Genomic DNA, 57671 nt, shown 5'->3' on the forward strand with positions numbered 1-57671 from the left:
TCTTACTGTTTTTGGGTGTCTTAAAGGTCTTCTCTCGAAGCTTTAAAACTTGTTCTCTGAATTTTCTTTTTTAGAATTTTCAGGGTTGCATTACTGTTTATTTGTCAAGGTTCTGTGTGCTGCTTTCTCAGCCGCAACAGTTGATATCTTATCACATGTTGTTCTGTCAGTCAAGCACTTTTTTTAACTTTTTTTATTTCTTTCAAGCTGTTGTTTCACCGTTGTTCGCGGTGAGTCTTATTTTAGCATTATGTATCGTTAGATGTCAACATTTTTTTTGAATTTTTTAACAACTTTTTGGAATATTTTATTAACCCCAATATCTTGTGTTTTTCAGTACAAGATATTGTGTTAACAGAGGCTTTTTATCGGGGCTCCGCTCTCTTTTTTCCTCCAGGAGGGAGAAGGCCGGATTGAGGTGTAAAATAAAAAAGGGCCGGATATCTATAGAAAAGGAGATATCCAGCCTGAAATATAATTGGAGTTATACAAACGGAGCAGCCATTCATTTTCATTGGTCCACTTCATAATCTGTTCACCGAAGGAGCCTGTCGGGAAGTTTTGTATAATAATGTAGAGAATCCAAAAAGCGACCGCCACCTCCAAAACTCCTGCTGCGATTCCTAAAATGCTGTTGAAGAAACTGATGATGGGAAGCTTGGCCACCGTTTTCAGGGAGTTGAGCACAATACTCAGGAGATGGAAAACGATCCCTGTTATTATAATAAGGATAACAGCCACTATCCCGTTCTTAGTATTATGATCCATAAAGCTGGAAATGGCCATAATGGAAAGCGCCAGTACGAAGAGGGCGACCACCAGGGAAATAAGCCGGTATATTTCTTCTGCCATCCCTACGCGGAATCCTCTGTAGGCTCTCCACAGACACAGGGCCAGAGCAATGATCAGCAGAATATTAATATTCATTTGCATATGCATACTCCTATTTCATTTCTATGATATCAATACTGTCTTTGGAAACGGTCAGGTATTTTTTCGTGCTGATGGGTGAAAATAAAAGAACAGGCTTTTCAAATTCACCGCGGAACCGTTCCAGACCTTTCATATTAAATATCGTACATTGAGTTTCATTATATATAATGACTATGTCCTTGTACAGGATGATATCCTTATAATCCATATCAAAGTACAGGGAGGTGACTACGGTTCCGGAGGTATTATAGATATCCAGGCGATATTTTCCTGCACCGGTTGTGTCGAGGAATACCAGACCGATGTAATTTTCATTGTAAAAAATACTCTGTATTTCTTCTTCCAGCGAAACGTCCGCCGTGCTTTTCGGTCTCTGGTCTCCGCTGTAAATGACAAGGCGGTTATCCGCTACGGCAAAAGCTGTATCGCCGTTTATGAATGTGAGATAGGGAATGACAGCATCCACGTAGTCTGCTCCGCTGGCAAAATTATCTACAAAGTTCTGGCCGACCGAGCTGAAATTATAAAACGCAACACTGCTTTTGGCAGCACCGCTTTCCACTGTAATATAGGATACCGCCATCAGCTTTCCGTCCGGGGAAAGGGCAACCGCTGCCGGATAGCCGCTTTTCTGCATGGTGGTCTTTATATATGCCACTTTTTCACCTGCGGAATTATAGAGATAAATCCAGGTGATATTAGTATCTTCCAATATGGCCGCCACCATACCATTTTCGGCCAATGCAAATTGGCGGATTGGCAGATTGGTATCTATCTCCACAGCATCCCCTGATAATGCTATGTTATGTATGATGTGTCCGTTATAATCTGCCACGGCAACTCTGGTCCTGGCTATGCGTACCATAGGATCCTGCATTTCAAAGGTCTGGTTCCAAATAGCATTGCCTTTGTTATCCGTATAGCTGATACCATCCTTACTGTAGGTCAGGAAACCCTTTTCATAGTTTAAGCATACCGCATTATCATACTGCTGCTTATCAACGGAAGAAAGGGTAACATAACTCGTAAAAACCTGATTTTTAAGCTGTACGTAGATCGTGGCGCCCAGGGCGGCACAAAGAAGGATTACCAGAATCGTTCTGGAAATAATGGCCATCCTGTGTTTAATTATCAGGTTTCCCACATTTTTTGCAGTTTGTTTATTTTCTTTACGCTCTGCTCTTTTACGCAGATAGTCACGCACATTTGACATAAAAATCCTCAAATCATGATTGTTCTTTCGCTTCGCTGTATAAAAAAAGCCCCGTTGATGCAAAATCACGCGGCTTTTTTTCACCTGGCTCTGCCCTATTGGGATTATACCATAAATTTTCAGTTAGGAAGTAAAATTTTTTGTCCCGGGGTCAGACGATTGGGGTTGGAAATAGAATTCAATTCGCAGATTTCATCCATTTTATCCAGATTACCGTAAAAACGGCGGCATATCAGGGCAAGGCTGTCTCCGGACTGTACGATATAGCTGGAAGGGATCTGTGCGGAAGCCGCTACCGCATCGGATGTAATATCAGAAGCCGGCTGGACCTCAGCGTCTGATTCCGCCGGAGTATTCTGACCTTCCGCTGCTGCGGTATCCTGATCGGCTGCTGCCTGGCCGGAGTTTTGTGAGTCCTCCGGGGACTGTCCTGCTGGTGCCTGTGTTTCCGGCACTGAGTTCTGTACCTGCTGTTCACCGGCATTTGCCGCATCAGGAAGAGACTGCTGTTCTTCCGGAGCTGTTCCATTCACCGATGAAGATAGCACCGGCAGTGAAATGCTCTCTCCGGCCGTACCGTTATCCGTATCAGGCAGGGCTGCCTGTTTTTCTTCTATCTGGAAACCGGTTTTTTCCCCACTGCCTGCCGCCGCTTTTTCTTCCCCGTTATTATCAAGCTGGCCTGCCGCGCCGGCAAACATATTTCCCGCTTCTTTCATATCATTATAGCGGTTAATGGAAGTCACTCCGATTACGCAGAGTACAAGAAGGATTGCAAGTCCTGCTGCCCTGCTGAAAAATGAGCTGTGGGATACCGCTGACCGCCTGCTGTTCGTCTGTTGGCTGTCAGGCCTTTTCCGGCTATAGGTTTCAGCCGCCTGCATAACCTTTTCCTGGCCGCTTTCCTTCTCAATCTCCGGTTCCATATTATAATTATGCGGAAAACGTCTGATTCTCCGGGGTTCTGCGCTGGCCGTTTCTTTTTCTTCCGGAGGCTCCGCCGTACTTTCATATACCCTTCTGCTCTTTTCAGGGCTTCTCACCGCCCTGGGCCTGACCTCCTGCACGGTTTCCCCGGGCTGGTTCTGGTGTACCGCTATAAGATAGGACTGCATATCCTCATTTTGCTCATAAAAAATAAAATAGCCTTCCAGAGGGGTGGCATAGCCGTCTTCAAAAAAAAGCCAGGCTTCCTGTTCATCCACAGAAGCCTCCCCGATTCTGATCTGTCTGGAAAAATATCTTCTTGCCGTCATTTCCCATCCGGGTCCTTCTTTTGCCGCACCATAAATAAAATAGTACCGGACTTCTCCTTCTGTCTCCGTTTTTCCATACAGGCAGAAATCCGCGGACTTGTCCCCACTCCGGTTTTGGGAAAGATATGTATATACGTAGTCTTCTATGTATATTTTGTGACAGGGGTCCACGTCGCCTGCCTGTACCACATTTTTAGGAATCTGCATACTGCCACCGCCTTTTTTTCTTTCAATATAGCAAAGAAAGGACGCACATTTTGGCGGAATGCGCGGCAATGGTTATATTCTTTTCGACAAAAAACGGTATATAAAAAGCCAGAACCGCATAGAATGCAAATTCTGGCTTTCAGGCTTATCTTCTTTTATTCAAAACGGAAAATGGTTACGCTGTGGTAATCCTTATCCGGGCCGAAAACTGCGGAAGGGAAATCCGGTTCATTGGCCGTATCGGGATAGAACTGTGTCTCCAGGCAGTAAGCGGTGCGGCTTCCATAGTTTGCCCCGCCTTTTCCGGTCTGCTCGGCCATACCGTTGCTGGTATAGAACTGTACGCCGGGAAGGTCGGTAAATACCTTCATGGTTCTGCTTCCGGAAGGATTGGTTACTGAGGAGACAAGTCTCACCTTGCCGTCATAGTTATCCAGACACCAGTTATGATCATAGCCTCCAACCTTTTCCAGCTGATCCCATTCCTTATCAATTTCTTCCCCTATTTTTTTAGGAGTATTGAAGTCCATGGGCGTTCCTTCCACAGGAACCAGCTTTCCGGTAGGAATAGCGCCGGGAAGAATCTCCGTAAAATATTTGGCATGGATAGTAACCTGATGCTCGGATATATCTCCGGCATCATGGCCGTCCAGGTTAAAATAGGAATGGTTGGTCATATTAATAATTGTGTTTTTGTCGCTGATTCCGCTGTATTCCAGCTTAAGTTCATTTTCTTCATTAACTGAATATGTAACCTTAAGTGTTTTATTTCCGGGAAATCCTAAATCTGCATCAGGCATATCAACGGAAAATACAACGCCGTTTTCAATCTCCTGTGCTTCCCATATTCTCTTATGAACGCCCAGATCCTTATGGCTGTGGAGATTATTCATACCGTCATTTGGATCCAGATGGTATTCCACCCCGTCAAGTATGAATCTGGCATTGGCTATACGGTTGGCATTGGGTCCGATAACCGCTCCGAAGAAGCAGCCATTTACAAAATATTCGGACAGCTTATCATAGCCAAGAACCACATCAGCTGTTTTGCCTTCTTTGTCAGGCACGATCAAATCCACAAGGATGGCTCCGTAGTTCATCACCTTCGCCTTCATACCCCTGCTGTTGGAAAGGGTATAAAGGTATACCTCTTTTCCCTCCTTGTCAGTACCAAAAAGTTCCTTCTGTACTCCCATTTTACGCTCCCTTCTGCGTGCCCGGGCACACATTTACGCATACTGTTTCCGTTACATTTCCACTCTGCCTTCCAGCGCGCGCAGCAGAGTGACTTCATCTATATATTCAAGGTCTCCGCCTACCGGGACACCGCTGGCAATTCTTGTCACCTTAATTCCTGTCGGCTTTATGAGCTTCCCGATATACATAGCTGTTGTTTCCCCTTCAAGGCTGGAGTTGGTGGCAATGATCACTTCCTTAACCTCTCCGGTAAGGCGGTGCATCAGTTCCTTCAGTTTGATATCATTGGGCCCAATTCCCAGCATGGGGGAAATGGCTCCGTGAAGGACATGATATACCCCTTCATATTTGCCGGTTTTTTCATAAGCTGCCAGATCCCTGGTATTTTCCACCACCATGATAACGGAGTGGTCTCTGCGTTCATTCGCACAGATCGGACATTTTTCGGAATCCGTAAGGGTATAGCATTCTTCACAATACCTCACGTGCTCCTTGGCATCCGTCATGGTTCTGGCAAGCCTCTCTACTTTGGCCGCCGGCATATTGATGATATGAAAGGCCAGCCGCTGGGCGGATTTGCTTCCGATTCCCGGCAGGCCTGACAGCTCATCGATTAACTTATTAATATATCCGCTGTAAAGATCCATCAGAAGGGAAAGCCTCCGCCAAGACCGCCGGTCATTTTGCCCATCATTTCCGTATTGGCTTCTTCCGCCATTCGCAGGGCTTCATTGGCCGCCGCCACCACAAGATCCTCAAGCATTTCGATATCATCAGGATCCACTACCTCTTCAGACAGCTTTACCTTTGTAATTTCCTTCTTGCCAGTAACAGTGACTTCCACCGCACCGCCTCCTGCCTTTGCCGTAAATTCCTTGGTTTCCAGCTCTTTCTGGCTTTCTTCCATCTGACGCTGCATCCTCTGTGCCTGCTTCATCAGGTTATTCATATTTCCGGGCATACCGCCGCCCGGGAATCCGCCTCTTTTTGCCATAATCTGTTATGACCTCCTTATTTCTTGCTTTTGTTGTTATTCTTCTTCTATTTCCATGTGGATGATTTGGGTTAAATCCACGTAGGAATCTTCAAAATCCCTGTCGGAACGGGAAACCGTCATATTTACCTCGACCTTTTTCTGAGCGAATTCGGAAAGCAGCTTCTCCAGCTCTTCCTTATTGCCTTCCTGCTTCAGGAAATAATCGGAAGCAAGGCCATCCTCCAGAACTATCATCAGACGGTTATCACCGCCCAGGCTGAGTTTCGCCTTTTTCAGGTACAGCTTCATGGGCATAGCCGTCTGTCCCACAAGGGTCGGCCAATTGGCAACGATATTGGATACATCTTCCGGTATGGCCTTGGGAAGCTCCGCCATGGAGATACCGGGACGGGCCGTTTTCTGTTCCGGGGCGCTGCCCTGAGCTGCCGTCTGAGCAGGCTGCTGCACGACTACTCCTTTTTCCAGCTGCTGTTCCACGGCCCGGAGCCTGTCAAGCAGGGAATCCTGGCTGATTTCCATCTGAGGACGGCACAGCTTAATCAGCGCCATTTCTATTAAAATCCGCTTCTGGCCGGCATAGCGTATTCTTCCGGAAAGCTCGGAAAGCTCCCGGATATAGCGCATGATGGCATCCGTTTCGGCCATCCCCGCTTCTTCTTTCAGCCTGACAAGATTATCACTGGAAACATCGACCACATCTTCTATAGCGTTGTCTTCCGAGGTCTTTATGAGCAGAAGGTTGCGCAGATACCAGGTAAAATCCGATACAAACTGGGACAGTTCCCTGCCCTGCATGACGATTTCTTCCAGAATGCCGATGCAGTCCGTCACGCTGCGTTCCAGCACGGCGCGAAGAAGCCGGCTGAAAACCTCCGTATCCACGGCTCCCAGCACATCCAGAACCATATCGTAGGTAAGTTCTTTTCCATAATGAAAGGCAATGCACTGATCCAGGAGGCTCAGGGCGTCACGCATGGAGCCGTCCGCTGCCTTAGCCACATAACGAAGGGCTTTTTCCTGCACCTGCTGGTTTTCCTGAACCATCAGATCCCGAAGCCGGTCGGTGATTGTTTCTATGGAAATTCTCTTAAAGTCATATCTCTGGCACCTGGAAAGAATGGTCACAGGAATTTTATGCACCTCCGTGGTGGCAAGTATGAATATTACATAGGACGGCGGTTCCTCCAGGGTTTTTAAAAGGGCGTTAAAGGCTCCTATGGACAGCATATGCACTTCGTCTATAATATAAACCTTAAAACGGCCTTCGGCAGGAGAATAGGATACCTCATCCACAATTTCGCGGATGTTATCGACGCCGTTGTTGGAAGCGGCGTCGATTTCTATCACATTCATGCTGGCGCCTGCCGCGATGGAACGGCAGCTTCGGCATTCCCCGCAGGGAGAACCGTCCACCGGATTTTCGCAGTTGACCGCTTTTGCAAATATTTTGGCAATGGTCGTTTTGCCTGTCCCTCTTGTCCCGCAGAACAGATAGGCATGGCCGATTCGATCCGCCTCTATCTGATTTCTTAATGTAGTAACAATGTGGTCCTGGCCTTTCACATCTTCAAAACGTTCCGGCCGGAATTTACGGTAAAGAGCTGTGTAAGACATTTTTTACCTCTTCTTAATCGCCAAAGCTGATTCCCAGCATTTTGGCTTCTTTTACAATGGAAGAATTGGGATCTACCATTTTCAGTTTGCCCGCCACTTCCTCAAGGGGCACTTTTACGATTTCCCGGTTCTTATAACCTACCATAAAACCGTACTCACCCTTCAGGATCAGCTTGCCGGCTTCCGAGCCGAGGCGGCTTGCGAACACTCTGTCATAAGGGCAGGGAGTTCCGCCTCTCTGTGTATGTCCGGGCACGGTCACCCGTACTTCCATTCCGCTTTTCCTGGCGATCTGATCCGCCAGTTCATAGGACACGGACGGGAAGGTGTAATTCTCCAGTTTTTTCTTATATTCCTTCTTGCTGAGCTTGGCGTCTTCTTTGGAGATGGCGCCTTCCGCCACTGCAAGGATGGTAAAACGGCTTCCTCTGTCATGGCGTTCTTTAATGGCGGCGATAACCTTATCGATATCATAAGGGATTTCAGGTATCAGAATCAAATCGGCCCCGCCTGCCATTCCTGCATTCAAAGTGAGGAAACCAACCTTATGGCCCATAACCTCCACGATGAATACCCTTCCATGGGAAGCAGCCGTGGTATGGATATTGTCAATGGCTTCTGTTGCGATGTTTACCGCGCTCTGGAAGCCAAAGGTCATATCGGTTCCCCACAGATCATTATCAATGGTTTTAGGGAGCGTAATGACATTAAGTCCCTCCTCTTTCAGCAGGTTAGCCGTCTTATGGGTTCCGTTGCCCCCCAGGATAACCAGGCAGTCCAGCTGAAGCTTATGATAATTCTGCTTCATGGCCTCCACCTTGTTCAGGCCGTTTTCGTCCGGATCGCGCATGAGCTTAAAGGGCATCCGGCTGCTGCCTAAAATGGTGCCGCCTTTGGTAAGGATACCGGAAAAATCCGAGCTGGTCAACATACGGAATTTTCCATAGATCAGACCCTTGTAGCCATCCAGGAATCCATAGATTTCCACTTCCTCCTTAGCATTGAACAATGTTTTGGCAACACCTCTCATAGCCGCATTCAGAGCCTGGCAGTCCCCGCCGCTGGTTAACATTCCAATTCTTATCATGGACAGAACCCTCCTTTTATCTTTGTTTTCTGCAATCTATCCCATGCAGAGCCTTGCCCTGCAGGAAAATCACCCCCAAAAAACAATGCCGGAAATCCCCTGAAGAAAGCCTTCCGCAGATTTAGCCGGCGATTCTATTATGCAACATATTAACATAGATAAAATACACTGATTACCTAAAATTATACAATGTTTTGCCGGCTTGTACAATGTTTTTTTCGAATGCCGGTTTTCAATCAGGATATAAAAATACCGGCAGCTTAATAAAGTGCCGGTATTTTTTATCTTCATTAATGTATATGGCATAAAGGATTCCGGATGACGTCAGCCTTTTACAGCCCCGGCCATCATCCCTTTAACCAGCTTATCCTGGAAAGTAATGAATAATATAATCATCGGCAATACAGACAGTACCAGTACGGACAGTATGATCGGAATGTCCAGTGAATGTTCTCCTTTAAACTGTCCCAGGGCCAAGGGCAGGGTTTTGTTGGAAGCTGTCTGCAGGAGGGTATTGGCAAATGCAAATTCATTCCACATGGAAACACCATTATAAATAGCCAGTGTGGAAAGTCCTGATTTGGAAAGAGGAAGGATGATGGCGAAAAAATTCCTGAACTTGTTGCAGCCGTCAATTTCGGCGGATTCTTCAATTTCCTTCGGAATGGTTGTCATGAAGGCTGTGAGGATAAATACGGACATAGGAAGCGCAAAGGTAACATAGGGGCCTACCAGTGCCTGCAGGCTGTCGTACAATCCCATATTTGTGGTCATTTTAAAAATGGGGATCAGTGTCACATGCATGGGGATAGACATCATTGCCACGATTCCTGCATAGATAAAACCCCTCAGCTTGAATTTCATTCGGGAAAGAGGGTATGCGGCAAAGGCGGAAATCGCCAGCATCAAAATCAATGAAACGGCAACGACAAGCACACTTCGGAAGAAATAGCCGAAGAAGCCGTGGGTCATGACTTCCACATAATTGTTGAAATACCATGGATCGGGAAGATGGAACACTCCCTGGGCCAGCATATCAAACTGTTTGCGGAAAGAGTTCATGATCATAAAGAAGAACGGAACCAGCGTAACTACCAGCCAGGCACATGCAAAGAAAATGGCGATCGCCCATGCAATTCTGGATTTCAGCTTTTCCTTCCGGTAATCAACCTCTTTTTCTCCACTCATTTAATAGTCCTCCTTTACTACAAAAATCTTCTGGAACAGCAGCGCGATGGCAGTTATCAGAATGAACATACCTGCCGCGACACAGGAGCCATAGCCCATATTGAACTGCTGGAAGGACAGCTTATACATATAAGTAGCCATCAATTCCGTTCCCCCTGCAGGACCGCCGCCGGTCATATTCCAAATCATGTCAAAATATTTCAGGGAACCAATCAGGGACATAGTACATGCGGTCTTAAAAATCGGCCCCAGCAGAGGAATAGCAATCTGCCTCAGGTACTGGCCTCTTGTGGCTCCGTCAATAACGGCCGCTTCATAAATTGTGGTATCAATATTTCCGTAGCCGGCAATAAAATAAACCATATAGAAAGGGGTAAACTGCCATGCCATTACTCCGATTACCGAGAAAAGCGCATGAGGGTTTCTTCCCAGAAGATCCACGGTCACTTTGCTTCCCTTGATCAGAGTTCCCAGAGAGGAGAAGATACCTCCGTTCGTAGCCAGTGCATAGGTAAACAAAAAGGCAATGGCTACGGAGCTCATCAGATAAGGCAGAAACCATATGATCTTAAAGATATTGAATTTCTTGCCTCCTGCATCCAAAAAGGTAGCAAGCAGAAGGCCCAGGGGAATCTGAAGCAGGATGGAAAAAATCATGACTATCACATTATGGCCGAATGCAGACCAGAAGGAATGATCCGACAGCAGGGTTTTCCAGTTGCTGATTCCGATATAGATTTTGTTGGAGGAAATACCGTTCCAGCTGTAAGCGCTTGTCACAAAGGTATCGATGACAGGATAGATCATATACACCACAATTAAAATTAATGCGGGAAGGAGGAATACCGCAGCCGCTTTGGCGGTACTTTTTGCTCTCGCTCCGGCCAGACCGTTTGCTTTTTTTTCAGGACCCACATTATCTCCTTTCCGGTAAACTATTTTCCAAATAGTCTGCCTTTCAAATAATTCTGTAGTAAAATCCGCCCGCAGGAGAAATTTTCCTGCGGGCTTTTTGAACAACGGATGGCCCGCACTGCGTGACAAACGTTGTTTCCAATCATCTTATCGCCGGCCCGCCGAATTTTATTCGGCTATGGCCGCCTTCATAGCGGCATCCTGCTCCTGGCCTATCTGTTCAGGAGTTTTCTGCAGACCGAACAGTTCCGTCATACAATCCTTATGCACTTCTGTAACCGACGCAGGCAGGTACTGGTCATACCATAGCTGCACATTGGATGCGGTAAAGAATACATCCGCAACCACTTTCATGTTGGGATCATCAATGGTTTCTTCAAATCCTTTGATGGAAGGAATGGTTCCGCTGTCAAGCTGTCTCTGGTTATAGGCATCATCGTTATAATACTGTGTCGCAAGCACATAACAGGCATCCAGCTTTGTCTGATCCACGGAACCGTCAGCGTTCCAGCAGTTGAAGGAGAAGCCGTTACCGATCGCCGTTCCGATTTCAACATCCTGGGGAACCCCTTTTGCAGCTGCTTCCGAATCCTCAGGGAAACGGAATACGCCGATATTCTCATCGTACCATTCCTGATTATCCGCCCTGATACCGGATACCTGCCAGGAACCATGCAGCATCATCGCCGCCGTATTGTCATACAGCAGGGCCTTGTCCTGTCCGTCATCTGTGGAAAGTGAGTTTACACCATCGGGGAAATATCCTTTTTTTACCCAATCCTGGATCTTCTCTCCTGCCCAGATAAAAGCGTCGGAGGTAAAGGATCCTTCCTGGGTATAGGCAGCGTCAAACTCAGCATTTCCTGAATGACGCGCTACCAGGTACATATAATACATGGAACCGGTCCACTTGGATCCGTTTGCCAGTGCGAAGGGCACATAGCCTGCCGCCACCAGCTTATCACATGCCGCTTCCAGCTCATCGATCGTCTCAGGAACTTCAATTCCCACTTCCGCGAAAATAGTCTTGTTGTAGAAAATATCGCATCCGGACAATCCGCCGAAAGGTATGGAAAGAATTTTTCCGTCATAGGAAGCCTGCGCCACCGCCGCATCAATAAAGTCGGGATGGTCATAGGTATTAAACATATCCGTGATATCATTTACGAAACCGGATTTGTAGTATTCTGCCATAGGGCCGCCGCCCCAGTGGATATACATATCCGGCGCTTGCTTGGAGCTCATCGCCACCACCAGCTGCTGTTTGTAATTATCATTCTGCTGATGCACCAGATTAATGGTGATATTGGGGTAGTCATCCATAAATCTCTGTACTGCCCCTTCCATTGTGGTCTTGCCGGGATCTTCCGTTGAAATATCCCAAAGGGTAATTGTCAGAGGTTCTGTCGTCAGCTCCGGAAGGTTCTTGCCGTCTGTCTGCTTTCCGGAAGCGCCTGCCGAAGAGGAGTCCGCCGCTTCAGCCGTTGTTTCCGCCTTGCTTTCCGTTCCGGTTTCTTTTCCTGCCGCCGGAGCATTCTGGCTGCCGGAAGAACTCCCGGATCCGCATCCCGCGAGCATGGTTCCTGCTAAAGCAGCCGCAAGAACGATAGATAAAAGCTTTCTCTTCATACTGTTTGTTTCCTCCTTGGTTTCCGTAATAAATGATATTTCCTCAGCAGGATATACAGGTATTCAGGCGACTGATGGGCCCACTTTTCCCTCTCAGCAATTCGCACAAAGATATATCATTTATACAATTTTTATAGTGCAATTATACCCCCCCCCTATTTTTGCAAGCACTTTTTACTAGATTTTTAAGGTTTTGCAGCAAAAATATATTATATATGTAAAAACGATTATTATCTCTCCTTTTTCAGCTTGTTCACATTAAATATCAGTAACTCAAACTCCGCACATGCCCCTGTCCCCTCCGGCCTCTGTTTCCGGCGCTGTCAGCCGGTTTGGATTTCCATCCCCCTGCGCCGGCCGTGCAGGGTTTCCTGTAAGGGGCGTATAAACTCGCCGGTCCTTAGGCCGCGTATTTTGCGGCCTTAGTACCGCTGCGTGTTTATCCGAACGAGAGTGTCCCCTTTAAGGATTCCTGCACGGCCGGCGCAGGGGGATGGAAATCCAAACCGGCTGATAGCGCCGGAAACAGAGGCCGGAGGGGACAGGGGCATGTGCGGAGTTTGAGTCAGTAAAATGAAACAGACATAAAAATAGGCCCTTTCTCCCATCTGAGAGAAAGAGCCAAAAATAATTTGCCATATATTTTGTAATATCAGGCGTTCTGTTCCTTAAAGAGAACCACTCCTTTTGTCTGCAGAACGATTTCGTCTCCGGGACGGTATTCTTTTCCGGTGAGCAAATCGGTTCCCGGCTTTTCAGCGATAAGCACTGTTTCCTGCGGATTATGATTCAGGAAGAAGAGGAAATTGGTTTCTTCTTTCCGGCGGATGGTGATTTCCACTCCCTTACAGGGCTTGAAAACCGGCTCCACGCCCTGCTCTTCCAATACCTTGTTGAGGAAATCGGCATAGAAATCCTGTCCGGCGCGGGTTGCCACATAATAGGCATGGCCTTTGCCGAATTCATTTTTGGACAGTACAGGGGTTCCTTCATAGAAATCCTTATCATAGCAGGCAAGGGCCTGTGCGTTTTCCATATGCATGATATCGCAGATCAGGCCGCAGTCATAGTCCTTTCCGTTCCAGGAAAAACTGTTCTTCATATATGAGGGCAGCGCATCTGTTTCTTCCACCCAGATACCCAGGATATCGCGCAGCTTTCCGGGATATCCGCCTGTGATGACAAGATCGTGTTCATCCACAAGGCCGCTTAAGAAGGTGGTTACAAAGGTGCCTCCTTCGGATACGAACTTCCTGATTTTTTCATCCGCACCGGGCTTTGTCATATACATAACCGGGGCGATCACCACTTTGTAATCATCCAGCGGATCCTGTGCGGATATGATGTCCACGGAGATATTATTGTCGTAAAGAGCCGTATAATAGTTAGCGAGTTCGTCCATGTATTTCAGGTCACAGCTGGGGCCTGCGGAGTATTCCAGAGCCCACCAGTTATCCCAGTCCACGAGCATCGCCGCTTTGGAAGGCGTCCTGGAATCCAGGGTGGTGTCTCCCAGCTGCTTCAGTTCCTCTCCAAGCTGGCTTACTTCCCGGAATACCCGGGTATTTTCGGTGCCGACATGGTCAATGACCGCGCCGTGGAATTTTTCGCAGGCGCCGATGCTTCTGCGCATCTGGAAAAACATCACGGTATCCGCGCCGTGGGCCACCGCCTGATAGCTGATGAGCCGCATATCACCGGGGCGTTTCAGGAGATTATAGGACTGCCAGTTAGTCACGCTGGGGGTCTGCTCCATGAGCATGAAGGGGGCTCCCTGCTTCAGGCCGCGCATCAGGTCATGGCGCATGGCAACCAGCGCGGGGGGATCGGTGGGATCGGGATAATTGTCCCAGGACACCACATCCATGTATCCGGCCCATTTCTGGTAATCGAGGGCCTTATAGAAGCCCATCAGGTTGGTCGTCACCGGAATATGAGGGGTAACAGCCTTGACCGCTTCATACTCTCTCAGATAATTTTGGAGAATGGAATCGGAATTGAACCTGCGGTAATCCAGGGAAATCCCCTGAAATGTGGTGCGATCCTGGGCAAAATGCTCGCTCTGCAGGTTGGGAACGACGATTTCATCCCAATCATAGAAGGTATGTCCCCAGAAGCTGGTATTCCAGGCCTTGTTGAGAGCCTCGATACTTCCGTACTTTTCTTTCAGCCATACGCGGAACGCTTTTTCGCAGTTTTCGCAGTAGCATTCTCCGCCGTACTCATTGGAAATATGCCAGGTCACAATGTTGTCATACGTTCCGTAGCGTTCTGCCAGCTTACGGGCGAGGGCCACGGAATATTTTTGGTAGACGGGGCTATTGGGACAGGAATTGTGCCTGCTGCCGAATTTTCTTTTCATGCCGTTGAATTCCGTGCGCAGCACTTCGGGATATTTTTTTGCCATCCAGGCCGGATGGGCCGCCGTAGAGGTAGCCATTACCACCTTCAGGTTATTTTTACGAACCAGCTCCATAATCTTATCCAGCCGTTCGAAATGATAGGTTACCTCATCGGACTGAAGGGCCGCCCAGCTGAATACGTTCAATGTCACGCAGTCAATCCCTGCGAGACGGAACATGCGCATGTCCTCTTCCCAAACTGCTTCGTCCCACTGCTCCGGGTTATAATCGCCGCCATATAACATTTTTTTAACCATAATGCTCCTATCTGTCCGCAGAGGCGGACCTGCAATCTGTTATTTATACCTTCCAGTCAAAACGGGTGCACAGCCATTCGCAGCTCAATTCAAACCAATGCGCCACATGGGGATAGTCATCTCCCACCTCCTGGGTGCACATGGACAGGCCGTGATGCCCATGCTCGAAAAGGTGGCATTCTGCCGGGACTCCATGCTCATACAGGCTTTTCACAAAGCGCATGGTATTGGTGACGCACACGCAGTCGTCATCCATGGTATGCCAGCAGAAAGCGGGCACCGTATCTTCGTCCACCTGGTTTTCCAGTGAAAAATAGGCTTCTTCCTCCTCCGTGCGTTCCGGGCCCAGAAGAGCGCTGAAGCTGTCATGCCACTCCGGATGAACCTCCTTTTGAGCGGAAATGACAGGATAGGAAAGGATCATGGCATCCGGACGGTTCTGCCGTCCCTCCGCCGGACAGAGGGCACGGAGTTTTTCGCTGTTCCAGTGGACTCCCAGGCTGGCTGCCAGATGGCCTCCGGCAGAGAAGCCGCAGACCGCGATTTTGGCGGGATCCACTCCGTATTCTTCCGCGTGCTCCCTGATATGTACCACACTTGCGGAAAGCTCGCATAATGGCGTAAAACCGGTTGCCGGACGCTCCATTTCCTTTCCTGTGGTACTGTAATAGAGGACAAATACCTGGAAGCCTTTTGCAAAATAAGCTTCCGCTATGGGATCCGCTTCCCTGTCGGAGCAGTATTTATAAGCCCCGCCGGGACATATCACCACACAGGGACGCGTCTTCCTGTGGGGCATTTCTTCAAAATAAGGGTGCAGGTAACCGGTCAGAAGGGTTCCGGAATCCTGCAGAGGATAAATTGAAATTGTTTTCATGTCTGCCATCACTCCTGTTATACTTATTTATCCATAAAGAAATGGAACCCACGCCATGCGCGGGTCCATTTCCTTTATACAATATCCTGTGTATGCCGTCAATACCGGCGGAAGGAATATACTTTTTTCCCGTATATCAGCCCTTTACTCCGGCGAAGGCAACGCCTTCCACAATATATTTCTGTCCGATGCAGTATACGATGATGATGGGGATAACCGAACACACCGTGCCTGCCATAATAGCGCCGTAATCCGCCGAGAACTGCTGCTGGAAGGACGCAAGGCCCAGCTGGATGGTTTTCAGCCTGTCGCTGTCCAGGTAAATCATGGGGCCCATGTAGTCGTTCCATACACTGTTGAAGGTGAGGACGGTAAGGGTCGCCAGACCGTTCTGGGACAGGGGAAGGATAATCCTGCGGTAAATGCCGAAGGTGGAGCAGCCGTCAATCTTCGCCGCTTCATGAAGGCTGTTAGGTATGCTCAGCATGTTCTGGCGCAGAAGGAATACGCCGAAGGCGCTGAATGCCTGCAATACAATGAGGGAAAGGTGGGTATTGTACATGCCGAACGCCTTAACCACGATGAACTGGGGGATCATGATGGCATGCCAGGGAACCATCATGGTTGCCAGGTAAGCCACAAATATTTTATCTCTTCCCGGAAACTGCAGCTTGGTAAATGCAAAGGCCGCAAGGGAGCAGGTGAACAGCTGGAGCAGGGTGATGATAACCGCCAGCTTCAGGGTGTTCAGAAAATACTGCAGGAAGGGTATGCTCTGCCATACTTTTTCATAATTCAGTGTCCGGAACACTTCCGGAATCCACTTTACGGGATAGGAGAAAATCTCCGAATTCAGCTTAAAGGAAGCGCTGACCATCCACACAAAGGGGACTAACATCGTAAATGCCACGATACAGCAGAAAAGGAAAATCAGGACAGTACTGATTTTTAATTTCTTTTTGTTCTGTTGCTGTGCTTGTTTTGCCATTGCGGACCTCCTTTAATCTTCGTTTACCCAGTTTTTCTGACCCTTCCACTGAATCAGGGTGATGATCAGAATGATAACAAACAGGAAGTAAGCGATTGCGGATGCATATCCCATCTTCCATTCACCGAATGCTTCCTTGTAAATGCGGAATACAAGCACACTGGTGGAGCGTCCCGGCCCTCCCTGCGTGGTTACGTTGATGATATCGAATACCTGGAAGGATGCGATAAAGCACAGGATAGCAACCATGAAGGTTGTGGGGGAAAGCATCGGCCAGGTCACATGCCAGAAAAGTTTCCATGAATTGGCACCGTCAATCTTCGCTGCTTCATACAAATGATTGGGAATGCTTTTCAAGCCGCCCATAAACATAATCATATAATAACCGGCCTGTTTCCATACTACTACGATGATTACCGTAAGAAGGGCCGTTTTGGTGGACATAAACCATTTGGGCAGATGCTCCTGGGCGATGCCGATAGCACGCAGCGCCTGGTTGACAGGTCCGTCCACGGGCTGGAAGAGCAGCATGGCAATACATCCGATAGCTACCATGGAAGTCAGGTTGGGGAAAAAGAACACGGTTTTGAAAAATCCGCCGCCAAACAGCTTCCGATTGAGTGCCAGCGCGAGTATCAGTGAAAATGCTATGGTAAGAGGTACGCTGACTACAGAGTATACCAGGTTATTCACAAGGGCCGCCTTGAACTGAGAGTCCCCGAACATTTTTAAATAATTGCTAATCCCTACAAATTTCCATTTGAAACCGTTGTAATCGGTAAAGCTGATTAAAAGTCCCAAAATGATCGGAATAGCTGTGAATATGAAAAATCCGATGAAGTTGGGGAGCAAATACAGGTATCCTGTGATAGCTTCTTTTCTTGCCGCCCTGCTCATCCGTTTCTTAGGCTGTTTCTTCACGGAAGCTGCCATGCTACATCTCCTCCTTTTTCACATATGCCCATACCCGCAGGCCGGCATATCATAGCCGCTAAAATCCGGCGCCCCTGTCAAAGGCGCCGGATTCACGCGGTTTCCTCAAGTACAATTTCTGTACTTTTGCTGTCTTAGTTCAAAATCTCGTCACGTAACTCGGCGTAATTGCTGAAGGTATCATCCAGTGACTGTTCGTCCAGCAGGTAGAGCTGCAGTTCCTGATTGTATGCTTCAATCAGAGAAGCATAACCTTCCTCACCCTTCTGCTCATCCAAAATCTTTGCAGAGAAACGGTACTCTACACCCGGAACATTAACCTGAGTCTTATATACTTCCATAGCTTCATCTGTCGTATAAGAAGGAACATCACTGTTTTCAGCAATAATAGAGGTTCCTTCCGGAGAGGTACAATAGAACTCGATGAACTTATATGCTTCATCCGGATGCTTGGAGGTAGAAGAAATTACCAGATAAGAGCTCTGTCCAACGCTGGATCCTTCTTCTTCGCCTTCAAAAATCGGCAGCGGAGCTGCGCCCCATTCAAAATCAGCTTCCAGCAGTCTGAACATCCAGTCACCGTTGATCATGGTGTAAATATTGCCTGCCTGGAAATAAGCCGTGATGTCAAAGGTACCGGAGGTCATTTCTGCAATTCCGGGTGCGCTTGCATCATCTACATACATACGGTGCTGAATCTGTGCAAATTCTTTTGTTCTTGTCAGGTTCTCATCATCAAGGTATTCGCCGGTAGGAATGGCTCCCAGGTTAGGAGTCCAGATAGGCATAAGGCCGCCCCAGTATTTGGTACCGTCTTCTTCTCCGGTCAGTTCCTTAATCAGATCAAGGTATTCATTCCATGTGAGATTTTCGGGATAATCAATGCCTTTTGCATCGAATAATTCTTTGTTGTAAAACAGCATCCAGCAGGAGCCGCTTGTAGGATATCCGTAAAATGCACCGTTTGCATCGGTTACACCTGCAAGAGAGGAATCCTTAATAGGGCTTAAATCCACACCGGTGCTTTCCGCATAGGGAGCCAAATCTACAAATGCACCGTTTTCTGTATACTGTGCCATCTGGGCAGGGGTACGAACCCAATAGATATCAGCATCTGTGGATCCGCCGGCCGTCATAACCTTAACCTTATCATCATAGTCGCCTTCTGCCACACTGTGTCCAACGACTTCAATATCACTGTTAGCTGCATTGAATGCCGCTATTTCTTTGGATGCCGTTTTCTCAAGGTCTGTGGAATAATAGAAGTTAATAACTGTCTTGTCTCCGCTTGCAGCCGCTTCGTTTCCTGCCGCTTCGCTCTGTGCTGCGGTGTCTCCTGCTGCTGCGCCAGAGCCTGCAGCGTTATCGGAAGAGCTGCTGCCGCATCCTGCCAGCATGGTAACTGCCATTGCTGCAGTAAGAAGAATGCTTAATGCTTTCTTTTTCATAATTGCCTCCTTTGAACTAAAACATCTCGTTTCGTGTTTCCTGATGATTTTATTATAACTGCTGTATCGATTCTGAAAAGTCACAAAAAATCTACACCTTTTAAACAAAAAAATAATCTTTGTTTTGTCTATTTTTCCTTGAAACACAGCGTTTTATACTTCTTATTTGCTCTAATCAATCAAAATAGACAATAAAAAGAGGATGAGATTTTCTACACCCACCCTCTGAAAGAAGTTATCGGAAAAAAGTCAACCGTGCCTTTTTCCTGTATTTTATTTTTGAAGAGCATTCCTCGTCTGCATATAATCCTTCATTGCCTGATCCAGGGATTTTTCCCCTTTCAGATAAGAAGTCGCCTCCCTGTCAAAGATATCCCTCATATCCTGGTAAAGCACGTGCTTGCCTTCTTCATTCTGCAGAATGGCATCAAAGAAAAATCCGGTCTGTGCAAAATCTACATTCTGCATATAGTTTTCTCTGCCGCTCTCCGTGAAGTAGGAGGGGAAGCAGTAACGGGCCGCAAGAATGGAGGCGCCTTCCTCCCCGCAGCAGAATTCCAGGAATTCAAAAGCATTCTCCGGATAACGGCTTTGGGAATAAACCGCAAGATAGGAGTTGCTTCCTATGGAGGTTCCCGCCTCCGCTCCGTTGGTCAGCGGAAGGGGCGCCGCATCCCAGCGGCAGTTTTCCGTTCTGGACGCCTCCAGGTTCTGCAGGATCTGTATCGTCCAGTCCCCGTTTATCATCATTCCTATTTTCCCGTCCAGGAAGGTGTCATAGCCCGGCGCATAGATTTCCTCCATTTCTGTCGGGTTCGGATGGCTGTGATCCTTGTTATAGAGACGATCCATCAATGTCAGGAAATCCATGGTCGCAGGCAGTTCATCATCATACAGGTATTCTCCCAGCTCCAGGGCGCCCAGATTGGGAACCCAGATCGGAAGATAACCGCCCCATCTGACATCGTCCGGATCGGTACCGTTGATTTTTACCGCCAGCTGTGCGTATTCCTCCCAGGTCATCTGTCCCGGATACTCCAGCTGAAGCTCATCGAAAATATCCTTATTATAAAATAGAAGCCATATATTCTGGATAAAGGGCAGGGAATAAATCCGCTCATCCAGCTGGACAATATCAAGGGACTGTCCGTATTTGGAAATATCCAGACTGCTGCGGGTTACCATATCGGAGAGATCATAGAGTCCGCCGGCTTCCGCCATCCGGTTGGACTTGGAGGGCTGGCGCAGCCATAGGATGTCCGGCTTTTCACCGGATTCCAGTACCCGGGCTATTTCATCCTCATAGTCTGAATCCTCCAGATAACGCATTTCCACCTCAGTGGTGCTGCTCTGTGCGTTAAACACGCTCACTAGATCCTCCATATAAGGAGCGCTGACCGTCACATCATAGCATATGATTTTTTGTTTTCCCAAAGGCTGTATTTCACCCGGTTCGGTATCCTGCCTGTCTCCGTCTTTTCCGCAGGACGCAAGCAGAAGGGCCGCTGATATCCCAAGCGCCAGAAGGGCCGGGGCTTTCCTTTTTCTTTTCATCTCGTATCCTTCAAGTCCATATTTTTTACATTATGGAGATAATCATAAATTTTGAGGTCATTCACAAGCTTAACCACCTCAGCCATGGAATCCAGGTCGAATTTCTTAAGAATATTATGGATATGTCTCTTCAGGGTGGTCATCTCCACGCAGCGCATGGAACAGATTTCCGAGCGTTCATAGCCCTGACGAAGAAGATCCAGAATATCGATTTCGGTCTGTGTCAGCTGAGTGACCAGCATGAGATTATACAGGAAGCTGTCTTCACTCTGTTTGACACGCTGGAATTCCCGGCGGATTTTCTCCGCAATCACCGGCCGGATCGGGGAACGGCCCGCATAAGCATCCTTCACACAGGTAATCAGCTCTTCCTGTTTGGAATTTTTGAGAACATAATCGGAAACACCCAGCTTGAATGCCTGGAATACATTTTCATCATCCTCATAGGAAGTGAGGATGATGATTTTTACCTCAGGATATTGGGAAAGGATCTGGCTGGCGGCATCCAGCCCCGCGGTCCTTGTTTCCATCTCAATGTCCATCAGTATGACATCCGGCTGGCAGAGCACGGTCTTCATCACCGCCTCGTATCCATTCTGGACGGCGGCCACCACCTCCAGCTCACTGTCCTTTTCCAGCAGTCTCTGGTATTTTTTTAATAGAGCGGGCATGTCCTCCGCAATCAGTACTTTAATCATTTCTGGCTCCCATCTGTACATTCCAATCAGCGGCGTTAAATGCGGCTTACCGGAAGATAAACATGAAATACGGTTCCCTTGCCCACTTCGCTTTCCACATCTATTTTGCCCCCGGAATCCGTAATTATTTTATGGGTCAGTGATAATCCCATCCCCCAGCTTTTCGTCATGGGCTTTGACGTAAAAAACGGGGTGAATATATTCACCATATCCTCTTTGGCAATCCCGCAGCCATTATCCGTTATTTCTATGATTCCCCATCTGCTGTCCTCAAGAAGCATAACCTGGATTTTTTTATTTTTTTCCTCCGTCTGCTTCAGGGCATCACAGGCATTATTTAAAAGGTTGATCAGGGCCTGCCTGATAAATTCTTCATCCGCAAAGACACAGGGGTCTTCCCCTGGCACGCTCACGGTCCATTCGATATCCGTTTCAGGCCGCGAACCCTTCAGTTCCTCCACAGTCTCCCTCACCAGGCCGCCAAGCTGCAGCTGCCTGAAATTCATGGTATTATCCCTGATGTGTCGGTGTATATCGTCAAGCCGTTCATAAAGGGCTTCGCAGTGCTCCACAAGAAGCGACTTATCCTCCTCGCTTTCCTGCAGCACTTCCAGGCTCTCCACCTCCGCCTGCAGGTTCAGCAGCTCATTTTTCATAAAATGACAGAATACCCGAGTGGACATATTGACCGCATTGATGTTTTGGGATACCTCCAGACTGTAGTTTTCCATTTTATTCCGGATCACATTCAGACGGTAGCTCCATGCGATCATGAGCAGGATAAACAAAAGTATGATATAAGGAAGAGCGCGGTACAAGGGGATATAGCTGTTCATAAAAAGGATTTTATACGTAACCACATCCATGGCCTTGGAATACTTTATCATCTGCATGGGCAGGCGTCCCATGAACATAAGGTAACAGAGTATCAGCATAAAATAGGAAAACAATACAATAATCAGGGACATTCTGTATACCTTAATGTGTGGCACCCGGATAATATTAAGCAGGATACTGCCAAGGCACATAAAAAGCAATATAAAATTGATTATGGAAATGGCCGCGCTGAAAATGCTCCAAAGCCGTTCAATGCCAGATACCGTCATATAACCCGGATACAGGAAGGAGTAGGTGCGGATATATACCGCCGGGCTGCATACCAGATATTCCAGCAGAAAGAAAAGCCCGATAACCGGATAAAGTTTTCTGTATTTCTTCCTTTCCTCCTGCTTCATAAAAGAAGCGGCAAATATCAGATTGCTGACCGTAAAAAAGATACAGCTCAGATTCAGGCAATTGATAATCGCCTCCTTGGAAATCTTCAGGGAATACAGCCTGGCGGCCATACCCCGGGGCACCAGGAAATACTTGAGGAAGATACTCAGGTTAAAGGAAGACTTGCAAAAATATAAAATAAAAAAACACAATGACGTTATAAAGAAAAACAGCACCAGAAACATGGACATCAGCTGCATGGTACGGTACTCGGAACGCGTGAACAGCAGCAGCACGATCACCACTGCGCACACAAGCATCAAATATATCATAAAAAGGCCCTCTTTGCCTGATTTTATCAGATCTTTTTTGTATCTTACAATAATTGGCCGGGGGTGTCAACGGAATGGGGATTGGACAGAGAATATTCATTATATATACGCATGATATTCTGCAGGAGATCCATATGCTCAAAGTCCTTATGGTACACCATATTGATTTCCCTGGTCATGCTCAGATTCTCTATGGGAAGTCCTATCAGCTTGCCCTTCTTCAGTTCGTTTGCACAGGCGCTTCTTGCCAGAATGGACACGCCGAAATCCCGGCGCACCAGATCCTTGATGGTAGCTACATTATCTACTTCCAGTATGACATTAAATTCATCCAAAGATACATTATTGCTTTCCAGATGAGAAATAAAAAGGTTCCTTGTTCCCGAATCCGGAAGACGCAGAATCAGGTTCTCTTTCCTGAGTTCATTCAATGTTACCATACTTTTCCGGGACAGGGGATTTTTATTGGATACGGCAAGGATCAGGGAATCTGTATCCAGCATTATGGTATTGAAATTGGAATCGGAAATACGGCCCTCCACAATGGCCAGATCTATCTCATAGGTTTTGAGCTTCATATAAAGATTATTTATGGTGTCAGAAATAATTGTTATGCGTGTTTTCTTACTCACACTGCTGTATCTGGCCAGGACCTCCACCATGATATTGCTCTCCGAGGTATGCGTGATCCCCACCGTTATCTTTCTGGCATGTTCTTTTTCTTCCTTCAGGCTCTGCTCCAGGTTCTGATACAGGCTGTCAATCCTTTTGGCATACTTGATGACAATCTCTCCCTCCCTGGTAAGCTTGAGATTTCCTTCTCCCCGGGCAAAAATCGTAACTCCGAGCTCCTTTTCCAGCTGCCTTACATGCTGGCTTACGGCAGGCTGGGTAAGAGACAGCTTTTTGGCCGCCTGGGTAAAGCTGTGCAGTTCGTTCACCATAAGCAGGGTGATGAGTTTGCTGTCGATCACGGAAATCCCTCCTTATAAATTTTTATGATGAAGTGGTTATAAATCATAATTTGCCTTTATGAATCTCGTTGATATAATTGTACCATAGAGGGGAAATATAGCAATACAAGGGGGAACTTTTCATGAAAGATTTTTACACAAGCCTGAACGAGTCAACACTCGTTCTGCTCTCCTTATCCATTATCCTGTTTGCGGGCTTTCTGCTCACCAGACTGACTAAAAGGCTTCATCTGCCTAATGTCAGCGGCTATATTCTTGCCGGTGTGCTGATAGGGCCGCAGGTTGCGTCGTTAGTGCCCGCTCATATTCTGTCCCACATGGGCTTTATCAGCGACGTAGCGCTTGCCTTTATCGCTTTCGGGGTCGGGAAATTTTTTAAGAAGGAAGTTCTTATGAAGACCGGCTGGAAGGTAGTGATAGTCACTCTTTGGGAATCCGTGCTGGCAGGTATCCTGATCACGTTAAGCATGCGCTTCCTTTTTCATCTGTCCTGGGACTTCTGTCTGATTCTGGGCGCCATCGCTACGGCAACGGCTCCTGCCAGCACAATGATGACCATCCGGCAGTACCGGGCCAAAGGGGATTTTGTAAATATCCTCCTGCAGGTGGTCGCTCTTGATGATGTGGTCTGCCTGCTCATATTCAGCGTTGTGGTTGCCGTTATCAACGCGGGCCGCAGCGGGCATGTCCGCGCAGGAGACGTGCTGCTGCCCATTTTTTATAATATCGCCGCTCTGGGAATCGGATTTCTGTGCGGTTATCTGCTTTCCCGGCTCATCACGCCCACACGAAGCAAGGATAACCGGCTTATTCTTGCCATTGCCATGCTTATGGGAATTTCAGGGCTGTGCTCCGCCTTTGATCTCTCCCCGCTGCTTTCCTGCATGGTATTCGGCGCTTCTTATATTAATCTGACGGAAGATAAGAAGCTGTTCCGGCAGGTGGATCGGTTTACGCCGCCTGTCCTCTCCATGTTTTTTATCGTATCGGGAATGAATCTGGATCTTACGGCGCTTAAAACGGCCGGTGTCATAGGTATCGCTTACTTCCTTATCCGGATCCTCGGGAAATACGGCGGTATGTATCTGGGATGTGCCATAACGGGCATGCCGGATACCCATAAAAAATATATGGGGCTGGCGCTGATCCCTCAGGCCGGCGTTGCCATCGGGCTCGCTTTCCTGGGGCAGAGGCTTCTCCCTGAAAACATCGGGAACCTGCTGCTGACCATCATTTTGTCCTCTTCCGTCCTGTATGAGCTTGTGGGGCCCGCCTGTGCAAAGATGTCCTTTTTCCTTTCCGGCACTATAAAGAGGGAAAAGGCTGCGGTTATTGAGAAAAGTGATGGGGCCGGTACGGCAAAGAAGGAAAAGGCTGCGGTGAACGCGAAAAACGAAGGGAAGGGAAAAGTGAAAAAATATCCGGATAAGAAATCGGTGAAGCATGCAATATAAGCTTTGCTTTATGGGAAGGAGGCCTGATAAGGAAGGCCCCTTCCCAATTTTGCGGCACAGGGACCGGGAATTATAACACGGTTTTATGTATTTTTATATTCTGTCATTTTACTACTTGCAGAATATGCGAAAGTACTATAGAATATATGTGTTGTCTTTGCGGCGGGATGCTGCCATACCGGTAACGGCACCCGTTTGTACAGCATGGAGATGTACCCAAGAGGTCGAAGGGACCGCACTCGAAATGCGGCAGGTCGGTTTCCCCGGCGCGTGGGTTCGACTCCCACCATCTCCGTTAGAAAGCCGGAAGCAGTGAACAAAACAGGCACGTTACAGAATTATTTATTCTGTAACGTGCCTGTTTGTGTTCTGAGCTTGAACTGGTTAACCAGACCTTTCAGCATCTGCGCCTGTCCGGAAAGCTCTTCGCTCGCAGCGGCGCTTTCCTCAGCGGTGGCCGAGTTGTTCTGCACGATACTGGAAATCTGCTCAACCCCCTGCGTCACCTGGACAATGGAAGCTGCCTGTTCGCCGGATGCCCTGGATATTTTTTCAACCACGACGACCACCTGTCTGGCACTCTCCACGACTTCTGTCAGCGTACGGGCCGTTTCATCCGCCAGTCTGGTCCCTGAATGTACGGCCTGTATCGTCCCTTCTATCAGCGCTGCCGTGCTCTTAGAGGCTTTCGCAGAGCTTTCGGCCAGGATACGTACCTCATCGGCTATGGCGGCAAAGCCTTTCGCCTCCGTACCGGCGCGGGCCGCTTCCACCGCGGCATTCAGGGCAAGAAGCTTGGTCTGGAAAGCGATGGCTTCTATAGTCTTAATAATTTCCCCGATTTGATCCGATTTATCGTTTATATCCTTCATTGCCGCGATCATCCTCTGCATCTGCCGGCCGCCCTCTTCGATTTTCATTCCGGCGGTTTCGGCCAGTTCACAGCCCTGCTGTGCATTTTGTGCATTTTCTTTAATCTGTGAGGATATCTCATTTATGGAATACGCTAATTCTTCCACAGAGGAAGCCTGATCAATTGCACCCTGTGCCAATGTCTGTGCACCGGAGGAAACCTGGTCACTGCCGGAAGATACCTGATCGGATGACTGATTGATCTGTCCCATTGTAAAATTCAGCTTATCAATGATCTGATACATGGAAGCCGCAAGCCCGTAAAAATCTCCGATATAAAGCTCCTTAGACTGGGATTCCACTGTAAAGTCACCGTTTCCTAATGCCGCAAGCCCATTCCCTATATCGTTGATAATGCCTTTGAACATTTTTATCAGGGTGCGAATGCTGTCGGACAGATTACCCAGCTCATCTTCCGATTGGTACTCTATCGACACCTCCAGATTACCCGCCGCCATTTTTTCCGCGGTGTCCCTGATTTCTTCTATCGGCCTGCGTATTCCATTGGATATGTAGAGCCCCAGCAAAGCCGCCAGAACTATAGTAAGTACAATAATTACGACAACCACCAGCATGGAGGTCATCTGCAGCTGCTGACCCTGGATTACCATTTTCTTTGCATTGGCTGCGGCCTGTGTTGAAATTTCATCCAATGTGTCCGCCATCTGATTCAGCAAAGGGATATAACTTGTTTTCATCAATGCGAACGCTTCCTCATTCTTCATTACTTCCGCCAATTCAAAAACCTGATCCCGATAAATTACAGCCTCCGCCAATATGGATTCCACCTCATCCATCAGTGTCATATCCCCTTTAAAGCGTTCCCGGATATGGGGAAGAACGGCCCGCATTTCAGCGAGTGCGGCGGCGGCATTGTCCAGAGCAGCCTGTGCTTCCTCCCTGTCTGTCTCCAGCAGGGCTTCCAGGATATCCGCCCGTGCATACTGCATCTTGTGTTTGGCCGTCCAGACATTGACTGTCACATTATAATTATTATCGTAAAAGCTTGTCAGATTACCGCTGATCCGCTTCATCATGATCAGCGCGGCAACACTGGCCGCAAGGCAAAGTATAATGATAACCGTGTATGACAGAAGCATCCGTGACCTGATTTTCATATTCTTCAGCATTTGGTACTCCTTCCCCGAATAGGCTATAGGTTTTATTATAGATACCTTATCCAAAATTAGCAAGAGCTTTTATTTTTTCTGTGCTATACTAAGAATAGCTTATTAGCGAGGTGATAATAATGGAACAGGAAAGCAGGCTCTATAAAGTGATTTACCAGTCCGTCCTGACACAGATTTACAGCGGCGTTCTCCGTTACGGACAGGTATTTCCCAGCCAAAATGAGCTCTGTCAGCGGTATCAGGTGGGAATTACCACCATCCGGAAGGTAATCCGTATGCTGGAGCAGGAGGGCGTAATCCATAGCTCCTCCGGAAAACGTGCTGTCGTCTGTTTCGATGAAAGTGAACAAACCTATATCCTGTCATTGATGCAAAGACGGGAAAGCATCCTGGATATTTACAAGGGCCTGGAATTAATGATGCCGTCCCTTTATGCAGCGGGAGCAATGCTCTGCTGCAATTTGGATACATATGAAGAATCTTTCTTTTCCGCCGGCAGTCAGGACATCAACGAGCGGAATGCCATTTCTTTTTTTACGGAAATGCTTCTGCCCTACCAAAATCAGATTGTGCTGGATCTTCAATCCGACATGGAGCACTACGCGCGATATCCTTATGTTATGCAGTCCCGGCTGGAAAATCCCTTCGCCGCATCTGCAGAATTCATCAGGCATAATCTCCCTGTCTTCCTGGACATGGCAAAGCATAAGGAACTTGAAGCCTTAACCGCACGGCTGGAGCTGATGTACCGTAATGCAGGGGAACAGGCGGGGATTTATCTGAGTGAAATACAGAAAATCGTTCCGGATTCCGGGGAACGGGTGGATTATCAATGGTTCAGGGGGAAAAACCGCTCCCCCCTTTATGCAGCAGTTGCACAAAACCTATACCGGCGCGCTCTGTTGGGAGAATTCAATAACCGCACTTATTTTCCGTCGGAACCGGAGATCATGCGTACCTACAAAATATCAAAGTCCACCGCCGCCAAGGCGATGGCTCTGCTCAGTGATATCGGCCTTATCCATACCATAGAAAAGAAGGGAACCGTGCTGAGGAGTTCGGAGGAACTGACCCCGGTACGCATAGAGCAAAATATCATTGCCGACAATCTGACCCTTTTTCTGAATGTCCTGCAAATCCTGGCGGTCTGTTCTCAAAAGCTGTCTTTTGCCGCATTTCTGCCACTGGATGATTCTGCACTTGCGGATTTGGCCGCCGAATGGGAAGCAAGTCCGCTGAGCCGGACAAGCTCCGGGATCATACATATCCTTACATCTTTTCTGAAAGCACATATGCCGGTTAAATGTCTGGAAAACATTCTTGCACAATTTGATGATGCCCTGATTTGGGGGCATTATCTGGATCGGCCCTATGTAATAGATGAGCAGTGCGCGGTTTTGGCACAGGAGGGCTTTGAGCAATTCGAGCTTGCCCGTGAATCACTCAGGAAATCCGACCGGGAGAACGCTTCGGTTTCCATCCAAAGGACCTTCCGGGCCATATATTTGGATGCCCGTCTATATACATTGATCTGCTTTAAGGATTTGGCCTCTGTTCCTGCAGAAATATAACGGACTTTAAGTAAATGACGGCATGATCTGAAATATCCCCCCGGGATTCCATATTTTTTAAACACGGAATCCTGGGAGGATATTTTTTCCTGTCTTTTCTTTTTATAATTATAACCGCTTATACAAGCAGGTCCTCCAGAGTCGCAAGCAGCCTGTCTACTTCTATCGGTTTGGAGACATGGGCGTTCATACCCGCACGCAGCGCTTCGCGCACATCTTCGGCAAAGGCATTGGCAGTCATGGCTACTATGGGAATACTCCCTGCATCCGTACGATCCATCCCGCGTATTTCCCGGGATGCCTCATACCCGTCAAGCTTCGGCATCTGGATATCCATGAGAATGATATCATAATAACCCTCCGGGGAATCCGCAAACATGCGGACAGCCTCTTCCCCGTCACAGGCCGTGTCGATCTCCATCTCCGTGCATTTCAGCATCTCAACGGCTATTTCCCGGTTCAGTTCGTTATCTTCAGCCAGCAGAAGCCTTTTCCCCCTGCAGCAGCCTGCCTTATCTCTTACAGGGACGGAACCTTCGGAGGACACAAGTCTGTCCGGAGTCCGGAGTGTTTTTTCCTCATTCTTAAGCAGCCGGAAAGTCACCGTAAAGACTGAGCCTTTCCCCGGACTGCTCTCTATCCGGATATCCCCGTTCATCATATCCACAATATTTTTGGTAATGGTCATTCCCAGCCCGGTTCCTGCAATTTTCTCCACATCGCTGTCCCGGGACCGTTCAAACGGATTAAAAATCTTTTTCAGGAATTCCTCTGACATGCCGATTCCCGTATCCGCACAACGGAAAATAAAGCTGCCATATCCAAGCTTCAGTCCGTCCTCCTGCCATACATCTATATATATCCGTCCTCCGGCAGGCGTATATTTCACGGCATTGCTCATAATATTCACAAATACCTGGCGCAGGCGCAGCGGATCTCCCATTACGGTATCCTCCTCAAGCTCCGGAATATTGGCTGTCAGTTCCAGCCGCTTTTCCTCTGCCTGAGGCCTTATTAATTCCACTGCATCCAGTACCAGACGGGAGAAAAGGAAGGCTTCTTCTCTTAAGGCCAGTTTCCCGCTCTCTATTTTGGAAATATCCAGAATATCATTAATAAGCCCAAGCAGATGGCTGCTGGACAGGCTGATTTTATCCAGACAGTCCTCTATACGGCTCCTGTCGTCCAAATGTGACCGGGCGATGGTAGTCATCCCGATGATACCGTTCATGGGAGTACGGATATCATGGCTCATATTGGAGAGGAAGTTACTCTTTGCTTCATTGGCGGAACGGGCGGTGTCCAGGGCATTCTGCAGAACCTGTCTCTGCTGTTCTTCTTCGTATTTCTGGTCATCGATACAGCGGGCAAGAAAAATAGCCAGCCTCTCTTCCGTATATGGATTGTCTACATGAATTCTCTGAAGCAGTACCCAGTGGTACTCATTATCGGAAAGCAGAATGCGGCACTGGGCAAAAACCTCCGTGGAATGTGAAACCGATGCCTGAATGATTTGCCCGGCGGCGAAGCGTGAGCGGAATTTTTCCTTATAATCCGGATGCAGCCTTTCATTCACAAAGTCCAGCAGGCCTGAATAGCTGCTGTAATTCTGAAGCCCCTCCAGAAACCCGGGCTTCACATAAATCGTTTTCAAAGTATCTGCCGTCAGATTTACACTGAGGATTACGGCATGAGTATCGGAAATTGCGCGTATTAATGTACTGCGCTCCAAAAGCTTCTCTTTCTTTTCCTCCTCCTGGGCCAACTTCTCCGATGTAATATCATGGAAGGTGGCTATGAGGATCGGTTCTCCCTCTTCATCCAGCATCTTTTCAATAATGCCTGCCGCCCAGAACCAGGTACCGTCCAGCCGCCGGAAACGACTTACATATGAAATCTTCTGTTCCTTTTCCATGGCTTCCTGAAAACAGGGCTTTGTGCTCTCCCAGTCGTCAGGGTGAATCAGCTCCCTGAGCTTTTTTTCCCTGAGTGCATCATTGGATGCATATTCCGGGTAATTCAGAAGGCGCAGGCCCTCATGGTTAATCTGGATAAAACGAAAGGGCGTATCCCTGGAAATCAGGGCTACTCCTTCCGGTACCGCGTTGTAAAGGTGGTCGATATAGGCCGCCTGGGTACGCAGCTTATGATAGGTTCTTTTCATCTGGAGAATATAAACGAGGGCAAGCATGATAATCGCCAGTGAAACTGCCGCCACAAAGAAGATTGTCCTTCGCAGAATATCATAGGTCTGCGCACTCACCACTTTCTCAGGAATAATAGAAAGCAGATACCAATCCGAAAAGCCCTTCATTGGAACATAGCAGAAAACCGCATCAGCATCCCCATAGGCAAAAACCGCCCAGCCGCTTTTACCGGAAACCAGAGCCTGACGGAATTCTTCCATTGCCCGGCTGTCGTTCTTTCCCGCAGGAAGCATATCAAAAATATTTTTCACCGTTTTATTGCTGCCCGGATGAGGCGAACGGATCAGAACATCCCCGCCGGTATTTATAATATAGGAAAAACCGGCATTATTATAAAAGGAAAGACTGAACTCACCGGCAATAGCCGCCACGTTATATTCTTTCACCAGATAATTTATGCTTCCGTCCGCAAGCTTTACCTGCGTATAAAAATCGAATACATTAACACCGGTACTGCTGCTGATATGAGGGTTTACTATCCCGTATTCCATAAGGAACTGATCCGCTATATACTGATCCGGGCCATTCTTTTCCGGCACGCAGGTTCCGTCCTGTAGATACAGGCTTACGCCATTCTCCATTTTGGAAAATTCAGTTACAATATCCATGACGCTTTCCCTTGCGTCAGCCGGAAGCTTTTCCAGATATCTTTTTATGGAAACAATAGAAGAAAAATCTTCCCTGAGCTGAATGTTCAGAGCATTTTCCCCCTGCCGCGTGCTTTCGATGATTGTACCGACAGACTGCTCCCACAGCTGATCCCTTACCTCATTTACAAAGGTAAACGTGAGAATCCCCAGCAGGATGCCGACTGCGGCAACAGCAAAAAGGAACCATCTTCTTAACTGTACCTCATTATTTTTCATCGCCCCGCCTCTCCTGCTTCCGCCTGTTCATCCAGCCATTCCAGAACCTCCGGCAATTCTTCACCGGAAAGCAGCTTTACCGCACATTCCGCAGTGAGATCCCAAATCGGTACTTTGAGATCACTGTCTGCGCCTATTACCGTTCTTTCCTCCTGATACATGTCAATCAGCGGCTGAATCTCCTTCGAGGAAGCCGGCGCGCCTCCTGTCAGAGGGCTGAAGGAACACTGATTATCGGCAAATTTCCGGATGTTTTCCTGTCCGGTAAAATACTCCACAAATTTCTTTGCTTCTTCTTTATATCGGCTGTCCTCATTAACCGCAATGCGGGTATCCGCATTAATCACAAGCACCGAGCCCTGCTCCAATACCGGATATGGCACCACCGTAAAACGGAGCTCCGGAGCCATAGCCTTAACACGATCGGCCGCCCAGCCGCCTGTCAGCATAAAAGGGGCGTTTCCCTGTGCAAACAGTTCCAGATCCTCAGAGGTCTTTTTCGTGACAAGGGCTTCTTCCGAATTGATATAGCCTTTCTTTAAAAATGCTTCCGCGACGGAAAAACCATCCTTCAGGTATTCCCCCAGTGATTCTTCCCCTCTGTTTATTCTGCCGAATACCTCCTTCTGGCTGCCTTCCTGGTACAGACAGTAAAAGCTGCGGCCTATGGCAAGGGTTTTCAGGGATATATCGTTGTTTGCAATAACAGGGGTAATTCCCATGCCCTTAAAATAATCACACACGGCCTCCCATTCAGGAAGGGTTTCCGGCACCTTCTGACCGTTTTCTTCCAGCAGATCCAGATTGCAGTACAACCCAAAAGCGGAAACGGTGGTGGGCACCCAGTAGATTTCTCCCTCATCACTCATCTGATCCAGAATCCGTACGGTAAAATCAGGAATGGTACTGAGGCCGGACAGCTCGCAAAGCTTTCTTTCCTCCTCCAGCTGCAGCGCCGTATCATGATTTACCATAAAAATATCGTCCCCATTCCCGGTTTCCATCCGTTTCATGAGGGCATCATAATAATCATTTCCCTTCAGGCTTTCATAGGAAATATAGATATCCGGATTTTCCTCCATAAAAGAGGTGAGTATTTCCTCAATTACCACCACATTTTCCGGTTCATATTTATTCCCGAAAAAAGTGATTTGTGCCTCAGGCTCTGCTATATCCGGATAGGTTTCCACCTTTCCCTGACGGCCGCAGCCGGCAGTTAAAAATACCGGCAGCAAAACTGCAGCTATCCACTTTTTTCCTTTTATCCCTTTTTTCTTCATACAGAATGTCTTTCCGGGTGAGGATAACATATATTTACACAGCATCCCGGAGCCTTTTCTTTTGATATTAAGGATATTGTATCAGAAAAACTCCCGCAATAAAAGGGAACTTTCGATTAACGATGTTTCCAGACATGGCTGGGCTGGGCCCGATAAGTCGGGTAACGCAGGAGCAGAGTTTTTAAGGCGGCCCAGTTAAAGGGATACAGAGGCCAGAAGTAGCTTGCCCCGGCGAATGTGGGAGTCGTGATCACGGAAAGCAGGACCAGAATCAGCCCGCCTATAAAACCCCACAGCCTGAAAACAGCGGTCATTAATATGATAAATATACGGTAGACGCGGATGGCGTCACCGAATTCCATACTGGAAAGAGCGACGCTGGTAAGCAGTGTGATAGACGCATAAAATAACACTTCCACCGTAGCCCAATTCAGGCTGACCGCAATATCCCCGATAATAAGACCGCCTACAATGGACAGAGAGCCGGAAAAACGGCTGGAACTTAAGGAGGCGGAGTTCTTAAACAGATCCAGGCCGAATTCCACTATCAGCACATAGAAAATCAGGTTTATGGGGGGAATCCTTCCTGATGTAAGCAGCTTCCATTTATCGGACAGCTCCGGATAATAGGCCGTTATCAGAAGGAAAAGGGGCATCAGAAGCAGGCTTATAAAAATACAGCCGAAACGTACCAGACGAAAATAATTTCCCACCACCGGGCTTTTATAATAATCTTCCGGGCTCTGGGTAAACTGAAATATAGTACAGGGCAGGATCAGCGTCTCCGGCGAATTATCCACGACAAGCAGGATATACCCCTCCATAAGATAGCTGCAGGCGACATCCGGACGTTCCGTACTGTGCAGGCTCGGCAGCGGATTATACCATCTTTTATGCACCAGCAGCTCTTCCAGGCTTTTTGTTCCCATAGTGAGCGAAGTAACCTCCAGGCTGTCCAGCTTTTTCCGTAAGGTATCCAGCAGTTCTTCATTCACCGAGCCCTTTACATAAGCAATGGCTACATCCGTCTTGCTTTCCGTACCCACACTTTTCACTTCAAAGGTAAGCCTGGGGGAACGGATACGGCGCCGTATCAGATTGGTATTAAACAGCATGGTTTCCACAAAACCATCCCTTGAGCCCCTGGTAACCTTTTCCGTGTCAGGCTCGTCGATACCTCTGGCAGGATACGTCCGGACATCCATGATAATAGCCTGGTCAAATCCGTCTATCAGCAGAACTGACGGACCGCTCAGGATATTTTTTACGATTTCATCCCAGTCCTCCGTCAAGGAGACCTGGGCATAACCGATTTTGGCATTCATGTAATGCCTGATATCTTCTATACAGGAATCCTTCATATATAAAGGGTTCTGAAGATCCGAAAAAATCTGCTGGAGTATTTCCGTCCTGCAGAATCCGTTGATTCCGATCCAATAGCCTCTTGTTTCCCCCAGGAATAAATCCCTGGTTATCATGTCAAAGCTGGTGCCTATGGGCAGAATCTCTTTTGCAGTCTCTATGTTTTCGTCTATCTGCGAAGAAAGCTTTCTCATATATTTACTCCCATCTGTCCGTTAAGCGGACAAGCTGTCTTTTGCAGCCGTCCAGATACCTGGACTTCCGCTGTTTCATTCCTACCGGATAGTATGTGCCGCCGGCAAAATCCCTATACTTCCGATAGCTTTTAAAAAATTTCAGAAATTTTATATTCTCCCCTTGACAAGCCTTTCTGTACACGCTATAGTTACAGTATAAACTGTAATTAGAATTTTTACAGAATAAAAATACAAAAGACAGGAGGATATGAATATGTCTGTTACAGCAATAGGAAAAGTAAATTTTGATAAAGAGGTACTGCAGTCTGAGCTTCCGGTCCTGGTGGATTTCTGGGCCCCCTGGTGCGGATACTGCCGGAGACTCAGCCCGGTTATTGATCGGCTTGACGCTGCATACGAAGGACGGCTGTCCATCCGTAAAGTGAATATCGATGAGGAACCGGAACTGGCGGATACGTATGAAGTGGAGACCATACCCACTCTGTATTTATTCCAAAAAGGCAAAACCCCCGTATCTGTCATAGCTCCCCAGGCCAAGTCACAGGTAACGGACTGGCTGAAGGAAAACGGCGTGGATTAAGCAGATATCATGTTCTATAGAAAGAAGGGTTAACAAATGAAAAAAGAACTCTACGATGTGGTAATTATAGGAGGCGGCCCCGGCGGATACTCCGCCGCACTGTATTGTGCCAGGAACGGATACTCCGTACTCGTTCTCGAAAAGCTTTCCGCAGGAGGCCAGATGGCTACCACCGGCCAGGTGGACAACTATCCCGGCTTCGACGAAGGAATCGACGGCTTCGAGCTGGCTGAAAAAATGCAGAGAGGTGCGGAACGTTTCGGAGTGGAAACTGAATATGCCGAGGTGAACTCCGTGGATTTAAGCCCTGCGATCAAAAAAATCACTACCTCCTCCGGAATCGTCTCAGCAAGAAGCATGATTGTAGCTACCGGCGCTTCCCCGAGAGAACTGGGCCTCCCGGAAGAATCTTCCTTACGCGGTAGAGGCGTGGCATACTGCGCCGCCTGTGACGGCCAAATGTACCGCAGCAAAACAGTTGCCATAGCCGGAGGCGGAAACAGCGCCGCGGCCGACGCCCTTCTCCTTTCCAAAATATGCGCCAAGGTTTACCTTGTCCACCGCCGCGACAGCCTCAGAGCCTCCCGCATCTATATGGAACCCCTGAAAAACAGCGGCGTGGAATTCGTATGGGACAGTAAAATCACAGAAATTCTCCACGATAAACGTGTATCCGGAATCCGCGTGGAAAATGTAAAAGACAAGACCACCAGAGAAATTCCCGTTGACGGCGTCTTCGTCGCAATAGGCCGGGTTCCCGATACCGAATTATTCAAAGGCCAGCTGGATCTCGATCCCCACGGCTATATCATAGCCGATGAAAGTACCCGCACCAACATCGAAGGCGTTTTTGCCGTAGGAGACGTGCGTACCAAAGCGCTGAGACAGATTGTGACAGCCGCCGCGGACGGAGCAAACGCATCCCATTACGTAGAAGAATATCTGATGTGAACTATTTTCTCCAATAACGCGGAGGGGAAGGGAGTATGATTCCGGCCCCGTATCCCTGGCGCTGCATTCGGCTGCCTCCCTGCCCGGAGCCTCTGCGCCCTCCCTCCCCTGCCCTGTGGGATTCCTTATGTATCATACGGTACAGACAAAAAAAGGTGCTGTTTCTAACTGTTTTGTCCCTATCCTTTACTGCCAACGCGGCTGAACTCCTCCCTGCGGTCGTCGTAGCGACTTTAGTCGCTTACATCGCCGCTAAGGACGGGCAGTAAAGGATAGGATCAAAACAGTAAGAAACAGCTACCTTTTTTTGAGATGCACCGTATGATACATAAGGAATCCCACAGGGCAGGGAAGGGAGGGCGCAGAGGCTCCGGGCAGGGAGGCAGCCGAATGCAGCGCCAGGGATACGGGGCCGGAATCATACTCCCTTCCTATATTTATGCCATCATCTGTAAAAGAGTGAGGATATCACCTCTGTTCATAGGATAGAAGGAGCCGCAGGTGTGGGTTCCTTTATTTGTCATAAGATCCGCAATCAGTTCGAATTTTTCTGTACCGATACCGGCTTCGCTTAAGGTTAGCGGCAAACCGGATTCATTTATGAGGGAGCGAAGTCTTTTTATGCCTTCTTTTGCTGTTTCCCGGGGGTTTTCAAAATTCATTTGTGCGTTCCAGACGCGGACTGCCATCTGGGCCAGCTTGGGGATACATTCCTGTTTGTCAGATAAAAATTCCATCCAGGCGGGGAAGGAGATGGCAAGGCCTGCTCCGTGGGCGATGTCATAAAAGCCGCTGATTTGGTGTTCCAGGCCGTGGTTGAACCAGTCCTGCTGTCTGCCGCAGCCGGTCATGTCGTTCTGGGCCCAGGTTCCGCATAGCATGATTTCGGCTCTTGCGTCATAATCCCGGGGGTTTTCCAGTGCTTTGGGCAGGTTGTGGATTACGGTGGCCAGGATTCCTTCCGTTACGCGATCTGTCATTTCCACATTTGGGGTCCTGGTGAAATATCTTTCCATGGCGTGGGCCATGATATCCATGCAGCCGCATGCGGTTTGGTAGGGAGGAAGGGTGAAGGTCAGTTCTGGATTCATGATGGAGAAAACAGGGCGCATTAACGGGGAGCCGAAGCCTGTTTTCATGGGAATGGTTTCATCGGAAATGACGCAGCTGTCGCTTTCTTCGCTGCCTGCGGCGGGAAGGGTAAGGATATCTGCAACGGGGATTCTTTTTTCTCCGGGTCTGGTTTTACCGGAAATCAGATCCCATACATCACCTTCATAATAAACACCGAAAGACATGGCTTTACAGGTATCAATAACGCTTCCGCCTCCTACAGCCAGAAGGAAATCAATATCTTTTTCCCGGCAGATTTCAACCCCTTTTCTTACCAGGGATACTCTGGGATTAGGGACTACGCCAGGTAATTCCTCGAAAAAAAGACCGGCTTCCTTCAGCGCATGAATCACTTTATCATACAGGCCGTTTTTCTTTATGGAAGAGCCTCCGTAAACGAGAAGGACTCTGGATGCACCGTACTTTTTCAGTTCTTCTCCTACGCACAGTTCTTTATCTTTTCCGAAAATCATCTTTGTTCCGCATTGAAATTCAAATCCGTTCATTGCTGCTCCTTTTCTTTACAAGATAATCAGTTCCTTGGGGCTCCTGGTCAGGTTTTCAAATCCGTTTTCCCTGACCACTATCATATCCTCAATTCGTACCCCGAATCTTTTTTTCAGATAAATGCCGGGTTCCACGGTTATCACAATTCCCGGTTCAAGCCTGTCGTTGCAGACCTCGTTAAAGCGGGGATTTTCATGAACCTCCACACCTACGCTGTGGCCCAGGCCGTGGGAGAAACAGCCCTCATAGCCCTCCTGATAGATAAATTTACGGGCGGCGGCGTCCACCTCCGAGCAGGCTGCTCCGGGGCGGATCTTATCAAATGCCCTTTTCTGGGCTTCCCGGACAGTCTCATAGACATGCCGCTGCTCCTCCGATACGCTTCCCACCGCCACAGTACGGGTCATATCCGCCAGATATCCTCCGCAGACAGCGCCGAAATCCATGGTGACAAAATCCCCTTTTTGAATGAGGCGGCTGGTTGCAAATCCATGGGGCAGGGAGCTGTTGGGGCCGGATGCCACAATAAAATTGAAATTCTTATCGTCTGAGCCCAGTCTGGTCAAGGTGACGCCGATTTCCCTCGCCACATCAATTTCCGTCAAACCGGGCTTTATGATTCCGAGAATATGGGAAAAGGTATGATCCGTGATCTGCTGTGCCTTTCTGTGGCAGGCGATTTCCTCTTCATCCTTTTCCCGGCGCAGGGAATCCATGAGGCCGGAAAGGCTGTCTGAGACATCCAGGGAAATTCCCTTAAGGGCGGTTTCCAGCTGTCTGTACTTTTCTAAGGTAACCAGTCCGGTATGCAGAGAAAGAGCAGATATTCCTTCTGCCTCCAGAAGCTGTTTTATCTGGGAATGCAGGTTTTTTTCTTCGATTACTCTGCAGTTTTTTACCTTTTCTTCCGCTTCTTCGAAATAGCGGAAATCAATGATCAGCCATGCCTTATTTCTTGTGACCAGCACGGTTCCTGCAGAGGATTTCATTCCTGTCAGGTAAAAACGGTTGGCTGCGTCCTGCAGGATTGCCGCTTCCATATCAGAAGGCATGGCCTGCTGCAGCCTGATTATTTTATCCATATGCACTTCCTGTCCGCATGCCCGCACTTCGGGCATACTATAATTTTTTCAGCAGGACTGAATAACATTGTGCCGCGTCTTTTACTGCCTGTATGGAAGCGTATTCGTTGTCCCCATGGACACCGCTTCCCTGTTCGGGCAGGGCATACATAGGGGAAAAGCGCAGTACATTATCTGTCAGTTCCAGAAAATGACGGGAGTCTGTTCCGCCGCCCAGGACAAAGGGAATTACCGGAAGGCCGGGATATGTTTCTTCCACGCTGGCCTTCATCGCCAGATAGCCCGGCGCACCGGGGCTGCTTTCCGGCGCGGCATCTCTGCCGCCTGCCAGTTCACATAACAGGTCATGTCTTTCGGCAGCTTTTTTCAGTTTTTCCGTTATTTCCTCCGCTTTTTCCGTACAGGATACCCGTACATTGGCCGTCAGTACCGCTTTCTTTGGCATGACATTAAAGGCGGTTCCTCCTTCTATCATGGTAAAGGCAATGGTGGCTCCCAAAAGGGTATCCGCATCCTTACAGATTTCATGCAGTACGGGATAATCTCCCTGTTCATCCGCCGCCTGCAGAAGCTTATCCCGGATCGTGTCCGGGGAATATCCGGCTGCGGCACGCAGCATTGCGCGGTTTCCCTCACTCAGCTCCTTTCGGAAAAAATCGGCATACTCCACTTCATGGATAAAATCAGCCAGACGTACAATCGCTGAATGGGCCGGAGGATTGGCGGAGTGTCCGCCCCGGGAGAGCGCGGTAAACCGGTATTCCAGCGAACCCTTTTCCGCTATTCCGAAAAGGGCGGCTTTTCCTTTTACCAGACCCATAAAATCATCACAAATGGTGCCGCCTTCGTCGAATACGGTCTCAAGATGTATCTTTTTGTCCTTTAACAGCTTTGCGGCCCGGCCTGTGGTAAGGCCGCCTGTTTCTTCATCACAGGAAAGATACAGCCATATATCCCGTTTGGGGCGCCAGCCTTCTTCCAGCAGGCTTTCAAAAGCAGATAATAACGCGCATTGAGGTCCCTTCATATCCTGAGAGCCTCTTCCCCAGACGCAGCCGTCCGCGATCCGGCCGGAAAACGGAGGATACTTCCAGGAGGCTTCGTCCGCGGCGGGAACCACGTCCATGTGTCCGGTGAATAATACGGGAGGAGGGGTGCCGGGAGTTTTCTCCTCATGAAGGAGACGGCTGCCGGTTCCCCGGAGTTTAATCAGGAGGGCTTCCCCTACCGGTGTGATATCGGCAGCGGTGAACAATGTTTGGAATGTGGTTCTCAGATAATTCCGGTATTCCTCTATGTGGTAAAACGGTTCGTTTCCGGCACCGCTCACGGTGGGGATCGATATCATGGCGGACAGGTTTTCACCTATATTTTCAAACATTTTTTGTTACTCCTTCATGCCGGATACGGCGATTCCCTCTACGAAAAATTCCTGAGCAAAGCAATATAAAATAAGCAGCGGCAGCATGGATATCAGCGCGCCCGCCAGAGCAGGGCCAGTCTCACGCACACCTTCCCCTACAAACATGGCAAGTCCGGCGGAAAGTGTCCGCATCTTGGTGGAATTGGTCATCATCAAAGGATAAATCAGGTCATTCCAGTTGGAGGTCAGGCAGAAAATGAAAAAAGTGACAAACGCTGGTTTACATAACGGGAACATGATTTTCGTATAAATACCGAATTCATTCATACCATCAATTCTGGCCGCTTCTTCCAGGCTCTTGGGGAGTCCTATATAAAAGGAACGCATGAAAAACATTCCGTAAGCAGATGCAATACGCGGCAGAATCAGCCCGATATAAGTATTTAATATACCGAAGGTATGCAGTTCCAGGTACAAAGGAATCATAATGATCTGGAACGGAATCAGCATAGTGAGAAGGACAATATTGAAAATGATTTCCTTACCTTTAAATTCAAGACGGGCAAAGGCATAACCGGCCATGGAATCCAGAAGGGCGGAACAAACGGAAACCACACCCGCAAAAATAACGGTATTTTTAATATAATCTGCCAGAGGGATTCTGGACCATACCTGGATATAGTTTTTGATTGTCCATGCTTTGGGCCACAAGGTAGGCGGCCATTTTATGATATCCTTCTGCAGTTTAAAGGTGCTCAATATCAGCCATACAAACGGAAATACAATCAGAAACAGTACGAAAAGGCATATGAGAACTCTCAGCACGTCATAAACTTTAATTTTTTTCTTCATCCTGCTCTCCTCCTACATGTTTCTCGCTATTTTGCGTTCCATATAGCCCTTGAAAATCAATATAATAACTGCGATGACAAAGAATAATTCAATACACATGGCTGAAGCGTATCCCAGATCATAAGGCGCCGAAAAGCCTCTGTTATATATGTACTGCACCACTGTCTCCGTTTTGTAAAGAGGGCCGCCTCCCGTGGTAACGTAAACAACGTCGAAAACCTGAAAAGCCCCGATTATTGTGGTAAGAAGGGTAAAATTAATGGTAGGCAGAAGATTGGGCAGTGTAATATGGAAAAACTGCTGTGTCTTCGTGGCCCCGTCAATTTCCGAAGCTTCAAAATAGGTACTTGGGATATCATTAATGCCTGCCACCAGAATGATCAGCGTTTTCCCGAACGCCTTCCAAACGGAAATGAAAATAATGATAGGCATGGCAAATTTCACTTCACTGAGAAGGGCTATAGGTTCGCCGTATACCAGACTGATCAGATAGGGAATATAACCTACCGTGGAATTCAGAATCAGGTTGAATAAGATACCGATTGCCGTAAAGGAACATAGTACCGGCACATAAAATACGGAGCGGCACATCTTATTAAAACGGGTGGGCTTATACAGCCAATAGGCCAGTACCAGCGCCACAATAAGCTGAATGGGCACCGATATCACCACATAATAAAATGTATTTTTGAATGCATTCCAGACACGTTCATCCCCCAGCGTGCGTTTAAAGTTATCCAGTCCCACAAACTGAGGCCATGCCAGGAAAATATCCAGATTTGTCAGGCTGATGATAAATGAAATCACCAGAGGAATAATCGTAAATACAAATAATACCAGTACAGCAGGAAAAATAAACAGATATCCCACTCTGTCTTTTTTCGTCCATTTGGCTATACATCTTTTCATTGGGCTGATTTTTTCCATCCTCAGGCTCCCTTCTGAATAAAGGATGCCGCTGCCTGCAGCCGCATCCTTTTTCATAGCTTATCAGAATTTACTATTTCAAAATACCCTGGATGACTTCGTTGTACTTATCCAGTGTTGTCTTAATATCTGCACCAGCAAAAATTTCTTCCATGGCAGGATATAAACCATCGGTCGAGATTGTATTTACACCATTCAGCTTACATTCAATGTGTCCGTAGGAAAGAGGCTCCGATAATGCCAGTGTCTGCGGATCATTCGCGAAATTAGCCTGTGCGGAAAGCAGATATGCAGGAGTACCGCATTCCTTTGTCCATTTGGTACAGATTTCTTCCGTATTCCAGTAGTTTACAAACTTATAAACAAGTTCCTTATGCTCCTCTGAAGTCGTTTTAGGAATAGAAAAGCCTACAGGGATTACCGCTGCATCCTGCTCAACGCCCGTACATGCAGGAACCGCTTTTACGCCATAATTAATTTCATTTTCACGAAGCCCGTTAATAATCCAGGGACCGTTGATAAACTGTGCAAGCTGACCGCTGATATAGGTATTATCATCGGAATCCTTAGGGGAACATTCATACAGTGTTTTCAAGGTTTCAAAAGCTTTTACGTTCTCCTCGGAATTGAATACCGCTTCTGTTTCATCTTCATTCACGTAGCCGCCGCCATAAGCATACATGGTATACTGGGCAGTCACATTATTATTGACAGGCACGCAGAAGCCGTACTGGTTTTTGCTCTTATCCGTAAGCAGCTTTGCATTCTCCACAAGCTCTTCAAAGGTTTCCGGAGGGGATTCGGGATCCAGTCCTGCCGCTTCATAAAGATCTTTATCCCAGTAAAAATAATGAGATACCATCTGCATGGGAACACCAACGCATAAATCATCATAATACAGCAGATCTACAACGTTTTTGTCAAAGTCATCGGCATTTACTTCCGGTAATTCATAGAAATCACTTACATCCTGGAAGCTGCCGGCTTCCACATAAGGAGCATAATATCCGGAAGAACAAAGCACAAAATCCGGTGCATTTCCCGCCGCAATAGCTGCCGGAAGCTTTTCGTTAAAGGTTGCCCATGGCATTACGTCCATTTCAATGGTAATATTCCATTCGTTCGATGCATTAAAATCATCCACAATCTGCTGAAGGACTTCACCGTCTGTACTGGTAAATCCATTCCAGAAAGTGAGTGTTGTAGGTTCATAGGTCTTTTCTTCTCCCGCTTCCGATGCATCCGCCGAATCGGAAGCCGCCGTTGAGGGCGCCGCGCTTTGCGGTTCTGCTGCTTCACCGGAAGTATCCGCTGACTGTCCAGAACATGCGGTGAGTGCCAAAGTCATGGAAAACGCCATCCCCAATGCCAATAATTTGTTCCACTTTTTCATAATACTCTTCCTTTCTATGTGTGCTTTTTCTTTTTTAAAAGGGAATTCCCTTTATTTATCAGATACTTCTTGCCGCTTCAATAATCCAGCGGATTCTCTCCCAGTCAAGCTTTGCATCTATTGTGCAGTCCCCGCCCAGCATCAATCCTATTTTGCCATGATTGAGAATTAGATCTGTGGTGTATTTCTGCAGTTCTTCCTTGGTACCGGTATAAAGAATTCCCTGCTGGGTGTGTTCGTCCCAATGAGTTTCAAAACCGCCCAGAGAGGTTCTGCCCCCGATAAAATAACGGCCGGCATCCAGAGACAGGCCTTCCACAAATACAGCCCAGTTTACTACCTTTGCGGGATAATCCTGCCAGATTGCAAGCTGGTTCCGGTTTCCTGCCCAGCCGCACATATGTATGATGTTATTATCCGAAAAACGGTTTGCGTGCTCCAGAACATACAGATCACTGGGAGTGATGGTTTTCCTGTATTCTTCCGGGGTAAAACGGTCATATTCCCCGCCCTGCACACAATAGTAAACGCCGTCACAGCCCGCTTCCGTAATAAGCAGCTCCGCAAGAAGGGCGTTGGACTGTGCGATCACATCCAGAGCGTCCATTACGGCATTTTTATCCTCTCTTATGTATTCCATTACGTCCGAATCCGTTAAGCCCACTGCTTCCGCGCCGAAACGGAGGGATGAAAAGGGAGCGAATACATTATAGAAAACACAGCGTTCTTTTCCGATATCCTCAACGATAGCTTTGGCTCTCTCCACCTGCTCCCTGATAAAGGGATGATCGGAGGTCAGCGGTTTTAAGCTTTTCCAGTCCTCTGCCGTTTTTATTTCCGGCAGCGGATACGGGAAATAACCGTCGCACATAATTTTCACAAAATCCAAGTCTGTTTCCCGATAGTATTTTAAATGTGCATTTATGCAGCCCTGACCGGAAGCTTCTTCTCCGGCGAAATGAAACCAGAAGCCTACCGGAACATGATCCACCTCCTTTTTATTCATTGCATTCAGAACTCGTGTCCTCTTATCCATTTCTTTTTCCTCCTTTTTATCTGCAAACCATCATATCCAAAATCACCTGATCCGTATCAGCCATACCCCGGTTTCCCAGTTCTCCCAGATTTCTGATGGTGCTTTCCACATCTTCCGTTACAATGCCGTCCAGGCCGCCGGCGCTATGGTTTTTCAAAGCCAGCATAGAGCACTGGAACGCACTTGATATAACAGTTGCTATTTTTAAAGCGCAGCCTGCTTTTGCTCCGTCACAGATAATTCCCGAAACATCGGCTATCATATTATTAATGGCATTCTTAATTTGCTTCAGTCCGCCTCCCTGCATATATACGAACGCGCAGCAGGCTCCGATGGATGATCCCATGCCGCAGCCACAAAGCGGTGAAAGCTTTCCAATATAGCTTTTAACATGAATGGTTATTAGACAGCTGAGGGCCAGCGAACGGTACAGCATTTCCGGGGAGCCTTTTCTTTTATAAACAGCTGCAATAACCGGCAATGTGGCTGTTAAGCCCTGATTTCCGCTGCCGCACACCGTCATTACCGACATGGCGCATCCGGCCATTCTTGCATCTGCCGCCGCTGCAGTTACTGCAATAGCATAATTCCTTATATCATCCCCGGCGGTTCCTTCTCCCATATCTTCATAGATACTTTGTCCCACACGGAGCCCATAACGCCCTTTCAGCCCTTCCTGAGCCACCGCCCAGTTCATTTTTATACACTCATCAAGGAAAGAAAGCCGGTCTGTATCCACATTCTGTATAAAATCATAAATGTTATCCACAGTAAGCGCTGATTTATCACTCTCATCCGCCGGAAGCTCCTCGCAGCTCCCTTTTTCATAGATACAGGTAAGCCCATGTATTATGCGGGTAATATTGGTATGACTGTCTTCAATAATGACTGCCGACATATCATCCTCTGTTTCCAGAATAACTTCTATGTAAAGCTTTTTCGGCGTATCCTTCCGTTCCACACGAACCTGTGTCCCGGCAAACAGCCTGGCTTCCTCCACCTGTTCCGGGGTAATGGAGTGCAGAACCTCCAGAATCGCTTCACTGTCGCCGCCTATAATTCCCAATGCCGCCGCCATTTCCAGCCCTGCCATATCCGTTCCGGGAATCCCGACTCCCATGGCATTTTTCAAAATATTGCAGCTCACCTTTACCTGTGCCCGCACCGGTTTCTTTCCCAAAACTGCCCTTGCCTTGGCAGAGGCATAAGCAATTGCAACAGGCTCCGTACACCCCGTTGCCGCCGCCATTTCCTGTTTCAGAATCTGCAGAATCTGATTATGATTCATCTTTTTATCCTCATACTTATAATAATCGTTATATGCATACCGCTAATATGATTAGCAATATGATATTTAGAATATAATAGAAATATTATAAAAATGCAAGACATTTTTTCTTATTTTTTATCTTTTTGTACAATTGCATAAAAAGAGAGGGCATTTTTTGTGTATTGTATAGAAAGACATTTCCAAAAACAAAACCAGGAGATGCCACAAAAAGACATCCTATAACGAAGAAACCGTCCCTGTCTGCCGACAAAGGACGGTTTCTTCTCTTAATTTATATCCCATTTTTTCAGATGAGCCTTATTCTGCCTCCAGCCCCATCCTCACATACTGTTCCTTCGGCGCATCATTCTCTTTCATAATCCGCACCATTTCCTTCCTGAAATACTCCTCCACTTCCGGATTAGATATAGGTTCTGACTCCTTCGGATCCTTCTCCAAATCAAAAAGCAGCGTTTTATAAGGATGCTCACCCAATCCACTCGTATACTCTCTTTTTTCCACATTCTTTATTTTAAGAAGCCGGCAGCCCTTCGTAAAAGAAAAAGGCTCACTCAATTCCAGCTCCTGCAGCTCCTTAGGAGGAAACATCTCCCGCATATGAGTCGGCATCAAAGTATAATTATAAAGCGGCTCATTGGTTTTAACCGCCGGAGCCAGCACATAGGCATAATGCCCGTCCGTACAGCTTATCTGCGCGCCGCAGGTCCCATACAGACAGGTTTCCCGCACTGGTTTTCCTTCCGCAATCGTATCCTTCAGCACATGCCCCAGCATATCCCCTGGAACCGGCAGCCCGAAAAACTCCAACAGCGTAGGCGCCAAATCAATCGTCTGCACAAGACACTCACACCGCCCCGCCGCCCTGCTTCTGGGATCATAAATAAACAAAGGCGTATGAACGATCTCCTCATAAAAATTAATTTCATTACTCTTCGCCCACCAATCATGCTCCCCCAACATAAAACCATGATCCGTATTCACGATCAGCATCGTATCTTCCCACAGATTATACTCATCCATCTTATCCAAAATCTTCCCCAGATTCCGATCACACATCTGAAGCAGCGCCGCATACTTATTACGCACATGCTGCACATAAGGCCGCTCCTCCTCCGTTACCCTGTGATATCCAGGCCAGTCAAACAAGGGGCCGTCATACTCCGCCTCAAACCCCATCAAATCCTCATCCTGCACATAAAAAGGCTCATGCGGATCAAAAGTCTCCACCTGCAGGAACCAATTATCCGCCCCATGATTCCTCTCCAGAAATTCCACCCCCGCCCGGAACGTAACACTCTGAGCCATTCTGTCTTCCGTATCCGTATATTCCCGGTTAACCATATCCTGCTTACCGCACTGCCCGATATGAGGAGGAAGCACCTTATCCCCGACACACCCCTTCCAGGGATCCCCCTCCTGTCCCCTCACATTCTCCCAGCTGCTGTACCGATTATGATAAGTACACCCGCCATCCTCCCAATAATGATAATGATCACTGATCAAATGCGAGTAAACCCCATTCCTCTTCAAAATCTCCGGCATAGAATCATCATAAGGCTCCATAGGCCCCCAGCTCCGATGCAGGAAATTATAACGCCCCGTATGAATCTCCCTCCGCGCCGGCATACAAGGCAGACTCCCCACATAACACTTATCAAAAGTAACACACCTCTCCGCCAGCCTCTCAAAATTAGGCGTCTTAGTCCACTCACACCCATAAGGCGCAAGCATATGCCGATTCAAAGAATCATACATAATCATTATAGCCTTCATAAAAAAATCCCTCCTTCTCTTAAATTACATTCTACTTTTTTCCACCTAAAAAAGCCATCCCTGCCCTTCAGGTTCTTTCTCCCGTCAGGGTATTCCTCGTCCGCGCTGTGACCTTACGCTCCCCATTCTCCTTCGTCCTGTGTCCGGCCAGGCACGTTGCTGTTTGGCATGGACATCTCAAAAAAAGGGAACTGTTTCTTACCATTTCCTTTCCATGATCTGCTGCCGTCCCTAGCGGCGCTGTCTGACGACCGCAGGGAGGAGTTTAAGCCACGTTGGCAGCGGAGCATGGAAAGAAAATGGTTAGAAACAGCCCCTTTTTTTGTCTGTCCATGCCAAACAGCAACGTGCCTGGCCGGACACAGGGCGAAGGAGAATGGGGAGCGTAAGGTCACACAGCGCGGACGAGGAATACCCTGACGGGAGAAAGAACCGTCCGCGCACGCCATGACCTTTTTTATTTATTCTTCAGCCAGCTTCATCATTCTGTCGTAATATTCCTGATTCAGTTCGGTATATCTTTCATAACTGAACTTTCTGCAGTCCTCCAGATGTTTCTGCCACTTGGCATCATCAATGCCGTTCATTACGCTTTCCGCCATGAAGTTATCCATATACGTTCTCAACTCTGTCAGAAGCACATTGATTTCCTGGGTGTTTTCAGGATAATCCTGGCCCTCCGGAAGGAATTCCTTTACGGCGCAGTCCATGTAAGGCTCCTGTCTTTCCATATACTTGATTTCACGATCCGAAGTAACCGCGAATTTGGCATTATCTTCTTCTGTCCAAAGGAAAATACCCTTGATGCCCATGGATAAGGTATGGCGTACCTCCGCATAGCTGTTGTAGCCTTCCAGGACAGGATCTGCTTTTTTGGAAATGGTTCCGTCTCCATTATCCACCCAGGCCATATCCTTGGGGCCCCAGCCGAAGAGAAGCCGGTTGTCAAAAGAACTGTTGATATAGTCATAAAGTCTGAGCATCGCTTCGGGATAAGGGCAATTGTTGGTGATTGCGAACTGGTTGACAATAACGGTGCCCGACCACGCGCTGGGCTGATAATGTCTCTCGCCGTTGCTGTCCTTTAAAGGCAGAAGATAGGTATAATCCCCCGCATAGTCCCCTACTGTAATATCATCATAAGAATAATTCGGAAAAACGCCTATCTGATCATTGGTACCCTTGGCGATCATATCCACTTCTTCCTGTATAAAGCCGTTAGGATCAATCAGTCCGTTGGAATACAGCTTATTCAGATACTGCAGGTATGCATGATAATTTTCGGAAACAGGATAAAAGTCTACTTTTCCATCCACAACCTGTAAATAAGGGTATTTGTAATCCTTTTCATCATAACCGGCAAAGCCAAAGGCAGATTTCAGGATATCAAACTTTCTGTCCTTATAGAAAGCAAAGGGAATTTCATCGGCCTGTCCGTTCCCATTGGGATCCTGGGTTTTAAACGCCATAAGCACATCGAAAAGTTCATCTGCTGTCTCAGGCATTTCCATACCCACCGCATCCAGCCACTTTTTATTGATGGCAAGGCTCTTCCCTGCCACATAGCCGTCCAGCTGCACTTCAGGAAGGCCGTAGATGGAACCGTCGGGGAACATGCCCGCAAGCTTGATATTCGGGTATTTGTCAAAGAATTCCTTTAAGGATGGCGCATAGTCATCGATCATGTCATTCATTTTGACGAAGGAATCCAGGAACTGTGCGAAGTTGGGGATCTGGCCGATAAAGGCGTCCGGCAGATCTCCGGCTGCGATCATGATAGCCACCTGGTCATTATAGGATGCCTCCGGAATCCCTACCCACTGGATTTTAAGTCCGGTATCCTCCTCAATCTTTTTTACAAAATCTTTGTTTTCCCATCCTCCGATTTTATCTGTGGAGCCTACCGCATATACAATTTTAAAAGTATAGTCCTCGTTCATTATAGGATATCCTGTTTTATTTACGGCTTCCGAAGACTTTTGGACACTGCTTTCCGTCTCCGTTCCCGCCGGAACGGTCTGTGCACTTTCTGTTGAAGCCGAACTCCCGCACCCCGCAAGGCCGGAAACCACAAGAGCTGCTGCAGCGACTGCTGCGATCAATCGATTCTTCTTCATTCTTTCTCCCTCCAAATTAATTATCTGCTATTTTTATGCCAGGCATCCGTCACCCCTTGACGGAGCCGATCATAACACCTTTTACAAAATACTTCTGCAGGAACGGATAGACACAGATGACAGGCAGCGAGGATACAATAATCACCACATATTTGATAATCTGGGCCACCTTCTGCCGTTCCACCAAAGCCTCGATTTCAGCCGGATCCGTTATCTGGGTCAGCTGCTGTCCCAGAATCAGGATGTCCCGCAGTACCAGCTGAAGCGGGTATATCTTCTGGTCGGTCACGTAAATCATCGCCGTAAAATAGGAATTCCACTGGCTGACGCCCACATAAAGGGCGATAACCGCAATAATCGCCTTGGAACAGGGCAGTGCGATTTTGAAAAAGAATTTCCCCACCCCGCAGCCATCCAGCTCCGCGGCTTCGAAAAGCTCTTCCGGAAGGCTGTTCTGGAAAAAGGTCCTGGCAATAATCATGTTATAGACGGTAACCGTCCCCATCACCACCAGGACAGTTCTCGTATTCACCATATGAAGGCTGCTGACCACCATATAGGTGGGAATCAGGCCGCCTGAAAAGAACATGGTGAATACAAAAAGCTTGGTTATCACATTCCTTCCGAAAAGATCCTTCCTGGATAAGGCAAATGCCGCCATCAGGGTAACGCTGGTTCCTAACAGAGTTCCGAAAAAGGTGTAAAATATGGTATTCAGGTAGCCTCTCCATATTTTCCATTCCTCCAGAACAAACTTATAGGCTGCGAAATTGATTCCTGAAGGAAGAAACCTCACCTTTCCCAGAGAGATATCCTCCGGCGAGCTGATGGAGGCAATGATTACAAAATACAGGGGATACAGGACGATAACCAGCACCACCAGGGATATCACGGTAACCGTAATATTAAATATCCTGTCTTCCCTTCCGGCTTTTATTTTTTTCGTTTCCATAACCTTCCTCCCTTACCACAATGAATTTTCCGTCGTTTTTCCCGCGATCTGGTTAACGAGAATCAGGATGGTGAAATTGATGATATTGTTAAAAAGGCCGATGGCGGAAGCATAGGAGTACTGCTGCCCCTGAAGACCGATTTTGTAAACATAGGTGCTGATGACTTCCGCCGTGGAAAGGTTGGGCGCCGTCTGCATCAGATATACCTTTTCAAAGCCCAGGTTCATGATATTTCCGCAGTTCAGTATGAGCAGAATCACCGCCGTGGGAATCAGCATGGGAATATCAATGTAAAAAATACGCTGCAGCTTGTTGGCCCCGTCCGCGATAGCCGCTTCATGCAGTTCCGGGCTGACGCCGGAAAGCGCGGCTATGTAGATAATGGAAGACCAGCCGGTCGTCTGCCAGATGGCGGACCAGACATACAGATGGGGGAAAGCCGCCGGATCCGTAAGTACCTGCGGGTTGTTCATTCCGAATCCCTTTAATATGCTGGTCCCGATTCCCGACGCCGGGTCAAAGAAGACAAACATCATACCTACCAGCACGACCGTGGAAATAAAGTGGGGTGCATAGGTCGCGGTCTGTGTGATTTTCTTCAGCCGCTGGCTGGGCGTATAATTCAGAATCAACGCCAGTATGATGGGGATGGGAAAACTGAACACCAGCTGGTAAAGGCTGATTACCAGTGTGTTTTTCAGCAGCTTCCAGAACATGGGCGAGGTAAAAAACTGCCGGAAATATTTGAAGCCCACCCATTCACTGCCCCAGATTCCTTTGGTCGCCACAAAATCCTTAAAGGCTATCTGCAGCCCCGCCAGAGGCATGTAATTAAAAATGAAAACGTAGATAATCATGGGAAGCAGAAATAAATACAGAATTGAATTTTTCTTCAGACTCTTCCTGAACTTTACTTTGTTTTTCAAGGCCCCTCATTCCTTTCTTTTCCTGATGAGCCTATTTTAGCAAAGGAAAGGAGAAGAGCCTATGAAGCAAAATCAGTGATTTTGGTAAAATACTCAGTTTTTTACAAAATGCCCGTTTCTTCTATGGGAAGTCTCACTGTCACAATCACCTTTCCGTCCTTCCCTTCCACGGTAAGTCCCCCTTCCTCCCCATACATCAGCTTCAGGCGGCTCTGTATGTTGACAAGGCCGATCCGTTTTCTTGCACGTCTTTCCTGATCCAGGAGCTCCCTGTCCGCCAGGGTTTCCTGCAGCTTTGCAAGCCGCTCTCCTTCCAGCCGGCCTCCGTTGTCAATGATGGAAAAGACAAGGCTTTGTCCTTCCCATCTTCCCTTTATCCAAAGCATTCCGCCTGGCTCGGTGCGTTTTTCCAGTCCATGGTAAACCGCATTTTCAACAAGCGGCTGGAGAATCATTTTGTCGATAGGCAGCTCCCCGATGCCTTCCTCCATCTCCATTTCCCAGCGGAATCTTCCGTTAAATCTCACGTCGCATATATCCAGGTATTTTTTCAGGAAATCCGTTTCCTCCCTTACCGTTACCTTGTCGCCTTCCTTAATGGAATAGCGGAAGATTTCAGCCATGTTGGAGGCCATTTCCGCTACCAGCGGCTGATCGTTCATCAGAGCGATTCCTCCCATGCACTGCAGGGTATTGTAGAGGAAATGGGGATTGATCTGGCTCCGCAGGGCATAAATTTCACTCTCGGTTTTCACCAGCTCCGTTTCATAGAGGCGCTGCTGCGTATCGAAGATACGCTGGGACATCTGTGCGTTATTCTTCAGCATTTCATTCATCTTATCCACAAGGGGTGTGAGCTGGAAGTGGTATTTTCCGGTGATCTGTTTTTTCCTCCGGTTCGTACCAAGCTCCGCCACTTCTTCTATCAGCCTGTCGATGGGATGGGCTATTGTCTGGTTGAACAGCCATCCGATAAGGAGAAGCATACCGACCATGACCGCGCAGCTTAACAGCATCTGGCTTCGGAACAGGTCATATTCCCGCACTACCTGATGGTTATTGATTTTTCCCACTATCCGGAAACCCTGGCCACCCCATATTTCCCGCTCCAGATAGGTATAGCCCGGCTGCTCCCTCTCCAGCACCTCCGCCCCGGAATTGGCGGCTATTATGCGGCCCCGGGGATCGAGAAGATAGAACTCCACCTCTTCCGCATTACCGGTTTCCTCCAGCACCTTCATGATGGCGTTGGGGCGTATGACCAGCATCACGGTTCCGATCCGCTGGCTTTCCGTAAAAATAGCCGCTTTATTGGAGTAAATGGGGGTAATGCAGAGAAGCGCTTCCCTGCCGTCGTCGCCTTTATAAAAGATAAAGCGGTTGTTTACCGCCTCTTTATAGCATTCCCGTTCCACCTTCTGAAGCTCTTCCTGGAATTTCATTTCTGAGGAGCTGTAGCTGTATTCACATTTCCCTTCTTTATTGAACAGAAGGGCCGTCTGAATCTGGGAATTCATGGCTACCGCCGCCTGGCAGGTATCATTTACAAATGTCAGCATCCGGTATTTTTCCAGCTGTTCTTCCTCCGCCAGGAACTGCTGCACTCCGGAATTGATGGAAAAATAGGTGGTGGTATAGGCAATGCTTTTAAACGCGGAATCCAGGTTGTTTTCTATCTGCTTTACCGTGGTATTGGTGTAGGAAAGCAGACGCTGTGCTGAATTCTCAGCGATTTTGTGTATGTAAATAAACTGGCTGCCCACCTGGATCAGAATGGCTGCCAGGATGATCAGTACAATGCTTTTCTTAAAACTCAGTCTCATAGCTGTCCCTCATCTGTATTCCGGTTTCCCGAGTTCCTTCTCTGTCTCCGGTATTGGCTCGGTGTCTCGCCGCTGTATTTTTTGAATACCTTATTAAAATAATAGTAATCCTGTATTCCGCACTGTACCGCAATTTCTTCCAGAGACAGCGTAGTATGCGTCAGAAGGCGTTCCGCCTCTTTCATGCGTATGGAGGCCAGATATTCGGAAAAAGAACCGCCTGTCTCTTTGTTGAACAGGGCGCAGCAGTAGTTCGCATTGAGATGAAACTGATCCGCAAGCTCCCTGAGCACCAGTTTTTCCCGGAAATGGGTGTGCATAAAGGTCAGCATTTCCTGGAATACCGGATTTTCCGCAAGAGGGATTTCTTCCTTTTCCTGTTTCTGTTCCTTTGTTTCCTCCAGTATGCCGTGCAGCTTATTCAGCAGAAGGGTGAGCTTGTCCCTGGCGATGGGCTTCAGGCAATAGTCATATACCACTCCCATCCGAATCGCTTCCTGGGCATAGCCGAATTCCGCAAACCCGCTGATGACCACGAAGCGGCAGGGAAGCTTTGCTTCCAGGGCCTTGTGCATAAATGCAAGCCCGTCCAGCTCCGGCATACGGATATCAATGAAAATAACATCCGGCGGCTCCGCTGCCGCCCGGTTAAATGCTTCCACGGAATTTTCAAACTTACCCGTAATCCGGAAGCCCATTTCCTCCCACTTCACTATTTTTTCCAGATAGACGAGCGCCCATGGCTCGTCATCCACTAAATAAACGCTGTATGTATCCATTTTCCCGCCCCATGCCTTTCCTGTGATTCGTTACTACTGTTGTGCTTACTCCTGTTTTAATCAAGTCTATCATCGTTCTTTCTTTTCCACAATTCTATTCTTTTTCCAATAGGCGCAGAAATACCTTTCTTTCTATATGGATATCCGTTAAAATCAAATCAGAGATTATCGGATGGGACGCAATACATTATGTATAATGAATACAAGGGGGATACGAGGGAAATGGATTGGACAGCAAGACTGAATAAGGTGATGGATTATGTAGAGGAAAATATCCACGGAGAGATAGCAGAGGAAGAAATCAGCAGGATTACGGCCTGTCCGTATACTATGTTCCAAAGCTCTTTTTCCCAGATCGTGGGGATTCCCTTTTCCGAATATGTGAGAAGAAGACGTCTGACCATGGCAGCCTATGAGCTGCTAAATACCAACAGGAAAATCATTGATATCGCCATGGATTACGGCTATCAGTCAGACGATGCGTTCCGGGTAGCCTTTAAAAACCTGCATGGCATCAATCCTGCGGAGGTCCGGAAAGCCAACCCTCCCCTGGTGTTTTACTGCCGCCTGGATTTTGAAATAAACATAAAAGGAGTGGATAAGATGAATTACAGCGTAGTGGAAAAGGATGCCTTTCAGGTGATTGGCATACGGAGAATCACCCCTTACGGGGGCGGAACCTGGGCCATCGTAAAAAGCGACGGAAGCAATGACCGGATTCGGGATCTGACCGGAAGCTTCTTCGATTTGGGCCTTTGCTTCGGCTTTGATGAAAAGGGAAACAACGATTATATGTGCGCCATCGAATGCAGCGATTACCAGGGGGACGAGTATTCCGCCTATCAGTACCCTGCGACTACCTGGCTGAAATTCGAGGCAAAGGGCAAGATTTCGGATAATACGCTGGGCAGTGTCTGGCAGCAGATCAACAATGAATTCCTGCCCTCCAGCAAGTTCCATAAGGGACCGCTTCCGACGATTGAAAAATATGTATTGTGGAATGATGCGGAGGATATCTGCCTGGTGGAGATATGGATTCCTCAATAACGGCAAAAAAAGCGGTTTCCGGATATATCACATCACCGGAAACCGTTTTTTTAAGTTCATTATCATTTATACTGTCTGTTAATTATGCTGCCCTACGATAACGTTCCACGGCATTCAGCACATCCTGGTCTTCTCCTTTGGAGTTTACAAATACCAGATCAAGCGCTTTACCAATACCAAGGGCAAATACACCCAGAATGGATTTGGCATCCACTGTGTAGCTGCCGAGAGCAAGATCATATTCTCCTTCAAACTGTCTCATTGTCTGAACAAAGGCTTCTGCGGCCGCTGCATTTTCCAAATAAATTTTTACGGATTTCATATGATACCTCCTGTAATTTCTCATTCGTAAAGCTATGTATTGTTTAACTTCCACATCATTTTTATTTTATTTATCATACATAAAAAAGGCCCCTATGTTAGGAGGAAAATTTTAACATAGGGGGAAATTTTTGTACTTTTCAGCCTGTTTTTTTGCACTAACCGTTCATTTGGCGGTATTCTGCGGGCAGAACGCCCACCACATCCTTAAATACCTTGCTCATATATTTGGGGTCGGAAAAGCCTGTCATCGCCGCTATCTGGGTCAGGTTCTGGTTGGTTCCCAGCAGAAGCGTCTTCACCTTTTCCACCTTTACATTACGGATTTCCTCCGTAAATGAAATACCTGTTTCTTTTTTAAACTGCCTGCTTAAGTACTCAGGGGATACTCCCAGCTTCCTGGCAACCTCCTCCATGGTGATTCCCTGGCTGTAATATTCTTCAATCATGTGTTCGGCGCGCTGGATCAGGGGACTGCGTTCCCCGGTTTCCTCATTTCCGCCCAGCATTATTTTTTTATAAAGGCTGCGCATGATATTTTCTATATCCTCCCAGGTAAAGGCGCCCATGACAGCCTCCAGCAGCGCCTGGACCTCCAGCTCGTTCTCTTCAAAGGATATGTATTCCCTGGCCGTATTCAGAATCGTCCACAAAAAGGTGATGCAGGCTTCCTTGATATCCTTCGGCCTGTGTGTCTGGGCCTTGCAGTAATTCAGGAACTCCACAAAACAGGCGGCAAATTCCTTCTCGTCCTTCTTGATCACAGCCTGCTTCAGCCGAAGGGACATTTCAGGCAGGTATTTCAGGGGAGAAACAGAAATCCCATCAATCCGTTTCTGCGAAATAAGCTTTTCATTTCCAAGGGCAAGGCTCCAGTCCAGCAGCTGCCTTATGCGCTTCCGGCCTTCCTCCAGCTCATAAAAGCCCCTGCATTCTTCCCATACACACAATGCCTTGTTTTCCGTATTGGAGAGGATCATGGGCACTACGGAGCTGTCAAAATATTCCTCCCAGTCCTGGGCGGTATCCATATGGTAAAGCACCATGGTACACTGGGTCCTTTCCGCAAATGCCGTGACAATACTGCGGAAGCCGGCAGCATGCTCCGCCACCTCCTGAAGGATCCGAAGTACGATGTCCTTTCTTTCCTCATAATGGCCGTCCAGCCATACAATAAATAAAGCCGTCGGCTCCGTAGCGCTCACGCCATACTTTTTTTCCAGCGCAGCGGTCGTCTCTTCTGTTTTTTCAAGGATTCCGGTCAGGGCGCTGCGCGCTATATTTTCCAGGCTCAGAAGCGTTTCCTGGCTGTTTTCCTCCCTGACTTCTTCCTCCATTTGCTGCAGGACCTTGCGAAGCTCCTGGATTTTTACAGGCTTCAGAAGATAATTGCTCACCCCCAGCTCCATGGCACGCTTCGCATAGGAAAAATCAGAATAGGCACTCAGGATCACAGCCTTGCTTGTTACGCCCTCTTCCCTGAGCTTCTCCAGCATGGTAAGGCCATCCATATCCGGCATCCTTATGTCCATAATGACCACATCCGGCTTTTCCCTCCGGATAACCTCAAGCCCTTCCAGACCATCGCATGCCTTACCAGCCAGCACATAGGAAGGGCTCAGCTTTTTCAGGATTTTTTCCATGCCCTCACGTATGGGGGCTTCATCCTCAACTATCACAATTCTCAATAATTTGTCCCTCCAAAATTGGTATAAACAGGGTTACCTTTGTATATTTATTCATGTTGCTTTCAAAATGCAGCGCGGCGGCCTCTCCGTAATAGAGCCGCAGACGTTTTCTGGCATTTTCTATGCCGAAATGGTTTTCCCGGTGGTAGTCCTTTTGGTTCAGGATATCCACAAGCTCCGACGGCATGCCTCTTCCGTTATCTTCCACCTCTATTATGAGTCCGTCCATCTCCCGCCTTCCTGTTATCATAAGCAG

The 57671-nt window shown here is 47.8% G+C and carries 46 protein-coding genes and 1 tRNA gene (1 of these 47 running past the window's edge); 6 read left to right on the top strand and 41 right to left on the bottom strand.

The annotated features are described in order from the left end of the window. Positions 1–444 precede the first annotated feature (444 nt). The 20 genes from BLA28_RS20935 to BLA28_RS21035 form a co-directional block, all read right to left on the bottom strand. Positions 445–927: a CvpA family protein gene (locus BLA28_RS20935; protein WP_069158786.1), complete on the bottom strand. Its 483-nt coding sequence runs from the start codon at positions 925–927 to the stop codon at positions 445–447. Between the two features lie 16 nt (positions 928–943). Then, positions 944–2146 (bottom strand): DUF5711 family protein, encoded by a 1203-nt coding sequence (locus tag BLA28_RS20940; protein ID WP_069158785.1) that lies wholly within the window; start codon positions 2144–2146, stop codon positions 944–946. Between the two features lie 119 nt (positions 2147–2265). Next, positions 2266–3609 (bottom strand): LysM peptidoglycan-binding domain-containing protein, encoded by a 1344-nt coding sequence (locus BLA28_RS20945; protein WP_069158784.1) that lies wholly within the window; start codon positions 3607–3609, stop codon positions 2266–2268. A gap of 155 nt (positions 3610–3764) precedes the next feature. Beyond that, entirely contained in the window at positions 3765–4805 is a 1041-nt protein-coding gene (locus tag BLA28_RS20950; protein ID WP_069158783.1) for an aldose epimerase family protein, read from the bottom strand. Between the two features lie 51 nt (positions 4806–4856). Further along, entirely contained in the window at positions 4857–5453 is a 597-nt protein-coding gene (gene recR / locus BLA28_RS20955) for a recombination mediator RecR (protein ID WP_044970405.1), read from the bottom strand. Then, positions 5453–5800 carry a YbaB/EbfC family nucleoid-associated protein gene (locus BLA28_RS20960; protein ID WP_009254596.1) on the bottom strand — a complete coding sequence of 116 codons (348 nt, stop codon included), beginning with the start codon at positions 5798–5800 and terminating at the stop codon, positions 5453–5455. The genes recR and BLA28_RS20960 overlap by 1 nt, the downstream gene beginning before the upstream one ends. A gap of 36 nt (positions 5801–5836) precedes the next feature. Continuing rightward, the gene (dnaX, locus tag BLA28_RS20965; RefSeq protein WP_069158782.1) at positions 5837–7417 is read right to left on the bottom strand and encodes a DNA polymerase III subunit gamma/tau; all 1581 of its coding nucleotides are present in this window, start codon (positions 7415–7417) and stop codon (positions 5837–5839) included. 13 nt (positions 7418–7430) lie between these two features. Beyond that, a complete protein-coding gene (locus BLA28_RS20970; protein ID WP_044970409.1) occupies positions 7431–8504 on the bottom strand; it encodes a 6-phosphofructokinase in 1074 nt (357 codons plus the stop codon). A 324-nt stretch (positions 8505–8828) separates the two neighbouring features. Beyond that, a complete protein-coding gene (locus tag BLA28_RS20980; protein ID WP_069158780.1) occupies positions 8829–9692 on the bottom strand; it encodes a carbohydrate ABC transporter permease in 864 nt (287 codons plus the stop codon). Continuing rightward, positions 9693–10607, bottom strand: coding sequence for a carbohydrate ABC transporter permease (locus BLA28_RS20985; RefSeq protein WP_069158797.1), 915 nt, complete (start codon positions 10605–10607; stop codon positions 9693–9695). Between the two features lie 168 nt (positions 10608–10775). Continuing rightward, entirely contained in the window at positions 10776–12236 is a 1461-nt protein-coding gene (locus BLA28_RS20990) for an extracellular solute-binding protein (RefSeq protein ID WP_069158779.1), read from the bottom strand. Positions 12237–12888: 652 nt separating this feature from the next. Then, entirely contained in the window at positions 12889–14895 is a 2007-nt protein-coding gene (locus BLA28_RS20995) for a beta-galactosidase (RefSeq protein ID WP_069158778.1), read from the bottom strand. A gap of 43 nt (positions 14896–14938) precedes the next feature. Further along, positions 14939–15772: an alpha/beta hydrolase gene (locus BLA28_RS21000; RefSeq protein ID WP_069158796.1), complete on the bottom strand. Its 834-nt coding sequence runs from the start codon at positions 15770–15772 to the stop codon at positions 14939–14941. 136 nt (positions 15773–15908) lie between these two features. Then, positions 15909–16760: a carbohydrate ABC transporter permease gene (locus tag BLA28_RS21005; protein ID WP_044970415.1), complete on the bottom strand. Its 852-nt coding sequence runs from the start codon at positions 16758–16760 to the stop codon at positions 15909–15911. 12 nt (positions 16761–16772) lie between these two features. Then, a complete protein-coding gene (locus BLA28_RS21010; protein WP_044970417.1) occupies positions 16773–17693 on the bottom strand; it encodes a carbohydrate ABC transporter permease in 921 nt (306 codons plus the stop codon). A gap of 134 nt (positions 17694–17827) precedes the next feature. After that, entirely contained in the window at positions 17828–19141 is a 1314-nt protein-coding gene (locus BLA28_RS21015; protein WP_069158777.1) for an ABC transporter substrate-binding protein, read from the bottom strand. Positions 19142–19414: 273 nt separating this feature from the next. Then, positions 19415–20695 carry an ABC transporter substrate-binding protein gene (locus tag BLA28_RS21020; protein WP_069158776.1) on the bottom strand — a complete coding sequence of 427 codons (1281 nt, stop codon included), beginning with the start codon at positions 20693–20695 and terminating at the stop codon, positions 19415–19417. Further along, positions 20692–21393, bottom strand: coding sequence for a response regulator transcription factor (locus BLA28_RS21025; RefSeq protein WP_044970423.1), 702 nt, complete (start codon positions 21391–21393; stop codon positions 20692–20694). Before BLA28_RS21025 ends, BLA28_RS21020 begins: the two co-directional genes overlap by 4 nt. A gap of 35 nt (positions 21394–21428) precedes the next feature. Then, positions 21429–22940, bottom strand: a complete 1512-nt coding sequence (locus BLA28_RS21030; protein ID WP_069158775.1) for a sensor histidine kinase — start codon at positions 22938–22940, stop codon at positions 21429–21431. Positions 22941–22984: 44 nt separating this feature from the next. Then, complete coding sequence (locus BLA28_RS21035; protein WP_044970427.1) at positions 22985–23914, bottom strand: LysR family transcriptional regulator; 930 nt, start codon at positions 23912–23914, stop codon at positions 22985–22987. 122 nt (positions 23915–24036) lie between these two features. Between BLA28_RS21035 and BLA28_RS21040 the strand changes: the two genes are divergently transcribed. Both BLA28_RS21040 and BLA28_RS21045 read left to right on the top strand, forming a co-directional pair. Next, entirely contained in the window at positions 24037–25368 is a 1332-nt protein-coding gene (locus BLA28_RS21040) for a cation:proton antiporter (RefSeq protein WP_044970428.1), read from the top strand. A gap of 206 nt (positions 25369–25574) precedes the next feature. After that, positions 25575–25663: transfer RNA gene (locus tag BLA28_RS21045), tRNA-Ser, on the top strand. Between the two features lie 43 nt (positions 25664–25706). Here the strand turns inward: BLA28_RS21045 and BLA28_RS21050 are convergent. Next, positions 25707–27410 carry a methyl-accepting chemotaxis protein gene (locus BLA28_RS21050; protein WP_069158774.1) on the bottom strand — a complete coding sequence of 568 codons (1704 nt, stop codon included), beginning with the start codon at positions 27408–27410 and terminating at the stop codon, positions 25707–25709. 119 nt (positions 27411–27529) lie between these two features. Here BLA28_RS21050 and BLA28_RS21055 point away from each other — a divergent pair, with 119 nt between their 5' ends. Beyond that, a complete protein-coding gene (locus BLA28_RS21055) occupies positions 27530–28981 on the top strand; it encodes a GntR family transcriptional regulator (RefSeq protein ID WP_069158773.1) in 1452 nt (483 codons plus the stop codon). Between the two features lie 118 nt (positions 28982–29099). Here BLA28_RS21055 and BLA28_RS21060 read toward each other — a convergent pair whose 3' ends face one another. From BLA28_RS21060 to BLA28_RS21070, 3 genes are all read right to left on the bottom strand, one after another. Beyond that, positions 29100–32054 (bottom strand): ATP-binding protein, encoded by a 2955-nt coding sequence (locus BLA28_RS21060; protein ID WP_069158772.1) that lies wholly within the window; start codon positions 32052–32054, stop codon positions 29100–29102. Further along, a complete protein-coding gene (locus tag BLA28_RS21065) occupies positions 32051–33334 on the bottom strand; it encodes an ABC transporter substrate-binding protein (RefSeq protein WP_069158795.1) in 1284 nt (427 codons plus the stop codon). Before BLA28_RS21065 ends, BLA28_RS21060 begins: the two co-directional genes overlap by 4 nt. Positions 33335–33450: 116 nt before the next feature. Further along, on the bottom strand, positions 33451–34890 hold the full coding sequence (locus tag BLA28_RS21070) for a spore germination protein (protein WP_069154916.1): 1440 nt from the start codon (positions 34888–34890) through the stop codon (positions 33451–33453). Between the two features lie 256 nt (positions 34891–35146). On the opposite strand from BLA28_RS21070, the gene trxA reads away from it, so the two are divergent. Then, positions 35147–35473 (top strand): thioredoxin, encoded by a 327-nt coding sequence (gene trxA / locus BLA28_RS21080; protein WP_071699391.1) that lies wholly within the window; start codon positions 35147–35149, stop codon positions 35471–35473. A gap of 36 nt (positions 35474–35509) precedes the next feature. Continuing rightward, positions 35510–36424, top strand: coding sequence for a thioredoxin-disulfide reductase (gene trxB / locus BLA28_RS21085; protein ID WP_069158769.1), 915 nt, complete (start codon positions 35510–35512; stop codon positions 36422–36424). Between the two features lie 437 nt (positions 36425–36861). Here the strand turns inward: trxB and BLA28_RS21095 are convergent, their stop codons facing one another. The 14 genes from BLA28_RS21095 to BLA28_RS21160 form a co-directional block, all read right to left on the bottom strand. Next, positions 36862–38043, bottom strand: a complete 1182-nt coding sequence (locus tag BLA28_RS21095) for an iron-containing alcohol dehydrogenase (protein WP_069158768.1) — start codon at positions 38041–38043, stop codon at positions 36862–36864. Positions 38044–38058: 15 nt separating this feature from the next. Further along, entirely contained in the window at positions 38059–39126 is a 1068-nt protein-coding gene (locus BLA28_RS21100) for a M24 family metallopeptidase (RefSeq protein ID WP_081330163.1), read from the bottom strand. Positions 39127–39163: 37 nt separating this feature from the next. Then, positions 39164–40507, bottom strand: coding sequence for a M20/M25/M40 family metallo-hydrolase (locus BLA28_RS21105; protein ID WP_069158767.1), 1344 nt, complete (start codon positions 40505–40507; stop codon positions 39164–39166). A gap of 6 nt (positions 40508–40513) precedes the next feature. Next, a complete protein-coding gene (locus BLA28_RS21110; protein ID WP_009254623.1) occupies positions 40514–41341 on the bottom strand; it encodes a carbohydrate ABC transporter permease in 828 nt (275 codons plus the stop codon). Between the two features lie 12 nt (positions 41342–41353). Continuing rightward, positions 41354–42268 carry a carbohydrate ABC transporter permease gene (locus BLA28_RS21115; protein WP_009254624.1) on the bottom strand — a complete coding sequence of 305 codons (915 nt, stop codon included), beginning with the start codon at positions 42266–42268 and terminating at the stop codon, positions 41354–41356. A gap of 73 nt (positions 42269–42341) precedes the next feature. Beyond that, positions 42342–43661 carry an ABC transporter substrate-binding protein gene (locus BLA28_RS21120; protein WP_069158766.1) on the bottom strand — a complete coding sequence of 440 codons (1320 nt, stop codon included), beginning with the start codon at positions 43659–43661 and terminating at the stop codon, positions 42342–42344. Between the two features lie 58 nt (positions 43662–43719). Then, a complete protein-coding gene (locus BLA28_RS21125) occupies positions 43720–44697 on the bottom strand; it encodes a uroporphyrinogen decarboxylase family protein (protein ID WP_069158765.1) in 978 nt (325 codons plus the stop codon). Between the two features lie 16 nt (positions 44698–44713). After that, a complete protein-coding gene (locus BLA28_RS21130) occupies positions 44714–45985 on the bottom strand; it encodes an L-cysteine desulfidase family protein (protein ID WP_069158764.1) in 1272 nt (423 codons plus the stop codon). Positions 45986–46285: 300 nt separating this feature from the next. Then, the gene (locus BLA28_RS21135; RefSeq protein ID WP_069158763.1) at positions 46286–47761 is read right to left on the bottom strand and encodes a sulfatase; all 1476 of its coding nucleotides are present in this window, start codon (positions 47759–47761) and stop codon (positions 46286–46288) included. 461 nt (positions 47762–48222) lie between these two features. Continuing rightward, positions 48223–49878 carry an extracellular solute-binding protein gene (locus BLA28_RS21140; protein WP_069158762.1) on the bottom strand — a complete coding sequence of 552 codons (1656 nt, stop codon included), beginning with the start codon at positions 49876–49878 and terminating at the stop codon, positions 48223–48225. 49 nt (positions 49879–49927) lie between these two features. After that, on the bottom strand, positions 49928–50830 hold the full coding sequence (locus BLA28_RS21145; protein ID WP_016360150.1) for a carbohydrate ABC transporter permease: 903 nt from the start codon (positions 50828–50830) through the stop codon (positions 49928–49930). Between the two features lie 12 nt (positions 50831–50842). Beyond that, positions 50843–51757 (bottom strand): ABC transporter permease, encoded by a 915-nt coding sequence (locus BLA28_RS21150; RefSeq protein WP_069158761.1) that lies wholly within the window; start codon positions 51755–51757, stop codon positions 50843–50845. A 101-nt stretch (positions 51758–51858) separates the two neighbouring features. After that, a complete protein-coding gene (locus BLA28_RS21155; protein WP_069158760.1) occupies positions 51859–53580 on the bottom strand; it encodes a cache domain-containing sensor histidine kinase in 1722 nt (573 codons plus the stop codon). Next, the gene (locus BLA28_RS21160; RefSeq protein WP_069158759.1) at positions 53577–54359 is read right to left on the bottom strand and encodes a response regulator transcription factor; all 783 of its coding nucleotides are present in this window, start codon (positions 54357–54359) and stop codon (positions 53577–53579) included. The genes BLA28_RS21155 and BLA28_RS21160 overlap by 4 nt, the downstream gene beginning before the upstream one ends. A 222-nt stretch (positions 54360–54581) precedes the next feature. On the opposite strand from BLA28_RS21160, the gene BLA28_RS21165 reads away from it, so the two are divergent. Beyond that, the gene (locus tag BLA28_RS21165; RefSeq protein WP_069158793.1) at positions 54582–55406 is read left to right on the top strand and encodes an AraC family transcriptional regulator; all 825 of its coding nucleotides are present in this window, start codon (positions 54582–54584) and stop codon (positions 55404–55406) included. A gap of 82 nt (positions 55407–55488) precedes the next feature. Here BLA28_RS21165 and BLA28_RS21170 read toward each other — a convergent pair whose 3' ends face one another. From BLA28_RS21170 to BLA28_RS21180, 3 genes are all read right to left on the bottom strand, one after another. Then, complete coding sequence (locus tag BLA28_RS21170) at positions 55489–55728, bottom strand: HPr family phosphocarrier protein (RefSeq protein WP_009254637.1); 240 nt, start codon at positions 55726–55728, stop codon at positions 55489–55491. A 157-nt stretch (positions 55729–55885) separates the two neighbouring features. After that, a complete protein-coding gene (locus BLA28_RS21175) occupies positions 55886–57406 on the bottom strand; it encodes a response regulator transcription factor (protein WP_242880644.1) in 1521 nt (506 codons plus the stop codon). Next, positions 57396–57671 carry the 3' end of a sensor histidine kinase gene (locus tag BLA28_RS21180; protein ID WP_069158757.1) on the bottom strand. 1458 nt of this gene lie beyond the right edge of the window, so 276 of the gene's 1734 nt are visible here — the last part of the coding sequence; its start codon lies beyond the right edge, outside the window — the gene reads right to left on this strand; its stop codon occupies positions 57396–57398. Before BLA28_RS21180 ends, BLA28_RS21175 begins: the two co-directional genes overlap by 11 nt.

Source organism: Eisenbergiella tayi, assembly GCF_001881565.1.
Lineage (GTDB): Bacteria > Bacillota > Clostridia > Lachnospirales > Lachnospiraceae > Eisenbergiella > Eisenbergiella tayi.

Excerpts from the sequence above, each read along its gene's own strand:
- BLA28_RS21095 (WP_069158768.1), bottom strand. The coding sequence starts at position 38,043 with ATGAACGGATTTGAATTTCAATGCGGAACAAAGATGATTTTCGGAAAA.
- BLA28_RS21110 (WP_009254623.1), bottom strand. The coding sequence starts at position 41,341 with ATGAAGAAAAAAATTAAAGTTTATGACGTGCTGAGAGTTCTCATATGC.
- BLA28_RS20960 (WP_009254596.1), bottom strand. The coding sequence starts at position 5,800 with ATGGCAAAAAGAGGCGGATTCCCGGGCGGCGGTATGCCCGGAAATATG.
- BLA28_RS20980 (WP_069158780.1), bottom strand. The coding sequence starts at position 9,692 with ATGAGTGGAGAAAAAGAGGTTGATTACCGGAAGGAAAAGCTGAAATCC.
- BLA28_RS21020 (WP_069158776.1), bottom strand. The coding sequence starts at position 20,695 with ATGAAAAGAAAAAGGAAAGCCCCGGCCCTTCTGGCGCTTGGGATATCA.
- BLA28_RS20945 (WP_069158784.1), bottom strand. The coding sequence starts at position 3,609 with ATGCAGATTCCTAAAAATGTGGTACAGGCAGGCGACGTGGACCCCTGT.
- BLA28_RS21125 (WP_069158765.1), bottom strand. The coding sequence starts at position 44,697 with ATGGATAAGAGGACACGAGTTCTGAATGCAATGAATAAAAAGGAGGTG.
- trxB (WP_069158769.1), top strand. The coding sequence starts at position 35,510 with ATGAAAAAAGAACTCTACGATGTGGTAATTATAGGAGGCGGCCCCGGC.
- BLA28_RS21030 (WP_069158775.1), bottom strand. The coding sequence starts at position 22,940 with ATGATATATTTGATGCTTGTGTGCGCAGTGGTGATCGTGCTGCTGCTG.
- BLA28_RS21100 (WP_081330163.1), bottom strand. The coding sequence starts at position 39,126 with ATGGATAAAATAATCAGGCTGCAGCAGGCCATGCCTTCTGATATGGAA.
- BLA28_RS21060 (WP_069158772.1), bottom strand. The coding sequence starts at position 32,054 with ATGAAAAATAATGAGGTACAGTTAAGAAGATGGTTCCTTTTTGCTGTT.
- BLA28_RS21015 (WP_069158777.1), bottom strand. The coding sequence starts at position 19,141 with ATGAAAAAGAAAGCATTAAGCATTCTTCTTACTGCAGCAATGGCAGTT.
- dnaX (WP_069158782.1), bottom strand. The coding sequence starts at position 7,417 with ATGTCTTACACAGCTCTTTACCGTAAATTCCGGCCGGAACGTTTTGAA.
- BLA28_RS21165 (WP_069158793.1), top strand. The coding sequence starts at position 54,582 with ATGGATTGGACAGCAAGACTGAATAAGGTGATGGATTATGTAGAGGAA.
- BLA28_RS21155 (WP_069158760.1), bottom strand. The coding sequence starts at position 53,580 with ATGAGACTGAGTTTTAAGAAAAGCATTGTACTGATCATCCTGGCAGCC.
- BLA28_RS20935 (WP_069158786.1), bottom strand. The coding sequence starts at position 927 with ATGAATATTAATATTCTGCTGATCATTGCTCTGGCCCTGTGTCTGTGG.
- BLA28_RS20995 (WP_069158778.1), bottom strand. The coding sequence starts at position 14,895 with ATGGTTAAAAAAATGTTATATGGCGGCGATTATAACCCGGAGCAGTGG.
- BLA28_RS21115 (WP_009254624.1), bottom strand. The coding sequence starts at position 42,268 with ATGGAAAAAATCAGCCCAATGAAAAGATGTATAGCCAAATGGACGAAA.
- BLA28_RS21140 (WP_069158762.1), bottom strand. The coding sequence starts at position 49,878 with ATGAAGAAGAATCGATTGATCGCAGCAGTCGCTGCAGCAGCTCTTGTG.
- BLA28_RS21160 (WP_069158759.1), bottom strand. The coding sequence starts at position 54,359 with ATGGATACATACAGCGTTTATTTAGTGGATGACGAGCCATGGGCGCTC.
- recR (WP_044970405.1), bottom strand. The coding sequence starts at position 5,453 with ATGGATCTTTACAGCGGATATATTAATAAGTTAATCGATGAGCTGTCA.
- BLA28_RS21040 (WP_044970428.1), top strand. The coding sequence starts at position 24,037 with ATGAAAGATTTTTACACAAGCCTGAACGAGTCAACACTCGTTCTGCTC.
- BLA28_RS21000 (WP_069158796.1), bottom strand. The coding sequence starts at position 15,772 with ATGAAAACAATTTCAATTTATCCTCTGCAGGATTCCGGAACCCTTCTG.
- BLA28_RS21070 (WP_069154916.1), bottom strand. The coding sequence starts at position 34,890 with ATGAGAAAGCTTTCTTCGCAGATAGACGAAAACATAGAGACTGCAAAA.
- BLA28_RS21065 (WP_069158795.1), bottom strand. The coding sequence starts at position 33,334 with ATGAAGAAAAAAGGGATAAAAGGAAAAAAGTGGATAGCTGCAGTTTTG.
- BLA28_RS21170 (WP_009254637.1), bottom strand. The coding sequence starts at position 55,728 with ATGAAATCCGTAAAAATTTATTTGGAAAATGCAGCGGCCGCAGAAGCC.
- BLA28_RS21050 (WP_069158774.1), bottom strand. The coding sequence starts at position 27,410 with ATGCTGAAGAATATGAAAATCAGGTCACGGATGCTTCTGTCATACACG.
- BLA28_RS21025 (WP_044970423.1), bottom strand. The coding sequence starts at position 21,393 with ATGATTAAAGTACTGATTGCGGAGGACATGCCCGCTCTATTAAAAAAA.
- BLA28_RS20990 (WP_069158779.1), bottom strand. The coding sequence starts at position 12,236 with ATGAAGAGAAAGCTTTTATCTATCGTTCTTGCGGCTGCTTTAGCAGGA.
- BLA28_RS20940 (WP_069158785.1), bottom strand. The coding sequence starts at position 2,146 with ATGTCAAATGTGCGTGACTATCTGCGTAAAAGAGCAGAGCGTAAAGAA.
- BLA28_RS21145 (WP_016360150.1), bottom strand. The coding sequence starts at position 50,830 with ATGGAAACGAAAAAAATAAAAGCCGGAAGGGAAGACAGGATATTTAAT.
- BLA28_RS21135 (WP_069158763.1), bottom strand. The coding sequence starts at position 47,761 with ATGAAGGCTATAATGATTATGTATGATTCTTTGAATCGGCATATGCTT.
- trxA (WP_071699391.1), top strand. The coding sequence starts at position 35,147 with ATGTCTGTTACAGCAATAGGAAAAGTAAATTTTGATAAAGAGGTACTG.
- BLA28_RS20970 (WP_044970409.1), bottom strand. The coding sequence starts at position 8,504 with ATGATAAGAATTGGAATGTTAACCAGCGGCGGGGACTGCCAGGCTCTG.
- BLA28_RS21105 (WP_069158767.1), bottom strand. The coding sequence starts at position 40,507 with ATGTTTGAAAATATAGGTGAAAACCTGTCCGCCATGATATCGATCCCC.
- BLA28_RS20950 (WP_069158783.1), bottom strand. The coding sequence starts at position 4,805 with ATGGGAGTACAGAAGGAACTTTTTGGTACTGACAAGGAGGGAAAAGAG.
- BLA28_RS21005 (WP_044970415.1), bottom strand. The coding sequence starts at position 16,760 with ATGGCAAAACAAGCACAGCAACAGAACAAAAAGAAATTAAAAATCAGT.
- BLA28_RS21055 (WP_069158773.1), top strand. The coding sequence starts at position 27,530 with ATGGAACAGGAAAGCAGGCTCTATAAAGTGATTTACCAGTCCGTCCTG.
- BLA28_RS21130 (WP_069158764.1), bottom strand. The coding sequence starts at position 45,985 with ATGAATCATAATCAGATTCTGCAGATTCTGAAACAGGAAATGGCGGCG.
- BLA28_RS21120 (WP_069158766.1), bottom strand. The coding sequence starts at position 43,661 with ATGAAAAAGTGGAACAAATTATTGGCATTGGGGATGGCGTTTTCCATG.
- BLA28_RS21010 (WP_044970417.1), bottom strand. The coding sequence starts at position 17,693 with ATGGCAGCTTCCGTGAAGAAACAGCCTAAGAAACGGATGAGCAGGGCG.